Origin of the sequence: uncultured Polaribacter sp., from assembly GCF_947503855.1 — a bacterium.
Taxonomy (GTDB): Bacteria; Bacteroidota; Bacteroidia; order Flavobacteriales; family Flavobacteriaceae; genus Polaribacter.
Genome location: NZ_CANNFF010000002.1, coordinates 230,686 through 288,356 on the forward strand (window position 1 = coordinate 230,686; position 57,671 = coordinate 288,356).

Here is a 57,671-nt window from a genome sequence, read left to right on the forward strand (position 1 = left end):
AATACCCTTAATTTCAGTTCTAATTTTATCTACATCTCTTGTTGTTAAGTTAATTTGCCTTCCTTCTTGAAAACCTTTAAAAGGCATAGAAGTTCTACTACCACTCATAAAAACACTATTGGTAGCAAAATCGCCAAACATGCTATTAAAACTATTTTCAATACCTTTCGCAGCACCTAATAAGCCTACTAACAAAAGTATACCCCAAAATGCACCAAAAATTGTAATTGCAGTTCTGGTTTTATTTTTACGAATACTTCCGTAAATTTCTTGCCATGTATCTTTTTCGAATAGAAATCTCATATTTAATCTGCGCTTAATGCTACTACTGGTTTTATATTTGCAGCTCTTTTTGCTGGTAAATAACCTGCAATCATTCCTGCAATAATCAGTGTTATTGTTGCTCCTACTACAACAGGTGTAGAAACTCCTGGATCTAAAATAAAATATTTTTTTAATGATGGCCCCACTAATTCTAAAATTCCAACACCTAATAAGAGACCTAAATATCCAGATATTGCTGTAATAAATATTGCTTCTTGCATAATCATAGCAACAATTACTTTTGGGGTTGCTCCAACTGCTTTTCTAATACCTAATTCTTTAGTTCTTTCTTTTACGATGTAAACCATAATATTACTAATACCAACAACTCCAGCTATTAAGGTTCCAAAACCGATTATAAATATTAAAATCCCCAAACCAACCATCATTCCTGATACTTCTTTGTTATCTGAAGCATAATTATTTAAACCTATAGCTCTTTGATCATTTGGAGATACATCGTGTTTTTTTTGAAGACTTCTTTTTAGTTGATTTCCAAAAACTATTGCTTCATCAATACTTAAACTTGGGTTATACGTTATTCCGAATTCGTCTACATAATCGTTATTTCCATAAAGTCTTTGCATTGTTGTAAATGGTGTATAAATATAGCGTTCATCACTATCTCCACCTGGATCAGAAAAAACTCCTATAATCTTATATATAATTCCGCCTATTTTTATTTGTTTTCTAAAAGCGCTTAATTGTCCAAATAAATCTTTTTCAAGCATTCTACCAATTACAACAACTTTTGATTTTTCTTGAATATCTCTGAAGTTTATAAAACGCCCTTCGATTATTTCTGCAGATTCAAGAACCTGATAATCAGGGTAAACCCCTCTCATGGAGTAACTTCCTTTTTCATCTTTATAAACTACTTCTGTACTTCTTTGTATTCTAGGACTAATAGTTTGTATTTTATTTCCAAAATTTTCTTTTATAAACTCAAAATCATCGTTTTTAAATTGGATTCTTCTACCTATTTGATTTCCTTTGTATGCTTTAGTAGTAAAGTTTGACCAAACGTAGATTGAGTTCATTGCATCTTTTGCAAACTCATTTTTGAATGTATTTTGTAAACCATTTCCAATTCCAAAAAGAAGTGTAAAAAGTAATATAGCAAAAGCTACTGTAAAACCTGAAAGTAATGAACGGAGTTTGTTTTTACTAATACTCTGAAAAATTTCTCTCCACCTATCTAAATCAAACATAATTAAACTGCCTTAGATGCTTTTGTTAACTCGTCGCTAATAATTAAACCATCTTTTAAACGAACTATTCTTTTGGTCTGATCTGCAACTTCTTCTTCGTGCGTAATTACAAAAACAGTCATTCCTTCGTCATTAATATCTTTTAATAAATCCATTACAGAGTCTGTTGTTGTAGAATCTAATGCTCCTGTAGGTTCATCTGCTAAAACAACTTTAGGTTTGGTTACCAATGCTCTTGCAATGGCCACACGTTGTTTTTGTCCACCAGAGAGTTCGTTAGGTAAGTGATTTGCCCAATCTTTTAACCCTACTTTTTCTAAATAATCTAAAGCAACCTCTAAACGCTCTTTTCTACTCATCCCCTTGTAATATAGAGGTAAAGCAACATTTTCTAGAGCTGTTTTGTATGAGATTAAGTTAAAAGATTGAAATACGAACCCTAAGAATTTATTACGTAACAAAGCCGCTTTTTTCTCATTCATATCTTTTATCAACTGACCATTTAAGTAGTAGGTTCCTTCATCATGTAAATCTAACAAACCAACAATATTTAGTAAAGTAGATTTTCCAGATCCAGAAGACCCCATAATTGATACGAATTCGCCTTCTTTTATGTGTAAATCAATTCCTTTTAATACATGTAAAGAATCTTTTCCAATAGGATAAGATTTGTGTAATTTTTCTATTTTAATCATTCGTTGGTTATTTAAAATATAAAAGTATTGAATGCTATTGACTGTACTTATTAATAATATGTTAAAAGCAAATTTTCTCTACAATTACAACCATAAGACGTATCAAAATAAAAAATGTTACAAGATTTTTAGAAAAAGTTAAAGTATCTTTGTTAAAATAAATTTTAAAGTGATTAAATGGTTTCTATTGCTAAAGATAAAAAGGTAATTTTGTTTGATGGAGTTTGTAATTTATGCAATAATTTTGTTACAAAAGTGATTCGTTTTGACAAAAAAAACACATTTTTATTTGCTGCAATACAGTCTAAATCTGGACAAGAAATTTTAGCTTATTTAAACATTGATACTACAAAAACAGATTCAATAATTTTATATGAACCTGGTGTTTCTTATGAGATAAAATCTATAGCAGCTTTAAAAATTATGAGTAATTTTGAAGGTTTATGGAAACTAACTCAAATTGGTTGGGTTTTTCCAGAGCTTTTTAGAAATTACATTTACGATTTTATAGCAAAAAACAGATATCATTGGTTTGGTAAAAAAGACAATTGTATGATACCAACTCTAGAAATAAAAGCAAAATTTTTAGATTAAATGAATTTTTCCAAAAAAGTAAATTGTATCATATTTGATATGGATGGCGTTATTATCGATTCTGAAGAAATCCACAAAAAAGCGTATTACGAAACTTACAAGTATTTAGGTGTAAACGTTTCAGAAGATTTATACAAATCATTTACTGGGTCTTCTACCATAAATGCTTTTCAAAGGTTGGTGGCTCATTTTAATTTAGATAACAATCCAGAGGATTTAGTAATCTATAAAAGAGAAAGATATGTAAACTATTTTGAAAACGACCCAAATTTAAGTTTGGTAAATGGTGTAGAAGAACTTATAAAACACCTATATAACAAAGGTTACACTTTAATTTTAGCATCTTCTTCTGCAATGATAAATATAGATCGTGTTTTTAACAGATTTAAGCTAAATTCTTATTTTAAAGGAAAAATTAGTGGCGCAGATTTAGCTAAAAGCAAACCACATCCAGAAATTTTTGAAAAAGCAGCTCTTTTAGCAAAAACACCCAAAGAAAACTGTATTGTTATAGAAGATTCTGATAATGGTATAAAAGCTGCAAACGATGCTGGTATTTTTGTTTTTGGATACGCAAATATTTTATCTGAAGGACAAACGCTAGAAAATGCAGATGCAGTTATTCATCATTTTAAAGAAATAAAGGAGTTTTTGTAAATAGATTGTTTAAAAATCAACAAGAATTAAAAGCCTTTATTGTAGAATCAATAAAAATAGTAAAGAAGTTTTTAGACATAGAAATATTGCATTTATTATTCAGATATTTGCATAAACAGTTACTTTTTAATAGTAAATAATGATTGATACTAGGCCTTTACAAAACTTACATAAATCACTTTCTGGTGATGTTTTATTTGATGATTTACACAAAACATTATATGCCACAGATGCTTCTGTTTATCGTAAAATACCTTTAGCAGTTGCTTTTCCTAAAGATGAAAAAGATATCAAAATTTTAATCGATTTTGCTACTAAAAATAACATTACTTTAATACCAAGAACTGCAGGTACATCTTTAGCAGGCCAATGTGTAGGAGATGGTATTGTAGTTGATGTTTCTAAGCATTTTACTCAAATTATTCATTTTAATGAGCAAAACAAAACCATTAAATTACAACCAGGAATTGTAAGAGATTCTTTAAACGTTTATTTAAAACCTTTTGGGTTGTTTTTTGGTCCTAACACATCAACATCTAACAGATGTATGATTGGTGGTATGGTGGGTAACAATTCTTCTGGAAGTACCTCTATAAGATATGGTGTTACTCGTGATAAAGTATTGGCTATAGATGCTATTTTAAGTGATGGTTCTTCAGCTACTTTTAAAGAAATTACATCAGAAGAATTCATCAACAAAACCAAAGAAAATAGTTTAGAAGGACAGATTTATCAATCCATTTATAAGGAATTGAATTCAGCATCTGTACAACAAGGAATTAAAAAGGAATTCCCTAAAGAAACCATTCATAGAAGATGTACTGGTTATGCTGTAGATGAGTTTTTAAAATCAGATTTGTTTGGAGGCACAGAACCTACGATAAATGTTGCTAAATTATTAGCAGGAAGTGAAGGAACTCTAGCTTTTTCGACAGCAATTACTTTACAGCTAGATACAATTCCACCGAAAGAAAGCATCATGGTTTGCTCTCATTTTAAAAGCATTAACGAGAGTTTAAAAGCCACATTAACATCCATGAATCATAATTTATACAATTGTGAATTGATGGATAAAACCATTTTAGATTGTACTAAGAACAATCGCGAATTGGCAAAAAACCGTTTCTTTTTACAAGGAGATCCAGAAGCTGTTTTAATGTTAGAAGTTGCTGCAGATACTTTACCAGAAGCAGAACTTTTAGCAAATAAATTAATAAAAGATTTAGAAAAAAACAATTTTGGGTATCATCACCCAAAAGTATATGGATTAGATATTGCTAAAGTGCATTATTTACGAAAAGCTGGTTTGGGTGCTTTAGGGAATATGGTGGGAGATATGAAAGCTGTGGCTTGTATCGAAGATACTGCTGTTGCACTAGAAGATTTGCCAAATTATATAGAAGAGTTTACCAAAATTATGGCAAAATACAAGCAAAATGCTGTGTATTATGCGCATGCAGGTGCTGGAGAATTGCATTTACGTCCTATTTTGAATTTAAAAAAATCTGAAGACGTCGTGTTGTTTCGAAAAATAACCACAGAAACTGCTAAATTGGTAAAAAAATACCAAGGTTCTTTTTCTGGTGAACATGGAGATGGAATTGTACGTGCAGAGTTTATTCCGTTAATGATTGGTGAAAACAATTATCAATTATTAAGAAGAATTAAAAAAGCATTTGATAAAAATAACATATTTAATAAAGGAAAAATTACCGATGCTTTTCCAATGGATAAAAGTTTGCGTTATGAAATTGACAGAACTGAACCTGAAATTGAAACCATTCAAGATTTTTCTGATAGTGAAGGCATTATAAAATTAGCCGAAAAGTGTAATGGTTCTGGAGACTGTAGAAAGCCTGTAGAAGCGGGTGGCACTTTATGCCCAAGTTATAGAGCTACTAAAGATGAAAAAGATACAACTCGTGCAAGAGCTAATATGTTACGTGAGGTTTTAACCAACAACACTGCTGCAAACAAATTTGATTCTAAAGAATTAAAAAAGGTTTTAGACCTTTGTTTAAGTTGCAAAGCTTGTGCTTCTGAATGCCCAAGCAATGTAGATATTGCTACTATGAAAGCTGAGTTTTTGTATCAATATCAAGAAACAAATGGTTATTCTTTTAGAAATAAATTATTTGCAAACAATGCCAAACTAAACAAATTAGGGAGCCTCACACCTACTTTAGCCAACGTGGTTTTAAATACTAAAATTGCAAAATCTGCTATGGGAGTTGCTGTTGAAAGAAGCGTTCCTAAATTGGCTAAAAAAACATTAAATAGTTGGTATAAAAAACATAAAATTGTTGAAAAGAACACAAAACAACCTAAAAAAGAAATCTATCTTTTTAACGATGAATTTACCAACTTTTACGATGTAGAAATTGGTAAAGACGCAGTTTATTTGTTAGAAAAATTAGGATATAGCGTTACTATTATCAATCACGAAGAAAGTGCAAGAAGTTATATCTCTAAAGGGTTTTTAAAAGAAGCCAAAGCTGTTTGCAATAAAAATATTGCTATTTTTAAAGATATCATATCTAAAGAAAATCCGTTAATAGGTGTAGAACCTTCTGCAATATTAACTTTTAGAGACGAATACATCAGATTAGCAGATGATAAAAAATCCGCTTCAACAATAGCAAAAAACACCTTTACTTTTGAAGAGTTTTTGGCTAACGAAATAGAAGAAGGAACTATTAGCAAAGACCGTTTTACAAAAGAATCTAAGGCTATTAAAATTCACGGACATTGTCATCAAAAAGCATTATCAAGTACAAATGCTAGTTTTCAAATTTTAAATTTACCAGAAAATTATACAGTAACCATATTAAATACAGGTTGTTGTGGTATGGCTGGTTCTTTTGGTTATGAAAAAGAACATTATAAAGTAAGCATGCAAGTTGGTGAAGATACGTTATTCCCTAAAGTAAGAAATTGTAGTGCTGATACAGAAATTGCTGCTGCTGGAACTAGTTGTCGTCATCAAATTTTTGATGGTACAAAACGTACTGCAAAGCACCCAATTACTCTTTTAAAAGAAGCTTTATTATAAAATTATGAGTAAAAAAAAGAACTATATAGCTGATGAAAATCGCTATGAAAAAATAAAATATAGAAGATCAGGTAATAGTGGTTTATTGTTACCGGAACTTTCTCTTGGCTTATGGCATAACTTTGGTGATAATGATGATTTTAAAAACGCTAGAAACCTTTTAAAATGTGCCTTTGATAACGGAATTACACATTTTGACTTGGCCAATAATTATGGACCACCTCCTGGTTCTGCCGAAAAAAACTTTGGTAAAATTTTAAAAAAGGATTTTAAACCTTACAGAGATGAATTGATTATTTCTTCGAAAGCAGGCTATGGTATGTGGCCTGGACCTTATGGAGATTTAGGCTCGAAGAAGTTTTTAGTGGCAAGTTTAGACCAGAGTTTACAAAGAATGGGACTAGATTATGTAGATATTTTTTACCACCACAGACCCGATTATGATACGCCTTTAGAGGAAACAATGGGAGCTTTAGATTTGATTGTAAGACAAGGGAAAGCTTTATATGTTGGGATTTCTAATTATCAACCAGAAAGAGCTGCTAAGGCTTTTAAAATTTTAAAAGAATTAGGAACTCCTTGTATCATTCATCAACCTAGATATAATCTATTTGATCGATGGATTGAAGATGGTTTGTTGGATTTATTAGACAATTCTGGAGTTGGAGCAATTTGTTTTTCTCCTTTGGCACAAGGCATGCTTACTAATAAGTACATTAATGGATTGCCACAAGATTCTAGAGCAGTAAAAGAAAGTCCTTTTTTAAATACAAGTCAAGTTTTAGAACATTTACCAAAAATTAAAGCGCTAAACGAAATTGCTAAAAATAGAAATCAGAATTTAGCACAAATGGCTATTTCTTGGATTTTAAAAGATGATAGAATTACTTCAGTCTTAATTGGTGCCAGTAAAACAGACCAAATTATAGACAGTTTAAAAGCTACAGAAAACACCTCTTTTTCTGATGATGAACTAAATAATATTAATGCCGTTTTAAAAGAATAAATGAAACAATTTTAAGAACTCCAAAATTCTCTCTTTTTATTCAATTCTTCTTCTTGATTTAAGTATTCTTCTGCTTCTTTTGGAGATAATACTTTTAAAAAAGAAGGATGCTGCTCGATAGCATATTCTATTTTTGTAACTATATCTGAAATTTCTTCATTCTCGTAATCAATTTCTAAAGGTTCTTTAATAACCATAGATTGTAATACGTTTCTTTTTTTTATTACCAATCCTTTTTTATCAAAAGAACGTCTAAAACCATCTATCACAATAGGTACAACAACTGGTTTACAAGTTTTTATAATATGTGCTGTTCCTCTTCTAATTGGTTTAAATGGCGTAGTTGTACCTTGTGGAAAAGTAATTACCCAACCATCTTTTATGGCTTTTTGAATGTTGGAAATATCAGAATTTTTAACCTGTCTGTTTACGTTTTTACCTGCGCTTCTCCAAGTTCTATCAATAGAAACAGAACCTGCGTAAGCAAACAGTTTTGGTAATAAACCAGCACGCATTGTTTCTCCAGCAGCCACAAAATAAATGTTTAATTTCGGATTCCAGATATAACCTATATTTTTAATCGTATCATCTCTACCTTTTAAAGATGCATTAAACACATGAAACATAGCTGCTACATCTGCAAAATAGGTTTGATGATTAGAAATAAATAATACATTTTTTTCTGGTAAATTTCTTAAAATTTCAGAACCCTCTATTTGTAAGTTGTTAAATTTACGATAACGTCCGTGAGAAATTAATCCAAAAATTCTAATAATCCATTTTTTTAAAAATAAATAATGACCAAATGGATTTTTTTTTAATAATGGCATCTTTGTTAGATAATACTTAGTTAACAACAAATTTACAAAACAAAATGTTAAAATGAAGAATTAAAGAGTTGTTTAATTTCTGATAACATCATAGCAGTAGCACCCCAAACTATGTAATTATTTAATTTAAAGCAAGGTGTATTAACTTTACCCATATAGGATGTTGTTAATAGTTTTGTTGTTATTGAATTATCATTTAATAAATCTTTTAACAAAACCTCTATTGTTTGCTCTACTTCGTAATTTTTTTTAAAAATGGGTTTTTGATTTACAAATCCTATAAAAGGTGTAGCCAAAAAATTACTTGGCGGTATAAAAACAGAGGTTAACTCTCTAACAATTTCTATTTCTGATGCTATTACCCCTACTTCTTCATAAGCTTCTCTTAAGGCTGTTGATTGTAAATTTACATCTGTTTTATCTATTTTACCTCCTGGAAAACTAATTTGTGCAGAGTGTGTACCTTTATAGGTAGCTCTTTCTATTAATAAAAAAGTAGTTTGGTTATTTTTGTTAGGATAAAAGAGAGCTAAAACAGCGGCTTTTTTAGGATTACTTAGTCTAATTTTATTGGCATCGTAGCGTTTTCTTAATCCTGGTGCTAATTTAAACTGCGCTTCTAAACCCCCTAACTTTTCTGTTTTTAAACTATTTAAATTGCTTTTAAAAGTGTCAAATTTCAAACTGTTTTCTCTATTTTAAGCTAATTTATATATTTCTATTTTAGTGTAGCAATTTTTGATAAGAAATTTGAACATGATATGTGTTATGGAAACTAAATAAAAAAGCGATTAGTAATGCTTTCGATACCATTGAATTTATTGCTACGTAATTAACAAACTTAAAAATGAAAAATTTATTGAAGTTGATTGATTGCGTTAGGGATTGAAGCATTTGTTTGAGCTCTTTTTTCTTATTTAGAAAAAAAGCGAGTGCTGAAAGCCCGTTAAAACGCCCAAAAAATTAATCTTCTTTTTTAAATAAAAAACCAAAACCTAATCTGCTTAAAAACTTTTTTTCAAACGCCCAGAAAAATTTAAATTGCCCAAACAACCAACCTACAATGGGTAAGGTTAATTGATAAATTGGAAAAATTAATAAAATCCTTAAAGGCCAGTAGATAAAACCAGATACTGTGTCTGGATTTAAACCGATAAAATTTGTTAAGGGTTTTGCTACCCAAGCCGCAAAAGAGCCGTTTATTGAAAAAACGATAAAAATAGCTGCTAAACTCCAATTACTTTCAATATTCCACCTCTGTTTTAATTTTCCCATATAATTAAGCTTCTTTATTTTTAGTTTTACGTAACATTAACCAAATACCTATTAATACAAGTGGAATACTTAAAACTTGCCCAGTATTTAACGGACTAAAAAACCACTCTTCTCCTCTTTTTTGTACCTGCGGCTCTTTTAAAAATTCGATTACGAAACGTAATGACCATAAAACAACCATAAACAAACCAAATAAATAACCTGTTAGTTCTTTTTTGTTGGTTTTCCAATACAAGTACCACATTACAAAAAATAAAGCTAAATAACTAAATGCTTCGTATAATTGTGTTGGATGTCTGGGTACAGTTTCTCCAGCTGCTTTAAAAATTACCCCAAAATTAGAACCTGTTTCTTTCCCGTAAATTTCTGAATTGAAAAAGTTTCCAAAACGGATGAAAAACCCAGCCAAAGCTACCATAATTGCCAATCTATCTAAAATAAATAACCAAGGTTGTTGTAAATGTTTCTTAGCATAAAAATACATAGCAATTGGAATTCCAATAGCTGCGCCATGGCTTGCAAAACCTGTAAAGCCAGTAAATCTCCAACCTTCTGCAGATTTTTTAAAGGGTAAAAATATTTCTAACAAATTATGCTGATAATAATTCCAACTATAAAAAAATACATCTCCTAAACGCATACCTATTAGCATAGAAACAAAAACATACATAAATAATGGGTCCATTTTTTCTGTAGGAATTTTGTCTTCTATATAGATTTTTTTCATGAGTCTTAAACCTAATAAAAAAGCAGTTACAAACATTAAACTGTACCAACGTATGGTAAAAAAACCTAAATCTATTCCTATGGATGGATCCCAATTGATTGCTATAAAACTCATATTTACTATTTTTATTATTGTTATATCTTGTGATTTTTTAATTTCAATAATTACTAAAACTGACAATTTTATTTTTTTCTACTCTTTTTTTATTTTTTCAGGAACAGGGTCGTAACCACTGCCTCCCCAAGGATGACAACTAAAAATTCGTTTTAAAGCTAACCAACCACCAGAAAATAAACCGTATTTTTGCAATGCTTCTATGGTGTAATGTGAACATGTGGGACTGTATCTACAGGTTGCTGGTGTAAACGGTGATATAGCTGTCTGGTAAAAACGAACTAATAAAATAAGGAAGCCCCCTAACCCCCAAAGGGGGAATTTGCCACTTGTTTTTTTAGTTGTTTTATTTTTCATTGGTGTAAAAACTTTTCTTTTTAAAGTTTTTTTTGGTTTTCAGTTTGATTGGAACTCCTTCCCTTTGGGAAGGTTGGGATGGGCTTTAATTTACTGAAAAAGTAGTACCTTCTTTACCATCTTTTAACTGAATACCTAATTCAATTAACTCGTCTCTAATTTGGTCAGATAAAGCCCAATCCTTATTTTCTCTTGCTTCTTTTCGTAGTTTAATTAACAACTCTACTACTCCATTTATTTTTTCTGAACTGTCTTGAGTTGCCTCATTCATCAACCCTAAAATATCAAAAACAAAAACATTGATAGTGGTTTTAAACTCTTCTAAATCAGCATTTGTTAAACCTGCTTTATGCTCTTTAATTTGGTTGATTACCTTTACAGCTTCAAATAAATGCGATATTAAAATGGGTGTATTAAAATCATCATTCATAGCGTCATAACAGGCTTTTTTCCATTTTTTCACATCGAAAGTAGAGGCTTTATCAGCTTCTATTTTATCCAAAAATGTAATGGCTTCCATTAACTTAGCATGTCCTTTTTCTGATGCTTCTAAGGCTTCTCCAGAAAAGTCTAAAATACTTCTATAGTTGGCTTGCATGTTAAAAAAACGTACTACAGAAGCTGAAAAGGCTTTGGGCAAAATATTATTTTTACCTGATAAAATTTCGTTTGGTAAAATAAAATTCCCAGTGGATTTAGCCATTTTTTGACTATTTAACAATAACATGTTGGTATGCATCCAATAATTTACGGGTTTTACACCTGAGCAAGTTTGCGATTGTGCAATTTCACATTCGTGATGTGGAAATTTTAAATCCATACCACCACCATGAATATCGAAACTTTCACCTAAATATTTGGTACTCATCACAGAACACTCTAAATGCCAACCCGGAAAACCATCTGACCATGGTGAAGGCCAACGCATTATATGGCGTTCTTCGGCTTTTTTCCAAAGTGCAAAATCTTGTGGGTTTTTCTTGTCTGATTGTCCATCTAAAGCACGTGTATTGTGAATTAAGTCTTCTACTTTTCTGCCAGATAAAATTCCATAGTGATTAGATTTATTGTAGGCTAATACATCAAAATAGACAGAACCATTTACCTCGTATGCAAAACCTTTTTCTATGATTTCTTTAATCATTTCTATTTGTTCTACAATATGGCCAGTTGCTGTAGGCTCTATGCTTGGTGGCAAAAAGTTGTAATTTTTTAGCACATTATGAAAATCTACAGTGTAACGTTGTACAACTTCCATCGGTTCTATTTCTTCTAAACGTGCTTTTTTTGCAATTCTATCTTCGCCTTCATCTGCATCATTTTCTAAATGACCAGCATCTGTAATATTACGAACGTAACGCACCTTATATCCTAAATGTAAAAGATACCTGTACACAACATCGAAAAACATAAATGTTCTTACGTTGCCTAAATGTGCATTGCTATATACTGTTGGACCGCAAACATACATGCCAACGTAACCTTCTGTTATGGGTTTAAAATCCTCTTTAGACTTGTTAAGAGAATTGTATATTTTCAATTGATTTTCTTTGTAGAGTTCCATTAAAAAAAGTGACTATTTACAGTGGATAAAGATAGGCACTTTATTAAGAATAGAGAAATGGAAATTGAGAGAAGTTTGGTAAATAGTTTGAAATAGAAATAAGATAAATATTTACTAGAAAATTACTTAATTATAATAGTACTATAATCTGCTTTTAAAGAGATTTTATTATTTGTTTTTAATACAGATCTACTAAAGATTGATGTAAATATTTGGTTGGTTTCATTAAAATAATCTTACTCTAAAGACGATAGATTTTTTGGAGTGTTGCAAAATTGTAATAATTTATTTCTAAATTTACATATTTACTTTTATAAATGAACAAAAATTCTTCTGCATTATATGAAAATGAAGGTGTTTCTCAACCAGAAACAACCAGTAAAACCAGTGCAGAAAAAATAAAACTTAACAGAGCTAAACAAAACTCTGTAGATTTTTTTACTTCAGAAATCTTAAAGGGTAATATTACGTATTTAAGTCGTGCAATTACTTTGGTGGAAAGTACAAATGTGAAACATCAACAAAAAGCAAACGAAATATTAGAGCGTTGTTTGCCACATGCAAATAAATCAGTAAGAATAGGAATTACAGGTGTACCTGGTGTTGGTAAAAGCACGTTTATTGAATCTTTTGGTAAACATTTAACATCCAAAGAAAAAAAAGTAGCGGTTTTAGCTGTAGACCCAAGTAGCGCTGTAAATAAAGGGTCTATTTTAGGCGATAAAACCAGAATGGAACAATTGGTTACCGATAAAAATGCTTTTATTAGACCCTCTCCTTCTGGAACTTCTTTAGGTGGTGTTGCACAAAAAACAAGAGAAAGTATCATTTTATGTGAAGCTGCTGGTTTTGATACTATTATTATAGAAACTGTGGGTGTTGGGCAATCTGAAACTGTAGTACATTCTATGGTAGACTTCTTTTTATTACTAAAACTGGCTGGAGCTGGAGACGAATTACAAGGCATAAAGCGTGGTATTATAGAAATGGCAGATGCTATTGTAATTAATAAAGCTGATGGTGAAAACGAAAAAAATGCAAAAATTGCTAAAGTAGAATTTAATCGAGCATTGCATTTATATCCACCAAAAGAAAGTAACTGGCAACCAAAAGTACTTATTGCAAGTGCATTGCACAATACAGGAATTCAAGAAATTGACAACATGATTTCTGAATACCTAACCTTAACAAAAGAAAATAATTATTTTATTGATAAAAGAAATGCACAAAATAAATATTGGTTATTGGCTACTATAGAACAACAATTAAAAGCTAATTTTTATAATAATCCGTTAATTAAAAAAGCTTTAGAAAAAGAAATAGATAAATTAGAAAAAAGCAAAACAACCCCTTTTAATGCAGCAAAACGCTTGTTAGAATTGTAGTTTTTTTGTTTAAAAACTTTAATAAATATAAATTAGTTAAGTACGAGTATAAGTCATTAAAACGAGGTCGTATTCGTAAAAATTTTAGTTAAAAAATGTTAGATAGAACAAAATTTATACAGAATGAGTAGAAAACACTTTCACACATTCGATGCTTTAAGATTTTTCGCTTTTCTTTTAGTTTTTTTATTACACTTACCTAAGACGGGAAACATACATATTGATTTCTTTCTTAAGAGCGGAGGAATTGGTGTAACATTCTTTTTTGTTTTAAGCGGATTTCTAATTACTTATATTTTACTCTATGAAAAAAAACACCAAAATAAAATATCTCTAAAGAAATTTTTCGCTAGACGTATTCTGAGAATTTGGCCATTATTTTACCTTATGATAGCGTTTGCATATTTATCTCCATATATATTGAATGCCTTAAACTTGCCTTTTAGCAGTGAAGGGTACAAACCTGATTTATTGACATCAATATTCTTTGGTGAGAATTATAAAATGATGATGACGAATACATTTCCTGATGGAGCACCTTTAAGAGTTATGTGGTCACTTTGTATCGAAGAACATTTTTATATTCTTTGGGCGGTATTACTCTATTTTATTTCTGTAAAAAAAATTCCTCATATTATTATATCCAGCATTATTATTGCTAATATCTCTCGGCAAATTTACACTCATTTTGGAATAAGTCATATTGATATATTTTCTCATCTTGATTACTTTGCATTTGGAGCAATTCCCGCATATATCTTAATGCAAAGGGAAAATTTTATAAATTATTTAGAAAAAATTCCAAGATATTTTAAATATATTTTTTTGATTTTAACCATTGCAATCGTTTTTATAATCCCCAATATTAAATTCGTATTTATTGAGTTTTTATCACCTTTTATCTTGGGCCTTTTATTTTCAGTTAGTATACTATTCACATTAGGAAATAATTCTATTCACATAAATGACAATTTATGGATTAGCAAATTAGGTATTTATACATATGGATTATACTTATATCATACTATTATACTCTTATTTCTAATTCAGGTTTTTAAGTATTTAACGTTCTCTAATTGGTATTTATTAGGGGTAACATCTTTAATTATGACAATCGGCATTAGTATAATCTCATATCATTTATTCGAAAAAAAATTTTTAAAGTTGAAAAAATATTTTTACTAAATGATAAAACCTATGGAATGTCTAGTTTTGTTGGTACTATTTTAAGTGAATAACTTAACTTAGCAATATGGGTAAAATAGTTTATGATCAAAGTTTTAAAAAGACCTTAGTAGAATTATTAAATTCTGGTAAATCTGTAAAAGACCTTACAAAAGAATTTGGTATTAGTCAAGCTTCCATTCATCGGTGGAATAAAGAATTTAACACTACAACTTCAAAACAAAACAATCAATCTGAAGTACTTAAAATAAAGTCTTTAGAAAAAGAATTAAAGGATGTAAAATTAGAGCGTGATATATTAAAAAAGGCGGTAAGCATCTTTTCCAAGAGCGACAAGTAATATACCAGTTTATTAAACTTAACACTGGTTTATTTCCTGTTAAAAAGATGTGTAAATGTATGAGAGTTAGTAAAAACAGTTATTATACCTGGTTGCGGTCTGGTCAATATAAGCGACAGAAAAGCTCCATATCTCTCTTAAAATCAAGAATTACTACTATTTTTAATCAAAGTAAACAAATATATGGTAGTTTACGTATTCAAAAATCGTTAGAACCCGAAGGGCTAGTTTATTCAAGATCTTACATTGCTTTAATTATGAAAGAACTGGGTTTAAGAAGTGTACTAAGTAAAAAGTTTAGAGTTTGTACAACAGATTCAAATCATACTTTTGCCTTGGCAGATAATGTATTAAATAGAGACTTTACAAGTACGCAATTAGGTGAAAAATGGGTTTCTGATATTACATATATAAAAGTTAGCAATCAATGGAATTACCTTACAACGGTTTTAGATTTAGCAGATAGAAAAATAGTGTCATGGGCATTAACTGAAGATATGAGTACTGAAAATACCGTTTATAAAGTCTGGTTACAAGCAAGAAAAAATAGAACTATAACTAATAATCATATTTTTCATTCTGATAGAGGCGTACAATATGCATCCAATAAAATGACAAGCGTTTTAAAGGCAAGTAAGAAAATAACGCAAAGTATGAGTAGAAAAGCAAACTGCTGGGACAATGCTGTTGCCGAGAGTTTCTTTAAAACAATAAAATCTGAATGCACAAACAGATATTCTTTTAAATTCTTTTTAGAAGCATATCAAGTTATTGACCAGTATATTAAATGGTACAATTATAAAAGACTTCATTCTTCTTTAGGTTATAAGTCACCTCTAGAAATGGAAATGGAATTAATAACGAAAAATAATAAAAATGTAGCTTAAAAATTAGTACCAAATTTATTAGGTAGTCCACTAATCCTATATCTAACTTAAGTTGTATAAAATTAATTTTAGGTTTTATCTTATCTACGAAATCACTCACAAACTTTAAATCTGTGTTTTATTCACTAATTTTGTTGCTTAAAACTCGTAACTAATCTTACACACACACTAGCTAATTTCACTCCAAATTTTAGAGTGTTTACTCATTTTTACATAGGCTTTTTTAATAGGTACGTTTTCTGGTTTAGATAAGGTATCATCTTCTTGTAATACAGCCATAGCTGTATTTCTGGCAGCAACTAAAATTTTAGAATCTTTTACAACATCAGCAATTTTTAAATTTAAAATGCCACTTTGTTGTGTACCCATTAAATTTCCAGGTCCACGTAACTTTAAATCTACCTCTGCAATTTTAAATCCATCTGTAGTTTCTACCATGGTTTTTAAACGCGTTTTACCTTCTTCAGATAATTTATAGCTAGATAATAAAATACAATAACTTTGGTCTGCACCTCTACCTACTCTACCTCGTAATTGATGTAATTGAGACAAGCCAAAACGTTCTGCACTTTCTATAATCATTACACTTGCATTGGGTACATTTACACCAACTTCAATCACAGTTGTGGCCACCATAATTTGAGTTTCTCCATTCACAAATCGCTGCATTTCAAAATCTTTGTCTGCAGGTTTCATTTTACCATGTACAATACTAATTTGATAATTTGGCGATGGAAATTCTCTAGAAATACTTTCATAACCATCCATTAAATCTTTATAATCCATCGCTTCAGATTCTTGAATTAATGGATAAACCACGTAGACTTGTCTTCCTTTTTTAATTTCATCTTTCATAAATTTAAAAACCGACAATCTATTGCTATCAAAACGATGCACCGTTTTCACTTCTTTTCTTCCTGGAGGTAATTCGTCAATTACAGAAATATCTAAATCACCATATACAGACATTGCCAATGTTCTTGGTATTGGTGTTGCTGTCATCACTAATATATGTGGTGGTAAGGCCTTCCCTAACCCTTCCAAAGGAAGGGAACTCTCAGCTCTATGTTTTAATTCTTCTGAGATATGTTTCAATACTTTATCAATATCTCCAATAACTTCTTCATTGGTAAATCTGATGACTTTGAAACCTAATGTATTAAGAATTTCTGTTCTTAATTCATCTGCTTCTTGCTGTTCTTTTGTATTATGATATTTGCCATCAACTTCTATAATTAGTCTTTTTTCAATGCAAATAAAATCGACTATAAACTCATCAACAATATGTTGTCTTCTAAATTTAAAACTTAATTTTTTAGTTCTTAATTGCTCCCAAAGAACTTGTTCTGCTTCAGTAGTTTGTTGTTTTCTGTTTTTTTGTAATTCTTTCATCAATTTATAAGCAGATGGGCGAGCTGTTTCATAACGATTCCGCAATTCTACTCCTTCCCTTTGGGAAGGTTGGGATGGGCCACCTTTCATCCACAATTTTGCTCTTTGTTTTACACCAAACCTGTGCTGTTCGTCAATAATAGCAATACCAAGATTTTTAAATTGTACTTTATCTTCTAATAAGGCATGTGTACCCACTAAAATATGTAAACTACCATCTTCTAAACTAGCGTGAATTTCTTTTCGTTTTTTTGTTTTTACAGACCCTGTTAAAATAGCAACCTTAATATTCATGCCTTCTAACAATTCTGAAACAGCAATAAAATGCTGATTTGCTAAAATTTCTGTAGGCGCCATAATGGTGGCTTGAAAACCATTATCTATTGCTAAAAGCATGGTTAATAAAGCTACAATTGTTTTTCCTGAGCCAACATCTCCTTGTAAAAGTCGGTTCATATGTGCACCAGATGCTACATCTTTTCTAATTTCTTTTAAAACTCTTTTTTGGGCATTTGTTAAATCAAAAGGTAACTTTTTACTATAAAATTGATTAAAAACAGCACCAACATTTTCAAAAATAAAACCTTTGTTTTTAGTTTTATTGATGAGTTTTTTACGCAATAATTGTAATTGAATAAAAAATAATTCTTCAAACTTTAATCTGTTTTGAGCTTTGGCTAAGTTTTCTTGACTTTTAGGAAAATGTATATTTAACAATGCATCTCTTTTTAACATCAACTTAAAATCACTTATAATTTCTTGAGATAAACTTTCTTGTATGCCGTCATAAAACTGCTGTAATAAATTTTGTTGATAGGTTCGCATCATTTTATTAGAAAAACCAGAATTGGTTAATTTTTCTGTTGATGGATAAACAGGTTGCATTTTAGTTTGTAGTTTCTTTTTGTACTCTGTTACTAACTCCATTTCTGGATGTGGAATACTAAAACTGCCATTATAATGGTTTAATTTACCATAAACCACATAAGGTTGATTAATTTTTAAAGAATCTTTAATCCATTTTTGGCCTTTAAACCAGACTAGTTCCATAGAACCAGTAGAATCTTGAAAAGTAGCTACTAATCTACTTCCTCTTTTTTGAGCTACCGATTTTACACGTGTAATTTTACCTACAATTTGTACTTCAGCGGTACTTGGCTGTAAGTCTTTTATGGCATAAAACTGGGTTTTATCTATATATCTAAAAGGAAAAAAATGTAATAGATCGTTACAAGTTTTTATACCCAATTCTGCAAAAAGCAATGCCGCTTTTTGTACACTTATACCTTTAATATATGTAATAGGTTGGTCTAAATTCAACTTTTAAAAGTTTGTAAAAACGAAAATACAAAATACCTTTTATTTGACGTATCTTTGCACCCCATTAGATTTAAATAAAATGAGATTACACAGAAATTTAACATTTGCTGTTATAGACAGTATTAGAGATATATTTAACGAAGGTGTTTACGCAGATAAAGCCGTAGAAAAAGCTTTAAAAAGAGATAAACGTTGGGGTGCAAGAGATCGTAAGTTTGTGGCAGAAACCATTTACGAAATGGTACGTTGGAATAGGTTATACGCAGAAATTGCAGAAGTAAAAATACCTTATGATAGAGATAATATTTGGAGATTGTTTTCTGTATGGTGTATTCTAAGAGGAATTGCATTACCAGATTGGAATCAAATTGGTGATGTGCCAGAAAGAAGGATTAAAGGGCGTTTTGCTGAATTATCTAAAATTAGAAAATATAGAGAATCTGTACCAGATTGGATGGACGAATTATGTATATCTGAATTAGGAGAAGCTATTTGGACCAAAGAAATTGAAGCTTTAAATGAGCAAGCCAAAGTAATTTTACGAACTAATACATTAAACATTACCAAAGAAGTTCTTCAGAAAAAATTAAGAGCAGAAAATGTAATTACAGAATTTGTACCTAATCATCCAGATGCTTTGGTATTACCAGAAAGAGCCAATGTATTTAAAACAGAAGCTTTTCACAATGGTTTTTTTGAAGTTCAAGATGCCTCCTCTCAATTAGTAGCTGCTTATTTAGATGTACAACCAGGTATGAAAGTAGTAGATACTTGTGCTGGTGCTGGTGGTAAAACCTTGCATTTATCTGCTTTAATGCAAAATAAAGGGCAAATAATTGCTATGGATATTTACGAAAGTAAATTAAAAAAATTAAAAGTAAGAGCCAGAAGAAACAAAGCACATAATATAGATATGCGTGTAATAGATTCTACAAAACCTATTAAAAAACTATATGGTAAAGCAGATAGAGTTTTAATAGATGCGCCTTGTTCTGGTTTGGGTGTTATTAGAAGAAACCCAGATTCTAAGTGGAAATTACAACCAGAATTTATAGATAACATTAAAAACGTACAGCAAGAAATTTTACAGAGTTACTCTAAAATGGTAAAACCAGGTGGTAAAATGGTGTATGCAACTTGTTCAATTCTTCCATCAGAAAATCAAAATCAAGTTAATACTTTCTTAACATCAGAAGCAGGAAAAGAGTTTACCTTTGTATCAGATAAAAAAGTGTTAGCTCATAAATCTGGTTTTGACGGATTTTACATGGCGCTTTTAGAAAAAAAATAACCTTAATATATTGCTAGTAATAGGTTTAATTGCAGAAAAAGAAATATCTATTTTTTAATTTTTAATAAATATGATTAAAAAATTACTTTTTAGTATTCTTACTTTAACCTCTTTAATCTCTTTCTGTCAAGAAGCTTATTATAGTGATATTAATTTACAATTATCTGGTACAGATTTAAAAGATGCTTTAGCAACAAAAATTATTAGTACACACACAAATTTATTAAGTTACACTCCTGGTGTTTGGGAAGCTTCTAAGGTTACAGACAAAGATGTAGATGCATCTAAAGTTGTTTTAATTTATGGTTGGGAAAATGGTACTGACCAAGATATTACAAACGACAGAACTAGAGATAATTCTTTACAAGATAGAGGAAATGGTGATAACTTTGTTTGGAACAGAGAACATGTTTTTTCTAAATCTTTGGCAAGCCCAAGTTTGGTAACAAACAATCCAGGTTCTGGTAAAGATGCACACAACTTAAGACCTGCAGATAAAAACAGAAATTCAGAAAGAAATAATTTTAAATTTGCTTTAGTACTGGTAATTCTTCTCGTTCTAGCGTAACTTACAATGGTCCCGAAGGCCCAAATACAAGAGGTTGGTATCCTGGAGATGAATGGAAAGGTGATGTTGCTAGAATTATTATGTACATGTACCTTCGTTACGGAGACCAATGTTTGCCTACTGCTGTAGGTGTTGGGAGTAATCAATTTACGCCAGATGACATGATTGATTTATTCTTAAAATGGAATGTAGAAGACCCCGTTTCAGACTTTGAAAAAGCTCGTAATACATTTCATGAAAATACTTCGAATACTTATGCGCAAGGAAATAGAAACCCTTTTATAGATAACCCATATTTAGCAACTAGAATTTGGGGCGGAGATGCAGCACAAGATACTTGGGGTATTTACACTAGTAGTGATACATAAGCACCTACTAAGCCTACAAATGTAACTTTAAGCAATATAACTTTAACATCAATCGATTTAAACTGGACAGCTTCTACAGATGATGTTGGTGTTATAGGTTATAATGTTTATGTTAATGATGTTTTAACAAAACAAACTACAACAACAAATACTTCTATAACAGATTTAGAAGCAGGCACATCTTATAGCTTTAAAGTTGTTGCCAAAGATCAAATTAATAGATCTGAAGCAAGTGACATAGTTACAAGACAAACATTATCGGACACAACAGCTCCAACTGTACCTAATAATGTTACAATTACAAATATTACAGATAGCTCTTTCATGGTAAACTGGTCTGCATCAACAGATAATAATGCCGTTGTAAGTTATGACGTTTATTTAGATGATTCTTTTCACGCAAATACAACAGAAACAAATTATACAATCATAAATTTATCAACATCTACTACTTATCGTATAACTGTATTAGCTAAAGACAAAGACAATAATATGTCTGCAAAATCTGCAGCAGCTAGCGCAACAACTACAGATGGTTCTTCTGGTGGTACTGCAACAGAATTATTTATTTCTGAATATGTTGAAGGAAATGGAGGCACTAACAAAGCAATTGAAATTGTTAACCTAACAGGTAGTACAGTAGATCTTGATGGATATGTTTTAAAATTAGAAAGAAATGGATCTGGTGTTTGGACCACACCTTTAGCTTTAGATAAAGGATCTGTAAAAAGTATTGTTCCTGGTGATGTTTTTGTTGTTGGTAACGGAGATAACTCTGCTCCAGAATTACAACCATATTCTGCATCTAATCCAAATGGACAAGTAGATTTAGTACAACCAAATAACCTTGACACAAACTATGGTCAACCAGTAAACTTTAATGGTGATGACGCAGTTGCTTTATTTAAAGATGATGTATTAATTGATATAATTGGCGTTTTTGGAAATAGCGAAAAATTTGCCATTAACGTAACATTAAGAAGAAACGAAGATATTACTGCACCTAACACTACCTTTGATAAAACAGCTGAATGGACTGCTTTTCCTGAAAACACATTTAACGGCGTTGGAAGTCACACTGTAACTCTAAGTACAAATTCAGAGGCTTTAAACGGTTTCAAAATGTATCCAAACCCGGTTACAGGAAACAAGTTATTTTTTAATATCAACGAAAAAGCAACTATAAATATTTATAATGTCCTAGGTAAATTGGTACAATCAGAAACAATAAAAAACGTAAACAGTTCTATAAACGTTTCCAAGTTATCTAAAGGGATGTATTTATTAAAATTATATACGCAAAACCAATCGATCAGTAAAAAGTTTATCAAACAATAAAAATTAAATAGTAAAATTTAAAAGACGACTATTTTTAGTCGTCTTTTTTTTTTGTTAAAAACCTATTGAAAAACTATATAATTTCGAGTAAATAAATCCTTTAAATTCAATTGAAAAAAAGTAAATTTGCGCTATAAAGACAATATGTAAATACAACTATACAATGATTTATTTCTTTGGAAACGTAAATAGCAAAGTTTTTGCTGTTCAAACAACAAAAGAATTCTCTACAGAAACCATCAACAAACTAACTTGGTTATTTGGCAACCAGCCAAAAATAGAAGCGTCAACAATAGACGCTTTTTTTGTTGGTCCAAGAGCAGCAATGATAACACCTTGGAGTACAAATGCTGTAGAAATTACTCAAAACATGGGGATTTCTGACATCCTTAGAATTGAAGAATTTACTACTGTTTCAGAAGACTTTACAGATTATGATCCAATGATTTCAGAGAAATTTAAAGGTTTACATCAAGACAGTTTTACCATAAAAATAGCACCAGAAGCTATTTTAAATATCGATGATATTGCTGCTTATAATCAGCAAGAAGGGTTATCTTTAAGTGATGAAGAAGTTACTTATTTAGAAGGTGTTGCTAAAAAAATAGGTAGAAAATTAACAGATTCTGAAGTATTTGGTTTTAGCCAAGTAAACTCAGAGCACTGTAGACATAAAATTTTTAACGGAACTTTTATCATTGATGGTGTAGAGCAACCCTCCTCCCTATTTAAAATGATTAAAGAAACATCTAAAGAAAACCCAAATGATATTGTTTCTGCATACAAAGACAATGTAGCGTTTATTAAAGGGCCAAAAGTAGAAGAGTTTGCACCTAAAAAACCAGAAGTTCCAGAATTTTATCAAACAAAAGAGTTTGAATCTGTAATTTCTTTAAAAGCAGAAACACACAACTTTCCTACCACAGTAGAACCTTTTAACGGAGCTGCAACTGGTTCTGGAGGAGAAATTAGAGATCGTTTAGCAGGTGGTAAAGGTTCTTTACCTTTGGCGGGTACAGCAGTATATTTTACCTCTTATTCTAGATTAGAAGAAAACAGACCTTGGGAAGATAAGTTTGAAGCCAGAAAATGGTTGTATCAAACTCCTATGGATATTTTAATTAAAGCTTCAAATGGAGCTTCTGACTTTGGTAATAAATTTGGGCAACCTTTAATTACAGGTTCTGTATTAACTTTTGAGCACGAAGAAAATGCATCTTCAAGTACTGCTAAACCAAGAAAATTAGGTTTCGATAAAGTAATTATGCAAGCTGGTGGGATTGGTTATGGTAAAGCAAATCAAGCGATAAAAGAGGTGCCAAAATCAGGCGATAAAATTGTAATACTTGGTGGGGAAAACTACAGAATTGGTATGGGGGGTGCAGCTGTTTCTTCTGCAGATACTGGTGAATTTGCTTCTGGAATTGAATTAAACGCAGTACAACGTTCAAACCCAGAAATGCAAAAACGTGCTGCAAACGCAGTTCGTGGAATGGTAGAAAGTGATGAGAATTTTATCGTTTCTATTCATGATCATGGTGCAGGTGGGCATTTAAATTGTTTATCTGAATTGGTAGAAGATACAGGAGGAAACATAGATTTAGACAAATTACCTGTTGGAGACCCAACTTTATCAGCAAAAGAAATTATTGGTAACGAATCTCAAGAGAGAATGGGATTGGTAATTGCTGAAAAACATTTAGACACTTTACATAAAATTGCAGATAGAGAACGCGCACCAATCTATAATGTTGGTGAAGTTACAGGAAATGATCGATTTACATTCGAATCTAAAACTACGGGTAAAAAACCAATGGATTTGGCATTAGAAGATATGTTTGGTTCATCACCAAAAACAATTATGACAGACAATACTGTTGTAAGAAATTATAAAAATCCTCGTTACAAAACCAAAAACTTAGAAATCTATTTAAAACAAGTTTTACAACTAGAAGCTGTTGCATGTAAAGATTGGTTAACAAACAAAGTAGATAGATGTGTAGGTGGTAAAGTTGCCAAACAACAATGTGTAGGCCCATTACAAATTCCTTTAAACAACGTGGGTGTAATGGCTTTAGATTATAAAGGTATAGAAGGTATTGCAACCACTGTTGGCCACTCTCCTATTTCTGGATTAATTCATCCAGAAGCTGGAAGTAGAAATGCGATTACAGAAGCATTAACCAATATTATTTGGGCACCTTTAAAAGATAATTTAAAAAGTGTTTCATTATCTGCAAACTGGATGTGGCCTTGTAAAAACGAAGGTGAAGACGCACGCTTATACAGCGCTGTAAAGGCTGTTTCAGAATTTTCTATTGATTTAGGGATCAATGTTCCAACAGGAAAAGATTCGCTTTCTATGAAACAAAAATATCCTGATGGAGATGTAATTTCTCCAGGAACTGTAATTATTTCTGCAGCTGGAAATTGTAACGAAATTACAAAAGTAGTAGAACCTGTTTTACAAGTAGATGGTGGTAATATTTATTACATAAACGTATCTCAAGACGAATATAAATTAGGAGGTAGTTCTTTCAATCAAACTTTAAATGCGATTGGTAGTGAAACACCCGATGTTACAAATCCTTCTTATGTAAAGAAAACGTTTAACACAATTCAAAAATTGATAAAAAGCGATAAAATTGTTGCAGGACATGATATTGCTTCTGGTGGATTTATTACCACTTTATTAGAAATGTGTTTCGCTGATGTAAATTTAGGGGCAGATTTCGATATTTCTGAATTAAATGAAGAAGATTCTATCAAAATTCTTTTTTCTGAAAATGCAGGTATTGTTTTTCAAGCAGATAATTCTATAGAAAGTATTTTAGAAGAAGCTGGTATTTCAGCATTTAAAATTGGTACTGCAAATAATTCAGGTACAGTTACTATTAAAAACAAACAAGAGAATTTTTCTTTTGATGTTGCGCATTTAAGAGATGTTTGGTACAAAACCTCGTATTTATTAGACCAAAAACAAACTGCTAATAATTTAGCAAAAGATAGATTTGACAATTATAAAAATCAACCTTTACAATACACTTTTCCTAAGAATTTTACAGGTAAACTTCCTGCAACAGAAAATACAAGACCTAAAGCAGCAATTATTCGTGAAAAAGGTTCTAACTCAGAACGTGAAATGGCAAATGCCATGTATTTAGCAGGTTTTGATGTAAAAGATGTACACATGACAGATTTAATTTCTGGTCGTGAAAATTTAAAAGACATCCAATTTATTGGAGCTGTAGGTGGTTTTTCTAATTCAGATGTTTTGGGTTCTGCAAAAGGTTGGGCAGGTGCATTTAAGTATAATGAAAAAGCGAATATTACCCTACAAAATTTCTTTAAGAGAAAAGATACTTTGTCTGTAGGTATTTGTAATGGTTGTCAATTATTTATGGAATTAGAATTGATTAATCCAGAACATAAAGTACATGGTAAAATGCATCATAACGATTCACATAAGCACGAAAGTTCATTTACTTCAGTAAAAATTAAAGAAAACAATTCAGTAATGTTAAGCTCTTTAGCAGGTACAGAGTTAGGTGTTTGGATTTCTCATGGTGAAGGAAAATTTAACTTACCAGAAAGTGAAGAAAATTACAACATTGTTGCCAAATATGGCTATGAAGGTTACCCTAACAACCCCAATGGTTCAGATTATAACACAGCTATGTTGACTGATAAAACAGGGCGTCATTTAGTTACAATGCCACATATAGAGCGTTCTACTTTTCAATGGAACTGGGCCAACTATCCAAAGGGAAGAAAAGACGAAGTAACACCTTGGTTAGAAGCATTTGTAAATGCGAAAAATTGGATTTTAGAGAATAAAAAAAGTTAAAACAAATTTCAGTACAATAAAAAAGACCACATTAAAAGTTGGTCTTTTTTTTTAATAAACACTTAGCGACAAATTAATTCATTAAAAAAAAATAAATTAAGTGTCACAAATAAAAAATTAAGTGGTCTTTTTATAAAACAATTCAAAATTCAATATAAAATGAAACATAAAATTACACTACTAATATTTAGTTTATTTCTTTCAACAACTTTTTCTTTTGCTCAAAAAACAATAGAGGCTTCAGATATTATGCAAGATGTAAAAAATGGAAAATCTATATCTTATAAAAACACTACCATTGTTGGTGTTTTAGATTTTACTTACATGGATGATGCTTTAGATAAATTACCAGAAAGAAAGAAAAAAAGTGGTTGGTTTAATTGGAGCTCTAACAACTACTCTACTAACCAAGTTAAAAAAATGATCGATGTAAACATATCTTTTGTAAACTGTATATTTAAGGGTGATGTTTTAGCTTACATTCCTCATGAAGACTCTGGCTATACATTTACAGCAAGTTTTAAAGGTGATGTTATTTTTACCAACTGTAATTTCGAAAGAAAAGCCATGTTTAAGTACTCTCGTTTCGAAAAGGAAGCAGATTTTTCTAAAAGTATGTTTGATGATGACACCTCTTTTAAATACGCTAAATTTGACGACAAATCTAGTTTTTCAAACACTACTTTCGATGAAATTGCAACATTTAAATATGCAAAATTTAGCAGTAACATAAGTTTTTCCAACGCTTTATTTAAAGATGCAGCTACCTTTAAATATACAAAATTTCACGATGGTGTATCATTCAAAAACACAAAGTTTGAAGAAGACTTAAACATAAAATACATGCAAGTTTCTGGAGATTTTATTATTACTAACATGAATGTAGCCTATGATATAGACTCTAAATACACAAAAATTAACGGAAAAAGCTTTAGTAAGTATTTAATAGACGAAAAATAGGTATTCACACCCATATATTTGTAAACGTTTCTTAATAAATTGGTCGTAATAGACAACGTTGATTTTAGAGTCTTACAAAACCAAATAATGCGAACTTATTTATTAAAAGAAGCTAATGTGCTTTTTAAAAAAATAATTCTCCCAAATTATCATTTATAATGAGAGTGATTAATTTCTTTATTCTATAAGAAAAATCTATATAATTAATTATTTGTTAATAATAAATCTCTTTAAATAAGTATTTGTTAAATAGCTGTAAATTTCCTAATTTGCGTTAATCAAAACAAAACACATGTCCATAGAAATTAAAAGATTATTTGATTTTCCATATTACCAATTAGAAACCTATAATTTAAATAAAGCATTTACCACAAAACACCACAGTGGTTGGCAAAGTATTTCTACACAAGAATATATAGATCAAGCCAATAAAATTAGTAGAGGCTTACTTAGTTTGGGCATAAAAGCAAACGATAAAATTGCTGTAATTTCTAGTACAAACAGAACAGAATGGAATATTTGCGACATTGGAGTATTGCAAATAGGTGCACAAAATGTACCAATTTATCCAACTATCTCTAAAGAAGATTACGAATATGTATTAAATCACTCAGAATCAATTTATTGTTTTGTTTCTGATATAGAGGTATTAGAAAAAGTAAATACAATAAAGAAAAACACTAAATTAAAGGGTGTTTTTACTTTTGATGATATTGCTAGTGAAAAATCGTGGAAAGAACTTTTAAAAGCAGGAGAAGATACATCTTTAGATACAGAATTAGAAGCACGAAAAAAAGCGGTAAAGACAGAAGATTTAGCAACTTTAATTTATACTTCTGGCACAACAGGAAAACCAAAAGGTGTGATGTTATCTCATAAAAACATTGTTACAAATGTTTTAGCTTCTAAAGAAAGAGTACCTTTAGATTATGGTAAAGATATAGGTTTAAGTTTTTTACCAGTTTGCCATATTTTTGAACGTATGATATTGTACTTATATCAATATTGTGGCGTTTCTGTATACTTTGCAGAAAGCATAGAAAAACTCTCTGAAAACGCCCAAGAAATAAAACCAAACGTAATGACAGCCGTACCACGTTTGTACGAAAAAATTTACGATAAAATTATTTTAAAAGGAGAAGCCTTATCTGGTATTAAAAAAGCACTTTTCTTTTGGGCGGTTAATCTAGGCTTAAATTACAAACCCAATGGTGAAAATGGATGGTGGTATGAAAAAAAATTAAAAATTGCTAAAAAATTAATATTTTCTAAATGGCAAGCTGCTTTGGGTGGCCAACTAAAATTAATGGTTTCTGGTAGTGCAGCATTACAACCAAGATTAACCAAAGTTTTTACGGCTGCTGGTATGCCTATTATGGAAGGTTATGGATTAACGGAAACATCTCCTGTTGTATCTGTAAATGATCAAAGAAACAATGGTTTTAGAGTTGGTACTGTTGGTAAAGTAATTAAAGATGTAGACGTAAAGATTGCAGAAAATGGTGAAATTTTAGTAAAAGGACCAAATGTAATGATGGGCTATTATAAAGATGAAGAAAAATCTGCTTCAGTTTTAAAAAATGGATACTTTCATACAGGTGACAAAGGAGAGTTTGATAAAGATGGTTTCTTAAAAATTACAGGTAGAACCAAAGAAATGTTTAAAACTTCGGGTGGTAAATACGTAGTACCACCACTTTTAGAAGGCGATTTAAAACAATCTTTATTTATAGAACAAGTAATGGTTGTTGGCGAAGGAGAAAAAATGCCAGCAGCAATAATACAACCCAATTTCGAGTTTATTGTAGGTTGGATTAAACACAAAGAATTAAATATTGGTACTTCTAACGAAGAAATTGCAAATTCTGAAATTGTAATTAAAAGAATTCAAAAAGAAGTAGATAAGTGTAATAAAAATTTCGGTAAATGGGAACAGATTAAACGTTTTGAACTAACACCTAATGTTTGGTCTATAGATGAGGGCCATTTAACACCTACCATGAAAATGAAACGAGAAATTATAAAAGATATTTATAAACATTTATACGAGAAAATTTATAGAGATTAACAAGAAAGCCTTACAAAATGTAAGGCTTTTTTTATATCGTGATAATATCGTTATTAAATATAAAGAGTAATTTACCAGACTTAATTAACTAAAATCTTAGTATTATATTTTTACAAACCCCTATAAATACTAAGAAAATTAGCTGATAATATTTTTAAATTCATTTAATATTTGTAGTATTGTAGTAGTAAAATATCTATATTTTGAAAAAAACAAACGATAATACATCTTGGAAAGAGAAACTTCATGAAGTTATTTATGAGGCAGACACCAAAGAAGGTAAATTATTTGATGTTATTTTATTGATTGCCATTATTGCCAGCATATTATTGGTAATATTAGAAAGTGTTAAAAGTTTTGATGCAAAGTATCATGACTTTTTAAATATAAGCGAATGGATTATTACCATCTTATTTTCTATAGAGTATATTTTGCGTATTATTTCTATAAAAAAACCATTGAAGTACATTTTTAGTTTTTATGGTGTGATAGATTTTTTATCAACCATCCCAAAATACTTATCGTTTATTCTGGTAGGAACACATAGTTTAGTTGCTCTAAGAGCGTTAAGGCTGTTACGTGTTTTTAGAATTTTAAAATTAGGTCGTTATATAGGTGCTTCTAATAGATTAATAGTAGCTTTAAGAGCTAGTAAAGCTAAAATTGCAGTTTTCTTATTTTTTGTTGTAATTGTATGTATTATTTTAGGTACTGTTATGTATTTGATAGAAGGTGAAGAAAATGGTTTTACCAATATACCTGTTAGTATATATTGGGCAATTGTAACTTTAACCACTGTTGGTTTTGGCGATATTGCTCCACAAACACCACTTGGTCAATTAATTGCAAGTGTTATTATGATTTTAGGCTATTCTATAATTGCCATACCTACAGGAATTGTAAGTTCTGAAATGACAAAATCTGAAAGTGACAATAAAGATTATAATACACAATCTTGTCCTTCTTGTTTAAAAGATTCACATAAAGAAAATGCTACTTTTTGTTACAATTGTGGTAGTGTTTTAAATTAAAATGAAAGAAACTAAAAACACCTTACTTGTTGTTGTTGGTCCTACAGCGATTGGCAAAACCGCTTTAAGTATTCAGTTAGCCAATACCTTTGATACAAGTATCATTTCTTGTGATTCTAGGCAATTTTATAAAGAAATGAGCATTGGAACTGCTGTACCAGAACCAGCAGAACTTGCTGCTGCAAAACATTACTTTATACAAGATAGAAGTATTTTTGATACATATAATGTAGGGGAATTTGAAAGAGATGCTCTAAAAAAATTAGACGAACTTTTTAAAGAAAATCCCATTCAAATAATGGTTGGTGGTAGTGGTTTATATGTTGATGCTGTTTTAAAAGGCTTAGATTATTTCCCTGAAGTACCTTTGAAGATAAGAGAAGAATTGACAGAAAAACTACATAAAGAAGACTTAGAAACATTACAAAAACAACTAAAAGAATTAGATTTAGAAACGTATAATACTATAGAGTTAGAAAATCCACATAGGGTTTTAAGAGCATTAGAAGTATGTGTTAGTTCTGGCACACCCTACTCTACTTTTAAAAATAAACCCAAAAAACCAAGAAATTTTAATGTAATTAAAGTGGGTTTAAATGCTGACAGAAGTATTATTTACGATAGAATAAACAAACGGGTGGACCAAATGATAGCAAACGGTTTATTAGAAGAAGCTAAAAAATTATATCCTCAAAAAAACTTAAACGCACTACAAACAGTAGGTTATAGAGAGTTATTTTCTTTTTTTGATGATACTTTTACCAAAGAATTTGCCATATCTGAAATTAAAAAAAATACTCGAAGATTTGCCAAAAGACAATTAACTTGGTTTAAAAGAGACGCATCAACATTATGGTTTGATTATAAAACAGATTTACAAGAAATTGTGTTAACCATAAAAAAGAAATTAGATATTTAACTTTTTTATGTGTTTGATATTTTAGTAAACCCTACTCTTTTATATCTTTGCGGATTCAAAATAACATTATGAAACTAAAAATTACCTTATTATTAACTGCATTTTTAAGTGTAAATGCAATTGCACAAACAAAAGTTGGTACTATCGATAGCGATTATATTATAAATTATATGCCTGAGGCTAAAACAGTTGTAGGAATGGTACAGAATTATGGTGCAAAATTAGATTCCTCTTTTGTAATTAAAGTAGAAGACTTTAAAGAAAAATTAGAAGCCTACAAAGCCAAAGAAAAAGAAATGGGAGAACTTGAAAAAAAAGTTACTCAAAAAGAGTTGAATGAATTAGAGGCAAATATTCAACAATACCAAAAAAACGGGAATACGTTAATGGGCTTAAAAAGAGACGAATTAATGAGACCTCTTTATAAAAAACTTAATGATGCTATTTCTTGGGTAGCTAAAGAAAATGGTTACACACAAGTATTAACTACAACTGGTAACCAATTTGCTTATATAGATGAAAAATTTGATATTACAACTTTAGTTATAAAAAAATTAGGAATTGTAATTCCAAAAGAAAAAAAATAAACAAATAAGTTTTAAAAAAAATCCTCATATTTTTTAAGCATGAGGATTTTTTTTATTCGTATTGTTTCATTTCTTCGTCGTAAAAAGCACCAGCTTTATCCATCAAATCTGCTAATTCTGTAGCAATATCTTCTTCATTTTCTCCGGTTAAATCTTCAAACCATTCTACTTCGTCATCTTTTAGGTTGATAACAAATCTGGGAAACTCTGTATGCAATACAAAAATATCATCAGGAAAATAGCTGTTATCTGCAAGTAAAAATTTTGGTAAATTCATGTTTTTGTAATTATCTTTTTTAAACTATTGTAATTGTTTTTTCTTTATTTGCTATTAATCTTAAAGTTAAGGAATTAAATCTAATAAATAACAAAATTGAAGCTGTTGTTAAGCCTGCTAATAATCCTAGCCAAATACCAAAACTACCATACATATCTTCCTTTCCTAAAAAGTAAGAAACAGGAAAACCTACTACCCAATAAGAAATAAAAGTTAAAATAGTTGGTATTTTTACGTCTTGTAAACCTCTTAAAGCCCCTAAAACAACCACTTGTATACTATCCGAAATTTGAAAAAAAGCAGCTGCTAATAATAAATTAGACGCAATTTTTAACACCTCTGTATTGTCTTTAAAATTGGCAGCATCATTTAAATCTACATAAATATTGGGCAAACTTTTATGAAAAATAAAGAATATAATTGCAAAGATGGTTGCTAATAACACTCCTAATAAAAATATAGAAAATGCTATTCTACGCAACTCTTTATAATTTTGCAATCCTTTTTGATTACCAACTCTAATCATAGAAGCCACACTTAAACCCATAGCTACCATAAATGTCATAGAAGATAAGTTTAAAGCAATTTGGTTAGCTGCTTGCGGATTTTTACCCAACAAACCACTTAACCAAATGGCTGCAGTAAAAATAGCTACTTCAAAAAACATTTGCATGGCACTTAAAGAGCCTAGATTTATAATTTTTTTGATCATAAAAAAATCAATAACAAAGAGTTGAATATTTTTTACAATTCTGCCTGAACGTTCTTTAAATCTTAATAATAACCACAAATAAATGACCATAATAATTCTAGAAACTAAAGTACCATAAGCTGCTCCAACTATGCCCATTTCTGGAAAGCCAAATTTTCCAAAAATTAAAATATAATTTAAAAAGATATTTACAATATTAGCCAATAAAGTAGCGTACATAGGATATCTAGTCATAGACATGCCATCACTAAATTGCTTTATAGCCTGAAAAATAATTAAAGGTATTAAAGAAAAAGCCACCAAATCTAAATAAGGTATTGCCAAAGCAACTACTTCTTCTGGTTGCTGCATTAAAAACATTAATGGCTTAGAAAAAAATACTAATAAAAATAATAAAATTCCTAAAGTTGTACATAATATAAGACCATGTTTGTAAGCTGATCTTGCTTGTGTTAAGTTATCAGAAGAATCTGCTTCTGCTATTAGAGGAGTAATGGCTGTAGAAAAACCAATACCAATAGACATCGCAATAAACATAAAACTATTACCTAAAGAAACAGCAGCCAATTCTGCTGTACCTAACTGCCCAACCATAATGTTATCTATAAAACTCACAAATGTGTGCCCTAACATACCTAACATTACTGGTGCGGCCAGTTTCCAATTGTACTTAAACTCAGATGTGTATTGAGAAATATTCAAAAAAAAAGTTTTTTTCTTTTTGCGAAGATACATATTATCACTAAAAAAAAGGGGTTAGAACTTATTGGTTTTTACTTAATTTTTTGAATAAAAATAATTACTTTTGAAAAACATAAGAAATACAAAAAATGGCAAATATCACGTTAAAAGGAAACGCAATAAACACAATAGGTAATTTACCAGAAGTTGGTAGCAAAGCACCTGAATTTAATTTAAAAACAATAGATTTAAATACAAAAAAACAATCTGATTTTGAAGGTAAAAAAGTTGTATTAAATGTTTTTCCTTCTATTGACACTGGTACTTGCGCTACGTCTGTTAGAGAATTTAACAAAAAAGCAGCAGAACTAAACAATACTATTGTTTTATGTATTTCTAAAGATTTACCCTTTGCACAAGCACGTTTTTGTGGTGCAGAAGGTATAGAAAATGTAGAAATGTTGTCTGATTTTGCTACAGGTAGTTTTGGTAAAGATTATCAATTAGAAATTAAAGATGGGCCATTAGCTCACTTACACTCTAGAGCTGTTATAGTTTTAGATGAAAATGCAAATGTAGTATATACAGAACAAGTATCTGAAATTGCAGATGAGCCTAATTACGAAGCCGCTTTAAAAGCTATTTAATTGTATGAAAAACCCAAATGATAGTTTTATTAAAGGTAGAATACGTAGTTTAAAATTCGCTTTTAAAGGTGCATGGCTTTTAATAACTACAGAAGACAGTATAATAGCACAAATTTTTGTGGCAGTTATAGCTACTGTTTTAGGTTTTTACTTTCAGATTTCTAACATAGAATGGATGATTCAGCTTTTAGCAATAGGCCTGGTTTTAGTGGCAGAATCTTTAAATACAGCTGTAGAAAAAGTGGCTGATTTTGTACATCCAGATTTTCATATAAAAATAGGGTTTATAAAAGATATTGCAGCTGGAGCACCTACTTTTGCTGCTGTTATTTCTTTAATTATTGCTGGTATTATATACATTCCAAAAATCAATTTGCTATTTTAGCAAACACTCTATAAAACATTTTAATATTTAATGGCAAAAAAGAAACTTAGCAGTAAAAAAACAATAACTTCAACAGATGAAAAAACAAATATGTTAGCGTTTTTAAAAACAAAACAAGCAAAAACTATCATTGCTGTATTTTTAATGTCTTTCGCTATTTTTTTGTGTATTGCTTTTATTTCCTTTTTCTTTAACTGGCAAGAAGACCAAAGCACACTAACAAAACTTACAGATAAAGCTGTTAAAAGTAAAAACTTGTTAGGTAAAATTGGGGCTAGTTTAAGTCACTTTTTTATATACAAAAGCTTCGGAATTGCTTCGTTTATAATTGCCTTTCAAATATTCTTAACAGGTTTATACATCCTTTTTCAAAAAAAACTCTCAAAAATTGTTATTTCTTGGAATTGGGCGTTAATTGCAATGCTTTGGCTTTCTGTAACTTTAGGTTTTTTTAACACTAAACTTGCACTTTTAGCTGGTATTGTGGGTTTCGAAATGAACGAATACCTACAAACTTTTATAGGACAAACAGGGTTAGCTATTGTATTAATTTTCTTTTTTATAACGTATTTAGTAATTCGCTATAAAGTTAGTTTTGATGCACTTATAAATAAAATTAAACAAAAAAGAGAGGCTGCAAAAACAGCTAAACTAGCAGAAACTAATGCTTTTGAAACCACTACAAATAAAGAAAACACAAGTGAAGTTGTAGATACAGAAACTACAAACACCATTTCTTTTAAAAACGATAAAAAAGAAAAATCTGAGTTTGAAAAATCTCTCGAGGATTTAAAACCTACAATTTCTAAATATTCAGATGTTTCATCTAAAAAAGAGCAAGAAATACCTTTAGAAGTAGAAGAAAACTTAGAGCCTGTTCTAAAAACAGAAATTGCCAAAGAGGAAGAAACTGTTGCAATAGACATAGAAAAAGTTGAAGAAGAAGAAGCATCTACAGAAAACTTATCTGATAAATTGGTAAAAGATTTTGGTGAATTTGACCCAACATTAGAGCTCTCTAACTTTAAATTTCCAACATTTAATTTATTAAAACAATACAATGAGAGTATTTCTATTGATCCAGAAGAGTTAGAAGCAAATAAAGATCGAATTGTAGATACTTTAAAAAACTACAAAATTGGAATCGAAGAAATTAAAGCCACAGTTGGCCCAACAATTACCTTATACGAAATTGTTCCAGAAGCAGGAATTAGAATCTCTAAAATTAAGAATCTAGAAGACGATATTGCGCTTTCTCTAGCAGCCTTAGGAATTAGAATTATTGCACCAATTCCTGGTAAAGGCACCATTGGTATAGAAGTGCCTAATAAAAAATCTACCATTGTTTCTATGCATTCTGCCATTTCTTCTAAGAAATTTCAAGAATCAAATATGGAGTTACCTATTGCTTTGGGGAAAACGATTTCTAACGAAACCTTTGTGGTAGATTTGGCTAAAATGCCTCACCTTTTAATGGCTGGTGCTACAGGGCAAGGTAAATCTGTAGGATTAAATGCAGTACTAACATCTTTATTGTATAAAAAACATCCTGCTGAAGTAAAGTTTATTTTAGTAGATCCTAAAAAAGTAGAATTAACACTTTTTAATAAAATAGAACGTCATTATTTAGCAAAATTACCAGATACAGAAGAGGCTATTATTACAGATACAAGTAAAGTAGTAACTACCTTAAATTCTTTGTGTATAGAAATGGATAATCGTTACGATTTACTTAAAGTAGCTATGGTTCGTAACATAAAAGAATACAATGCTAAATTTAAAGCCAGAAAATTAAACCCTAATGACGGGCATCAATTTTTACCTTATATAGTTTTGGTTATCGATGAATTTGCTGATTTAATAATGACTGCTGGTAAAGAAGTAGAAACCCCAATTGCACGTTTGGCACAATTAGCCAGAGCCATAGGGATACATTTAATTGTGGCTACGCAAAGACCATCTGTAAATGTAATTACTGGTATCATTAAAGCGAATTTCCCTGCAAGAATTGCTTTTAGAGTAACCTCTAAAATAGATTCTAGAACCATTTTAGATGCACCTGGAGCAGACCAACTTATTGGACGTGGAGATTTATTGTTTTCTGGTGGAAATGAAATAAAAAGAATACAATGTGCCTTTGTAGATACACCAGAAGTAGAAAAAATAACCGATTTTATTGGTTCTCAAAAAGCCTATTCTGAAGCGTACCAATTACCAGAGTATGTAGATGATGAAAGTGGCACCAGTATTGATATTGATATAGAAGATAGAGATAAATTGTTTAGAGAAGCCGCAGAAATTATTGTTACAGCACAGCAAGGTTCTGCCTCTTTATTACAAAGAAAATTAAAATTAGGATATAATAGAGCTGGAAGATTGATAGATCAGTTAGAATCTGCTGGAATTGTTGGGGGTTTTGAAGGCAGTAAAGCAAGGCAAGTATTAGTAACAGATTTAGTGGCTCTTGATCAATTATTAGAAAATGAAAAAAATATTTAAAATGAAAAAAATAACAATTTTATTTTTAGGTTTATTTTTAACAACAGTTGCTTTTTCTCAAGATTCAGAAAAAGCAAAATCTTTATTAGATGAAGTTTCTGCAAAAATGGGAGCTTACAAAAACATGTACATTGGCTTTAGCCAGACATTAAGCAACGAAGATGCAGGGATTAAGGAAGGTGATGAACCCCCAATTAGAGGAGAAATCAACTTACAAGGAGAAAAATACAACTTAAATTACTTAGGAAATCAGTTTATTTACGATGGTAAAAACTTGCATGTTATCAATCATGATGAAAAAGAAATATCAATTTCTGAAGGAGATATAGAGGGTGATGATGGTTTTGTATATCCCTCAAAATTATTAACTTTTTACAAAGAGGGTTATACTTTTAAAATGGGAAAACTACAAAACACAAAAGGAAGAAAAATACAATATGTAATTCTAAACCCTAAAGATAGTAACTCAGAAATAATTCAAGTTGAATTGGGGATAGATGCAAAAACCAAGCATATTTATAAATTAATCCAAACAGGTACCAATGGTTCTAAAACCTCTTTTACAATTACAAAGTTTAAAAACAACGAAGATTTACCGAAAAACTTTTTCACTTTTAATAAAGACAAGTTTTTAAGTAATAATTATATAATTGACTAATTTTTTCAATTAACAATAAATTAGTAGCGTATTATTAATTAAGCAATTACTTTTGTTGCAATGAAAATTTTAGATAAATACATCTTAAAAAGCTTCTTAAAACCTTTTATAGCTACTTTTTTAATCGTGCTTTTTGTATTGGTAATGCAAATACTTTGGCAGATTTTTGAAAATGTAGCTGGCAAAGGAGTTAGTTTTATATTTATTTTTAAACTTTTATATTACACAACTTTAGGTATTGTACCACAAGCATTACCTATAGCCGTTTTACTATCTTCTATCATGACTTTGGGTAGCTTGGGCGAAAACTACGAGTTTGCAGCTGCTAAATCTGCTGGTATTTCATTACAACGCTTGGTAAGACCACTCATCATTTTAACACTAATTTTTAGTGGCATCAACTTCTTATTCTTAAATAATGTTTTTCCGTATGCAACTTTAAAGCAACGTAACCTTTACTATAATATCAAAAAGAAAAAACCTGCGTTAGCATTAGTTTCTGGTAGTTTTAATAGTGATATTCCAAATTATCAAATAAAATTTGAAGAGAAATACGGTGAAGAAGAAAATCTCTTAAAAAAGGTTTTAATTTACGATTTAAGCAACAGAAATGGTAATACAAAAGTAATTACTGCAGAAAGAGGTAAAATTTTATCAGAAGAAGGCAGTAGATATATGACCTTTATCTTATACAATGGATATTACTACGAAGATCATACAAAATCCACAAAGTCATCAGAAAAGCGAAAAAAAATGCCTGCTTCTCAGGCAACATTTAAAGAATATGAATTTAATATAGACATTTCTAATATAGTTGGAGATGGTAAATTAGACGAAGAAAGAGTTAAAAACAGCTATAATATGAGAACTCTAAATCAGTTAAATGATACCATACCAATTCTAAAAGCAAGTTATAACGAATTGTTAGCTGCAAGAGCAAAAACAATAACCAGTATTACTACTGCAAAAAAACTATACAAATACAAAGATTCTTTAAAAACAAAATTTATAGATTCAACGAATATTTTAAATAATTTTAACTTAAGAGAACAAATTAACATTTTAAATGCTGCAAAATCAAAAATAAATTCAGCTTTTAGCAATGTAAAAAACAATGTAGATGGCGTTAAATGGAAAAGAAAAATGTTAAACTTTTTCGATTCTGAATATTATGGTAGAATAGCCCTTTCTTTTTCATGCTTAATATTATTTTTTATTGGTGCTCCATTAGGCTCTATAATTAGGAAAGGTGGTTTTGGTTTGCCTATGATTTTGGCAATATGCATCTATGTACTCTACTTTTTTGGAAATACAATGGGTAAAAACTTAGCAGAAGAAAGTTCAATATCATCTTTGTTAGGTGCTTGGATTTCTACCATGGTTATGGTTCCTTTTGGTATTTTCTTAACTAAAAGGGCTACCAACGACAAAGGTATTTTTAATGTAGATGCCATTACACAACCTATCATTAATTTCTTCAAAAAATTTAAATCTAAAAAAGACATATAACTATATGACTAATTTACAAAGCAAAAAAAACACACAATTAAATAATATTGCAGATGCCATACAAGACATTAGAAATGGCAAGATAATAATTGTGGTTGATGATGAAAACAGAGAAAATGAAGGAGATTTTTTAGCTGCTGCAGAAAAAGTTACCCCAGAAATGATCAACTTTATGGCAACTCATGGGCGTGGTTTAATTTGTACACCACTAACCGAAAAACGTTGTAAAGACTTAGATTTAGGAATGATGGTTTACAACAATACAGATCCGATGGAAACTGCCTTTACAGTTTCTGTAGATTTGCGTGGTAAAGGCGTTACAACAGGTATTTCTGCCTCAGACAGAGCGTTAACCATAAAGGCCTTAATAGAAAAAGATACAAAACCTTTTGATTTGGCAAGACCGGGTCACATTTTTCCATTAGTAGCTAAAGAAGGTGGTGTTTTAAGAAGAACTGGTCATACAGAAGCAGCTATCGATTTTGCACGTTTAGCAGGTTTAGAGCCAGCAGGTGTTATTGTAGAAATTATGAACGAAGATGGAACCATGGCACGTTTACCACAACTTTTAGAAGTGGCAAAAAAGTTCGATATCAAAATAGTTTCTATAGAAGACTTAGTAGCTTACAGAATGGAGCATGACTCTTTGATTGAGAAAAAAGAAGATTTTAACATCAACACACGTTTTGGCGAATTTAGGTTAAGAGCTTACGAACAAACCACAAACAATCAAGTGCATATCGCTTTAACAAAAGGTTCTTGGTCTAAAAATGAGAGTATTTTAACTCGCGTAAATTCAACATTAGTTAATAATGACATATTAGGTACATTAACCAATAATGCAGATAAAAAATTAGACCAAATGTTTAAAGTGATTAACGATGATGGTAAAGGAGCTATCATTTTTGTAAATCAACAGAATCAATCGCAAAACTTAATTAGTAGACTTAAAACATTAAAAGAAAGCCAAGAAAAAGGGATTATGAAAGCCCCAGACATTAAACTAGACAATAAAGATTTTGGTATTGGTGCACAAATTTTACACGATTTAAATATTAGCAAACTAAAACTAATTACCAATTCGCAACAAACAAAAAGAGTGGGTATTATTGGTTATGGTTTAGAAATTGTAGATTATATTGAATATTAGTGCGTATGACTTAGTTTTTAAAATGAATAAAAAAACTTTGCATATTAATGAGATTGAAAATAATTTAAAATTTTCAATCTCATATACTTCAAAATCAAACAACCACTTCTCTCCCACTTTCTACTTCAAAAGGCACTTTATTTTGTTGAAATACTCTTGCAGTATATTTTCCTTGTAAAGTAATGTTGTTGTCATTTACTTCTAACCAACTACCTTCTCTTAAACCCAAAACTGGTGTCTCATTAAACACATGAAACTCTTTAATTCTAGTTGCTCTAGTTTCTCCCATATGCGTAGAATCTTTTACAGGATCTAAATAATGCGCATTAATATTAAAAGGAATACAACCTAAAGTTGTAAAACTTGGTGGATATACAATAGGCATATCATTGGTATTCATCATAGAAACCCCACAAATATTACTACCTGCACTTGTACCTAAATACGGTACACCTTTTTCTATAGCAATTTTTAGTGATGCTAAAACCTCTTGTTTATAAAGTTGATTTACCAATTCAAAAGTATTTCCTCCTCCTGTAAAAATACCTTCAGCCTTTAGAATTGCTGCTTTGTAATTATCAAATTCATGTAAACCTTTTACATTTATATGGATGCCTGCAAAAGCTTTTTTAGCTAAAGCTGTATATTTTTCGTAAGAAATTCCACCTGGTCTTGCAAAAGGTATAAACACAATGCTTTTAACATTTGCAAAGTGCTTTTCTAAAGTGGGTAATAAATACTCCAAATAACCACTCCCAAAAATGGTAGATGTACTTGCAACAATCATTTTTTTCATATCTCAAAAATAAAAAAAATGTTTTTAACAGAAGTTTATCAGATAATTTTATAAATTTAAAACGATTAATATGAAATTTGTTAAAATCATTGTTAATATGCAAAAAAAATTACTCCTATTATTTTTATTAGCATTTGTTGTAAGCTCTTCTTTTTCTCAATTAAGAAGAACAATTATAAATGGTAAAGTAACAGATTCTTTAAGTACGGTTAGAAATGCCAATATTATCAACTTAAAAACCAACCAAGGTACTTTTACTTCTGATAATGGTGAATTTCGAATTTTTGTAAAAGAAGGAGATTCTTTACGTTTTTCTTCTGTACAACACATTACAAAATTTGTAGTTGTAAAAAAGAATAATGTACTAGAAAAACTACTTAAAATAAAATTAAAATATAGAACAATTGTATTAGATAGCATTGTGCTAAAAAAACACAATTTAAGTGGTAGATTAGGTATAGACACCAAAGATGTACCTTTTAATAAAAAAGATTCACTTTTAAGAGAAGTCATGAATTTATCTGATGTAGATATGAATGTTGTTGGTCCAATAGACGAAATAGACAAAGCAAAACCACCTTTAAATAATACAGACCCAACTGTAAACTTTGCAGGTGCAGGTGCTAGTGTTACAATGGCTTTTAAACATTCAGAACGTTTGTGGGCATTAAGAAAAGAACTGGCTAGAAAAAAAGATTTTCCTTATAAAATTATGTCTGAATTAGGAGAAAAATTCTTTTTCGAGCAATTAAAAATACCTGTAGAAAATTACTTTCATTTTTTAGAATATTGCAATCCTTTAGGAATCGAGAAATTACATAAAGAAGATAAGGTTTTAGATATTATTAAAGTTTTTAGAAGAGAAAGTAAAACCTACTTAGAAGTTATAAAAAAAGAGTAAATTGGCGCAATAATTGTTTTAATAACAAGTATGAAAATAAATAAACTACTACTATTCTTTTTAATAGCAACAATATTCTCTTTTACAAGCCATAAATATTATTTAAGTTTAACTCAAATTAAATTTAAAGAAAATGCAAAAGCTGTTCAAATAATTACTAGCGTTTTTATGGATGATATTGAGCTGGCACTAAACAAAGATTACAACATAGATTTACAACTTACCACCAAAAAAGAATTAGAAAATAACGATATCTATTTCGAAAAATACCTAAAAAGCAAGCTAAGTTTTAAAGTTAATGATATTGCTGCCAGTTATAATTACATTGGTAAAGAATACGAAGGCGATTTGGTCTATTTTTATCTAGAAATAGAAAATATAAATCAAGTAAAATCTATAGATATAGACAATAAAATATTAATTAAACATTTTCCAGAACAACAAAACCTTATAAAATCTAAAGTAGGTTCAAAAAATAAAAGTATTCTGTTAACTAAAGAAAATCATCAAAATAAATTCAAATACTAATTCAATAAACAAAAACCAACAATTATGAAAAAACTGGGTTTACTAATCTTTTCTATTTTTTTTATATCAAGTGCATTTTTGGCACAAGAATCTAAAACCAAACAAGGGCATACCAATCAGAACAAGTTTAAACAGTTAAAAGAACTTTTACCAACGCCTAATCTACAAAGAACTGCATCTGGTGCTCCAGGTATAAAGTACACGCAGCAAAAAGTAGATTATACTATGGATATTCTTTTAGATGATGCAAAGACAAGAATTTATGGTGATGAAACCATTACCTATCACAACAATTCAGATGATACTTTGCCATATTTATGGGTACAATTAGACCAAAATATGAGAGCTGCAGATTCTAAAACTCCAGATATTCAAACAAGCAGAATACCTAGTAAAACCTCAAAAACAAGATTTAACAAAGCTTATATAGAAACTCCTTTTGATGGTGGGTTTAAAATAGAAAGTGTAAAAAATATAGATGGCAGCAATTTATCACACACCATTAACCAAACAATGATGCGTATAAATTTAGCCCAACCCTTAGCATCTGGAGAAAAATTTCAATTTAAAATAAAATGGTGGTATAACATCAATAATCACAGAACACAAGGTGGTAGATCTGGGTACGAACATTTTACAGAAAACAGAAACAACAACTACGTAATTGCACAGTTTTATCCAAGAATGTGTGTGTATGATAATGTAGAAGGTTGGCAAAACGACCAATTTTGGGGAAGAAGCGAATTTGCTTTAGAATTTGGAGATTTTACCGTTAATATTACCACTCCAGAAGACCACATGTTAGGTGCTACTGGTATATTACAAAATCCAGAAGAAGTTTTTACTAGAAAGGAATTAAAAAGATTAGAAAAAGCGAAAAAAACTTTTGACGAACCAGTAATTATTAGAACCCAAAAAGAAGCTGAAAAAATAGAAAAAACAAAATCTAAAAAAACAAAAACATGGAAATTTGTTGCAAAAAATGTAAGAGATTATGCGTTTGCAAGTTCAAGAAAATTTATTTTTGATGCTATGGCTGTAGATATTAATGGTAAAACTGTAATGGCACAATCGTTATATTCTAAAGAAGCAAACCCTTTGTATGGAGACCATTCTACAAGAGCAGTTGCACAAACCTTAAAAACATATTCTAGATATACGTTTGATTATCCTTACCACAAAGCAATCTCTGTAGATGGGCAAATGGGAATGGAATATCCTCAAATTTGTTTCAATCCAGGAAGACCCAATCCAGATGGAACCTATTCTGACAGAACAAAATACAGAATGATAAAAGTAACCATTCACGAAGTTGGGCATAACTTTTTTCCAATGATTGTAAATTCAGATGAAAGACAATGGACTTGGATGGATGAAGGTTTAAACTCTTATATGGAAATGTTGGCAGAATTAGATTACGACCCTAACTTCCCTATCACAAGAGGATATCCAAAAAATATTGTAAGATATATGGCTGGAGATCAATCTAGAATTGCACCAATAATGTCTAAAGGAGACCATGTATATAGTTTTGGTAGCAATGCCTATGGAAAACCAGCTACAGCTTTATGGATTTTAAGAGAAACCATTATGGGTAAAGAGTTGTTTGATCATGCATTTAAAACCTATGCACAAAGATGGAAATTTAAACACCCAACACCAGCAGACTTCTTTAGAACTATGGAAGATGCTTCTGGCGTAGACTTAGACTGGTTTTGGAGAGGTTGGTTTTACACTACTGATGTTACAGATATTGGTATCGAAGATGTCCGTAAATTTTATGCAAAAGACGCAACTAATGAAACAATAGAATTTATAGAAGATACAAGCGAAGGTTTATCTATAAACAAACCAAAAAAGGCAAAGTCTAAATATTTTTACGAAATTACTTATAACAAACCTGGTGGTTTAGTAATGCCTATTATTGTAGAATTTACTTATGATGATGGCACTAAACAAAAGAAAATGTATCCTGCAGAAATTTGGAGATATAATGACAAACAAGTTACCAAAGCAGTGCATTCAGATAAACAAATTACTAAAATTGTAGTAGACCCAGAGTTAGAAACTGCAGATGTAGACACCTCTAACAATAGTTTTCCAAGAAACAAAGAAGATGGGTTTAGTAAATTTAAAAATAAAATGAAAAACTAAATATTAATTACAAAAAATTTAAAACTGCTTCAAGAAACATTCTTTAAGCAGTTTTTTTTATAATAAAGATTTGTTAAAACATTAACAATATTTAACAAAATTGCATAGATATGCTTAATTTAGGCGACAGAATTTAAACAAAACAATCAAATATGAAAAAACTATCATTATTAGCTTTTTCTTTATTCTTCATTTCTTTTGTATCAATAGCACAAGAAAACAAAGTAAAGGAAAGCAAAACACAAAAAGGACACACAGACCAAAACAAATTCAGACAAATGAAAGATGTTTTGGCTACTCCAAATGACCAGCATAATGCGGCTGGTGCTCCAGGACATCAGTATACACAACAAAAAGTAGACTATGTTATGGACATTCGTTTAGATGAGCCTAACAATAAAATTTATGGTGATGAAGAAATCACATATCACAACAATTCTAAAGATTATCTAGAATATTTATGGGTGCAATTAGACCAAAATATGAGAGCAGATGACTCAAAAACTCCATTAGCAAAATCTAACAGTGCATCTGCATTTATAACACCAAACAACTTTAAAGGTTCTTTCATGAACGAAAAAAAAGGATTTGGGTACAATATTACAAAGGTAGAAAGTAATGGTAAACCATTATCACATACCATTAATAGAACCATGATGCGTATCAATTTATCTAAACCATTAGCTCCAGGTAAAACGTTTGAATTCAGAATTCAATGGAATTATAAAATAAACGACATCAACAAAGATGGTGGTCGTTCTGGTTTAGAAACTTTTAAAGACGGAAATAACAATTATACAATTGCACAGTTTTTTCCAAGATTAGCCGTTTACAATAATGTAGAAGGTTGGCAAAATATGCAATTTTGGGGTCGTTCTGAATTTGCTTTAGAATTTGGTGATTATGAAGTAAACTTAACGGTTCCTTCAGACCACATTGTAGAAGCAACAGGTACTTTACAAAACGAGAAAGATGTGTTAACAAAAACACAACGTAAACGTATGGAGAAAGCTAGAAAATCTTTTGACAAACCTGTTATTATTGTAACACAAAAAGAAGCTGAAAAAACTGAAAAAGGACGTGCAACTAGTACAAAAACATGGAAATTTAAGGCTCAAAAGGTTAGAGATTTTGCTTTTGCAACTTCTAGAAAATACATTTGGGATGCTATGGCTGTTAACATTAATGGTAAAACAGTAATGGCTACTTCTTTATATCCTAAAGAAGGAAACCCTTTATGGGAAGAACACTCTACAAGAGCCGTAGCAACAACCTTGATAGAATATTCTAAATTAACATTCGATTATCCTTATCCAAAAGCAGTTTCTGTACATTCAGAAAGACAAGGTATGGAGTATCCAATGATTTGTTTCAACTTTGGTCGTCCAAATCCAGATGGAACTTATTCTGACAGAACTAAAAAAGGAATGTTAGGTGTAATTATACATGAAGTTGGGCATAACTTTTTCCCAATGATTGTAAATTCTGACGAAAGGCAATGGACATGGATGGACGAAGGTTTAAACTCTTTCGTAGAAATTTTAGCCGAAGATGTTTATGACGCAGAATTATTTGCCTCAAACCCTGCAAAAGAAATTACAAGATATATGGGCGGTGATCAAAGTAACATCTCTCCTATTATGTCTCAAGGAGATTACGTAAAACAATTTGGTCCAAATGCATATTCTAAACCCGCAGCAGGTTTATATATTTTGCGAAAAACAATTATGGGACCAGAGTTGTTTGACCATGCATTTAGAACATATTCTCAAAGATGGATGTTTAAACACCCAACTCCAGAAGATTTCTTTAGATCTATGCAAGATGCATCTGGTATGGATTTAGACTGGTTTTTTAGGGGTTGGTTTTACACAACAGATGTTACAGATATAGGTATTAAATCTGTAAAACCATTATACTTAACTGACAAAGCAAGCGAAAGAGTAACTAAATTAAAAGAGCAATACAAACAGTATTTTGATAATTTAGGAGACTTAGTTTACATAACAGACAAAAAGGAAGATGCTAACCCAAATGCTATGAATAAATATGCAGATGGTAAAGAAGTACCTTCTTATATCTACTCTGTAGAGTTCGAAAAACCAGGAGGTTTAATTATGCCAATAATTGTAGAATTAACCTACGCAGATGGTTCAACTAAAAGAGAAACTTTCCCTGCACAAATTTGGATGAAAAGTGATACTTCTGCAAAAAGGGTATTTGCTTCTACTAAAGAAATTACCAAAATTGTAGTAGATCCAGATTTTGAAACTGCTGATGTAGATACTGCTAACAATAGCTGGCCTAAAAAAGAAGGTGATAAATTTGATGAATTTAAAAACAAAAGTAAAAACTAAATACTTTTAATTATTTAAATAAAAAGCCTCGTTTACAAATTGTAAACGAGGCTTTTTAAATTATAACTAATATTGATTATTCACCTGAATAACTCACAAAGTTTCTTGGAGTTTCGTAAAGTGTTACTTTTAAATCTAAATGACTGGGTAATAATTTTCTAAGTTTTTGATAGGTAACCACACAAATATTTTCTGCTGTAGGGTTTACATCTTTAAACTCAGGTACTTCTACATTTAAATTTTTATGATCAAAACAATCTTCAATTTCAGATTTTATATAGTTTTTTAAAATCCCTAAATCAAAAACATAACCCGTTTCTTTGTCTATTTCACCTGTTAAAGAGACAATTAACTCGTAATTATGACCGTGGAAATTAGGGTTGCTACACTTGCTAAAAACAGCAACATTTTTTTCATCACTCCAATCTTTTCTATACAATCTATGAGCTGCATTAAAATGCGCTTTTCTATGAACGGTTACTTTAGGCATGGCTTAGTTTTTCGTAAGATTTTTTAAATATAATTTTAAACCACGCAGTATATAATTGCGGATTTTCTTCAATGTCTTTTTTCACATCCTCTAATGGCATCCATTTGTAGGCTTCTGCCTCTTCTTTATTTAATTTCGGTGCATCGTCATAATAACCAATCATCACATGATCTAGTTCATGCTCTGTTAAACCATTATCAAAAGGTGCTTTATAGATAAAAGAAAAAACCTCTTTTAAATCTGTGCTAAACCCCATTTCTTCTTGCAAACGTCTTTTGCCAGCTTCTATATTGGTTTCTCCTTCTCTTTGATGTGAGCAACAAGTATTTGTCCATAATAAAGGCGAATGGTATTTAGAAACTGCTCTTTGTTGTAGCATCAATTCTCCTTTTTTATTAAAAATAAAAACAGAAAAAGCTCTGTGTAATAAGGCTTTTTCATGCGCTTCTATTTTTTCCATTAAACCAACTGGGGTATCATTTTCATCTACTAAAATAACATGTTCTTCCATTATTACAAAAATAGGGAAAGAGTTGTCAAAAAATCTTAAAAAAACAATAAAAATTAACAAATTTTTCTAATGTTTTATATTGATGATTTATCTTTGAAAGTTTAAAAATTTATGCAATGAGAATTTTAAAATTCTACTTCTTTATTGGTTGTTTATTCTTTTTATTTCAATGTAAAAATAAAACAACAACTTCCAAACAAGAAATAGATAGTACAGCTATTGTAAAAAAAAATCTGAGGAAAAAGATCGAAAAAAAAGTAGTAAAACGTTGGGATAGTTTAAACAGTAAAAACGTAGAGGCCTTTTTTACAGCATATGGTAAGCAAAATAAAGAAAACAAAGTTATCATAAAAACAAAGTTTGGTAATATAAAATTGCGCTTATATAATGATGTGCCAATTCACAGAGCCAATTTTATTTTTTTAACTAAAATAAATTATTTTAATACAACAGAGTTTTACAGAATTGCTAGAAACTTTGTAATTCAAGGTGGTAATTCAGACGAAACCTATACCAAAAAACAAAGAAGACTGTATGGTAATTACAGGCTAAAACCTGAATTTAAAAGCCATAGAAGACACAAGTATGGTGCATTAGCAGCTGCTAGAGATTGGGAAGACAACCCCAATAAATTATCAAATCCTTTTGAATTTTACATAGTCCATAATAGAAATGGTGCACATCACTTAAACAAAGAACACACCGTTTTTGGCGAAGTAATTTCAGGTTTTGATACTATGGATAAAATGTCTAAAGTTAAAGTGGGTGTAGATGAATGGCCGCTAAAAGACATTAGAATGACTGTAGAAATTTTAGATTGATATTTCTCTTTGTAAAACCTATCTTTGCACCTCAAATTTTGTAGATGAGCTTTTTAGAAGAAATAAAACGAAGAAGAACTTTTGGTATCATATCTCACCCAGATGCAGGTAAAACAACCTTAACAGAAAAATTATTACTATTTGGTGGTGCCATACAAGAAGCAGGTGCAGTAAAAAACAACAAAATTAAAAAAGGCGCTACTTCCGATTTTATGGAAATTGAGCGACAGCGTGGAATTTCTGTAGCAACTTCTGTTTTGGCTTTTATCTATAAAAACAAAAAAATTAATATTTTAGATACACCTGGGCATAAAGATTTTGCAGAAGATACTTTTAGAACCCTAACAGCCGTAGACAGTGTAATTGTGGTTATCGATGTTGCCAAAGGTGTAGAGCCACAAACCGAAAAACTGGTAGAAGTTTGTAGAATGCGTAGCATACCTATGCTCGTTTTTATCAACAAATTAGATAGAGAAGGTAAAGATGCTTTTGATTTGTTAGATGAAGTAGAGCAAAAACTAGGTTTGCGTGTAAGTCCAATGAGTTTCCCAATTGGAATGGGGTATGATTTTAAAGGAATTTATAACATTTGGGCAAAAAAATTAAATCTTTTTTCTGGCGATAAAAAACAAACTGTTTCAGATGGTGTAGAGTTTGATGATTTAACAAACCCAGAATTAGATAAAGTTATAGGTGATACAGCAGCAAATACTTTACGTGAAGAATTAGAGTTAATTGAAGAAGTTTATCCTCCATTTAATCAAGAAGCATATTTAAAAGGAGAATTACAGCCTGTGTTTTTTGGCTCTGCATTAAATAACTTTGGTGTAAAAGAATTATTAGATGCATTTATAGAAATTGCGCCACCACCACAACCCAAAAAAGCAGAAGAACGTTTAGTAGATTCAAAAGAAGAAAAACTAACAGGTTTTGTATTTAAAATACATGCCAATATGGATCCTAAACACAGAGATAGGTTAGCATTTATAAAAATTGTATCTGGTAAATTCAAACGAAACGCACCGTATTTACATGTTAGAAATGGTAAAAAAGTAAAGTTTTCTAGTCCAAATGCCTTTTTTGCAGAGAAAAAAGAAATTGTAGAAGAATCTTTTCCTGGTGATATTGTAGGTTTACACGATACTGGAAATTTTAAAATTGGAGATACATTAACAGAAGGAGAGCAATTAAACTTTAAAGGAATACCAAGTTTTTCTCCAGAACATTTTAGATATGTAAATAATGCAGACCCCATGAAATCTAAACAATTATACAAAGGTTTAGACCAATTAATGGATGAAGGTGTTGCACAATTATTTACTTTAGACATGAATGGTAGAAGAGTTGTAGGAACTGTAGGTGCTTTACAATATGAAGTAATTCAATACAGATTAGAACACGAATATGGTGCAAAATGTACCTATGAAAATTTACAAGTTCATAAAGCATGTTGGGTAGAACCAGAAAACCCAAAAAACGAAGAGTTTAAAGAATTTAAAAGAGTTAAACAGCGTTATTTAGCAAAAGACAAACAAGATCAATTGGTATTTTTAGCAGATTCTGCCTTTACAATTCAAATGACACAAAGTAAATACCCCACGGTAAAACTGCACTTTACAAGTGAATTTAAAAAATAAAACGATGAAAAATTATGTTTTAGTTTTAGTACTATTTCTTTCGTTTAAATCATATTCTCAGAAGTATGATTTATCTGATATGGTAACTAAAGAGATGCATAATAATATTCGATTAAATTATACTTTAGTCCATCAACCAGATGAAAAAGTAGGTTATAATTTACAACCAACTATGGGGTTTGTAGGTTTAAATTACAACATCCCTTTAACAAATTGGTTATATACAGGTGCTGGATTTCATACAGCAATTACAGGTGATCAAGGAGGATTGTTTACTTTAGGAGTAAATTTAGGGGTTAACTTACCTATTTATAAAAACCTATACTTTGATGCTAATGCACATTTTGGAGGTGGTGGTGGTTATAGATCATTAGTAAATGGAGGTGGAATTATTTATCCTAATGCAGGTTTACAATATAAAAAAAATGGATATTCATTTGGAGTTCAATATGGATATGTAAACTTTTTTACAGGTATCCAAAAAAATGATAATATTTCCTTTTTTGTTGAAATTCCAACAACTTTACGAATTGCTTCTTATAAACAAGCTCAGAAAGAATTTGTTGTTGCAAATTCAACGACAGATAATTTTTGGAAAAAACCTGCAGTAAAAAGCGTTCAACAAGTAACATTCGATTATTTTTTTCCTTTTGGAAATTCCAGAACAGATGCTAGTACAAACCCAAGTTATCAACAAATTAATAAAGTATTATCGATCATAGGATTTGAATATCAAAAATATTTAAATGAAAATACATTTATTTATGCACATGTAGATGCTATGTATGCTGGTTTAACAGCTGGTTTTATGGATTTATTTTTTGGTGTAGGAAAGAACTTTATTGAAACTAAACACGTTAACTTTTTTGCAAAAATGGGTATTGGAGCTGCAGGTGGGAGAATTTATCCTGAAGGTGGTTTAACAATGTATCCGAGTGTAGGCGCAGATATTCGATTTTCAGATAAATTTGGTTTAAGCCTTCATGGAGGCTATCACAGATCTGTTGGTGGTATTGCGAGTTTTCAGGCATATACTGCTGGATTTAGTTTAAAATATTATGGTGTAAGTGGAGGGATCAAAGATCCTTTTACCGAGAAAAAAGCGAAATCTCTTAAAACACAAGGGGTACAAATAGGAGTTCAAAATCAGACCTATTTTAATGTTGCTAAATTTGGCATCCCTCCAAGTAATTTACAATTAATTGCCTTAAAAATAAATTACGATTTAAATAAAAGATTTTATATAGCTGGAGAAGCTTCTTTTGCTTACAAAGGAAAATCTGGTGGATATGCTCACGGTATTTTTGGTTTAGGAATTAAATCAAATAAATTTTTGAACGATAAAATTTCTTTATTTGCAGAAGTTGCTGCTGGTGTGGCTGGAGGAGGAAGAGTGGATTCTGGTGAAGGTATTTTAATTAGACCTACAGCGGGAATCAATTTTCATGTAAATAACGATTTAAACTTTAACATCTCTGGGGGACAAATGACATCTCCTTATGGCAATGTAAATTCAACAAACTTAAACGTAGGTTTTACCTATAGTTTATCATTATTAAATTTAAAAAAATAAAATAAATTAAAACAAGATGAATAACGGATTATATGCAAAATTCACCACACCAAAAGGTGAAATTTTAGTACAATTAGAAGATGAGAAAGCTCCTGGAACAGTTGGTAATTTTGTTGCTTTAGCAGAAGGTAATTTAGAAAACTCAGCAAAAGCTCAAGGAACTCCTTATTACGATGGTTTAAAATTCCATAGAGTAATTCCAGATTTTATGATTCAAGGTGGTTGTCCATTAGGTACAGGTACAGGAAACCCTGGTTATAAATTTGATGATGAATTTCATCCTGATTTAAAACACGATGCACCAGGTAAATTAGCAATGGCAAACTCTGGCCCCGCAACTAACGGAAGTCAGTTTTACATTACCCAGGTTCCTACTCCATGGTTAGATGGCAAACATACTGTTTTTGGTACTGTTGTAGAAGGGCAAGATATTGTAGATACTGTTGCACAAGGTGATGATATGAAAGTAGAAATTTTAAGAGTTGGTGGTGAAGCTGAAAGCTTTAATGCCATAGAAGCTTTTAGAACTTTTGAAGGAGCAAGAGAAAAAAGAGAAGCAGAAGCAAAAGCAAAACAAAAAGAAATGTTAGACGAAATTGCTGCTGGTTATGATGAAACTGATAGTGGGTTACGTTATAAAATCATTCAAAAAGGTACTGGAAAAAAAGCTACAAAAGGTGCAGGAGTTTCTGTACATTACAAAGGCCAATTATTAGATGGTACAGTATTTGACTCTTCTTACAAAAGAAAACAACCTATCGATTTTAATGTGGGTGTAGGACAAGTAATTTCTGGTTGGGATGAAGGTATACAATTATTAAATGTGGGAGATAAAGCGCGTTTTGTAATTCCTTCTAATTTAGCATATGGTGCTGCAGGTGCAGGTGGTGTAATTCCACCAGATGCTACTCTTATTTTTGATGTAGAATTAATGAATGTAAAATAAAAATCTATTTTTATTAAAATAAAAAACCTCAAAACAAAATACTGTTTTGAGGTTTTTTGTTTGTTAAATACTTATCTACACTAAAGCTGCTGCTATTTTTTTGTAAGTACCATCTTCTAGCTTTGCTCTAATTGCAGAAAAAGCAGTAATGGTTTCATCAATATCATCTTGTGTATGGGTTGCTGTTGGTATCAGCCTTAAAATTATTAACCCTTTTGGGATTACAGGATATACAACAATAGAACAAAAGATTCCATGATTTTCTCTTAAATCATTTACCATAGCCATAGCTTCAGGTATATCACCTTTTAAAAATACAGGTGTAATACAAGTTTGGGTAGTTCCTAAATCGAAACCTGCATTTCTTAAACCAGATTGTAGAGCATTGGTGTTTTCCCACAACTTTTCTTTTAGTTCTGGCATAGTTCTAATCATGTCTAAACGTTTTAATGCACCTTTAACCATTGCCATTGGTAAAGATTTTGCAAACATTTGAGAACGTAAATTATATTGTAAAAACTGAATTACATCTTTATCTCCTGCTAAAAAAGCGCCAATACCTGCCATAGATTTGGCAAAAGTTGCAAAATACACATCAATATCATCTTGTACACCTTGTTCAAAACCTGTACCTCTTCCTCCTTCTCCTAAAGTTCCAAAACCGTGTGCATCATCAACTAATAATCTAAAATTATATTGTTTTTTAAAAGCTACAATTTCTTTTAAACGCCCTTGCTCTCCACGCATTCCAAAAACACCTTCAGAAATTACTAAAATTCCTCCACCTGTTTTTTCCGCCATTTTTGCAGCACGTTTGATGTTTTTTTCAAAACTTTCCATATCGTTATGACGATATACAAAACGTTTTCCTGAATGCAAACGAACCCCATCTATAATACAAGCGTGCGTGTCCATATCGTATACAATAATATCATTTTTAGAAACCAAAGCGTCTATTGCAGACATAATACCTTGATAACCAAAATTTAAAAGATATGCTTTTTCTTTATTTACAAATGCTGCACATTCACGCTCTAATTGTTCGTGATAGGGAGTGTGACCAGACATCATTCTTGCCCCCATAGGATAAGCCATACCATGCTCTAAAGCAGCTTCTCCATCAACTTTTAAAACTTCAGGATGGTTTGCCAACCCTAGGTAATCGTTAATACTCCATGTAACTACTTTTTTACCATTAAAAGACATTCTGTTAGAAATAGGACCTTCTAATTTTGGAAACACATAGTACCCTTCTGCTTGTTCTGCCCATTTTCCTAAGGGCCCTTTGTCTTTAATGATTCTATCAAATAAATCTACCGCCATTGTTTCTACTGTTTTTAAGGTTGACAAAGGTAGAAAAAATTGACAGTTTATCCAATTTATAAATAAAATGAGAAAAGCTTTATTTTAATCAATAAAACCTTGATTTTTCATCCAAGAATCGTTGTAGATTTTATTCATATAACGCGATCCATGATCTGGAAAAATAAGTACAACAAAACTATCATCATTAAAATAATTTTGTGCTGCATATTGTTTTGTAGCTTGTAAAACAGCACCTGATGTATAACCTGGAAAAATGCCTTCTTTTTTTACGATTTCTCTTGCAGAAAATGCTGCATCTTTATCAGATACTTTCTCGTAAATATCTATAACATCAAAATCTGTAGCTGAAGGTATAAGTGTTTTGCCTAAACCTTCAATTTTATAAGGTTGTATTTCGTTTTTATCAAATTTTCCTGTTTCGTGGTATTTTTTTAATACAGAACCAAAAGCATCTACTCCTAGAATTTTTATGTTTGGATTTTGTTCTTTTAAATACTTACCAGTGCCAGAAATAGTACCACCTGTTCCACTTGCTGCTACCAAATGTGTTATTTTACCTTGGGTTTGTTGCCAAATTTCTGGTCCTGTAGACCTGTAGTGTGCTTCTATATTAAGCTCGTTAAAATATTGGTTTATATAAACCGAATTTTTTGTTTTTTTGTGAATGGTTTTGGCCACTTCATAGTAAGATCTTGGATCGTCTGCAGGAACATTTGCAGGACAAATATGTACCTCTGCTCCCATTGTTTTTAATAAATCTATTTTATCTTGAGAAGATTTATCGCTTACAGCTAAAATACATTTATAACCTTTTACAATACTAATCATTGCTAAACTAAAACCTGTGTTACCGGATGTAGTTTCTACAATGGTGGCTCCTTTTTTTAAAATGCCTTTTTTTTCTGCAACATTAATAATGTGCAATGCAATTCTGTCTTTAGAAGAATGACCTGGATTGAAAGCCTCAACTTTAGCAAAGTAAGAGCCCTGTAATTTTTTTGTAGTTTTTCTTAGTTTTACGAGTGGGGTTTCTCCAACTAATTCTAAAATGTTATTATGAATTCCAGTATTCTTTATCATGATGTTTTTTCATGAAAAACCTCACAAGTTGTACCTGTGAGGTTTCACTTTTACAATGTGCAAAAGTACGTTTTTAAGATTGAAATAAAAACAGATTTTAAAGCTTTATGGCTTCTGTACCTAATTTATTTTCTAAAGCTAAGAAAAATGTATAATCTTTAGCTGTTTCTTTTAAAGCGTCAAAACGCCCAGAAGCGCCCCCATGTCCAGCTTCCATATTGGTATGCAACAATAAAATATTGTTATCTGTTTTTAAGTCTCTTAGTTTTGCTACCCATTTTGCAGGTTCCCAATATTGTACTTGACTATCATGAAAACCAGTGGTTACCAACATATTTGGGTAGGCTTTAGATGTTACTTGGTCGTAAGGCGAATAAGATTTAATATAATCATAATATTCTTTGTTATTTGGGTTTCCCCATTCGTCATATTCTCCTGTGGTTAATGGTATGGAATCATCTATCATTGTAGAAACTACATCTACAAAAGGTACAGCTGCTATAATGCCATTGTATAATTCTGGATTCATGTTTACCACAGCGCCCATTAACAAACCACCTGCAGAACCGCCCATAGCATATAAGTGTTTTGGAGATGTATAATTATTATCAATTAAAAATTTAGAACAGTCTACAAAATCTGTAAAGGTGTTTTTCTTGTGTAACATTTTACCATCTTCATACCAATCTCTTCCTAAATATTGGCTACCTCTAATATGTGCTAAAGCATATACAAAACCTCTATCTAACAAACTTAAACGTGTGGTAGAAAATCCATCAGGAATTGTATAACCATAAGAGCCATAAGCGTATTGCAATAAAGGTGTTTGTGAAGTTAGTTGGGTGTCTTTATGGTAAACCAAAGAAATTGCTACTTTTTTTCCATCTCTAACTGTTGCCCAAACTCTTTCACTTTTGTAATTATTTTTATCAAATTTACCTCCTAAAACTTCTTGTTCTTTTTTTACTTCTTTAGATTTATCTGCCATATTAAAATCTATAACAGATGCTGGTGTTGTAAAAGAATTGTAAGAATAACGTAAGGTATTTGTATCAAAATCTGGATTGGAATACACACCTACAGAATATGTTTCTTCATTAAAAGGTAAATAGTAATCCTCTTTAGCATCCCAACGTTTGATGCGAACTTTGCTTAAACCGTCGGTTCTTTCTTCTAAGACTAAATACTCTTTAAATATTGAAAAATCTTCTAATAAAGTATCTTCTCTATGAGGAATTACATCTACCCAATTATTTTTTGTGGGTGCAGAAACAGGCGTTTTCATCAATTTAAAATTGGTTGCTTCGTCTTTATTGGTTAAGATGTAAAAATGGTCTCCAAAATGAGAAACACTATACTCTAAATCTCTTTCTCTAGGTTGTATCATTTGCAAACTTCCTGTTGGATTATCTGCATCTAAAAATTGTGCTTCTGTAGAAACTGTACTGTAAGAGCCAATAATGATATATTTTTTAGACTTAGATTTGGTTACATAAACGCCAAAAGTTTCATCTTTTTCATGATACACCTCTACATCTTCTGATGTTGGTGTGCCTAAAACATGTCTAAATATTTTTTCGCTTCTAAGTGTAATTGGGTCTTTTTTGGTATAAAAAATCGTTTTATTATCATTTGCCCAAACAGAACCACCTGTTGTATTGTTTATAATATCTGTATAAATATTACCTGTTTCTAAGTTTTTAATTCTTAAAAAATATTGTCTTCTACTTACAGTATCTGTTGCAAAAACAGCCAATTTATTATCTGGAGAAACATTTAAACCTCCTAATTGATAATAATCGTACTCTTTAGCCATGTCATTTACATTAAATAAAATCTGCTCTTCTGTGTCTAAAGTTTCTCTTTTACGGCTATAAATTGGGTATTGCATCCCTTTTTCATAACGTGTTATGTAGTAATAACCGTTATTTTTATAAGGCACAGAAGCATCATCTTCTTTGATTCTGCCCTTCATTTCTTCAAATAATTTTTCTTCGAAGTTTTTTGAGTAAGCTGTAACATCATCATAATAAGCATTTTCTGCATCTAAATAATCAATTACTTCTTTTGTTTGCTCGTCTTTAACCTCTGCCAATTTTTGTGCATCCGATAAACGCATCCAAAAATAGTTGTCTATTCTT

General features: G+C 30.5%; 49 protein-coding genes and 1 pseudogene (2 of these 50 only partly in view). 32 read left to right on the plus strand and 18 right to left on the minus strand.

All coding sequences use genetic code 11. The features are described from left to right. The 3 genes in view from Q0662_RS02460 to Q0662_RS02470 are tightly spaced (at most 2 nt apart) and all read right to left on the minus strand, a layout consistent with a single transcriptional unit that may run on beyond the window. Window positions 1-303: the beginning of an ABC transporter permease gene (locus Q0662_RS02460; RefSeq protein ID WP_298946827.1), read on the minus strand. The gene continues 915 nt to the left of window position 1, outside the view; 303 of the gene's 1,218 nt are visible here — the first part of the coding sequence; it begins with the start codon at window positions 301-303; the stop codon falls past the left edge of the window. Window positions 304-305: 2 nt separating this feature from the next. Continuing rightward, window positions 306-1,535, minus strand: a complete 1,230-nt coding sequence (locus Q0662_RS02465) for an ABC transporter permease (protein ID WP_298946829.1) — start codon at window positions 1,533-1,535, stop codon at window positions 306-308. Between the two features lie 2 nt (window positions 1,536-1,537). Further along, the gene (locus Q0662_RS02470) at window positions 1,538-2,230 is read right to left on the minus strand and encodes an ABC transporter ATP-binding protein (protein ID WP_298946831.1); all 693 of its coding nucleotides are present in this window, start codon (window positions 2,228-2,230) and stop codon (window positions 1,538-1,540) included. Between the two features lie 177 nt (window positions 2,231-2,407). Between Q0662_RS02470 and Q0662_RS02475 the strand changes: the two genes are divergently transcribed. The 4 genes from Q0662_RS02475 (at window position 2,408) to mgrA (ending at window position 7,539) form a co-directional block, all read left to right on the plus strand. Further along, window positions 2,408-2,824 (plus strand): thiol-disulfide oxidoreductase DCC family protein, encoded by a 417-nt coding sequence (locus Q0662_RS02475; RefSeq protein ID WP_298946833.1) that lies wholly within the window; start codon window positions 2,408-2,410, stop codon window positions 2,822-2,824. Continuing rightward, window positions 2,825-3,481 carry an HAD family phosphatase gene (locus Q0662_RS02480; protein WP_298946835.1) on the plus strand — a complete coding sequence of 219 codons (657 nt, stop codon included), beginning with the start codon at window positions 2,825-2,827 and terminating at the stop codon, window positions 3,479-3,481. Window positions 3,482-3,620: 139 nt separating this feature from the next. Beyond that, the gene (locus Q0662_RS02485) at window positions 3,621-6,533 is read left to right on the plus strand and encodes an FAD-binding and (Fe-S)-binding domain-containing protein (protein WP_298946837.1); all 2,913 of its coding nucleotides are present in this window, start codon (window positions 3,621-3,623) and stop codon (window positions 6,531-6,533) included. Window positions 6,534-6,537: 4 nt separating this feature from the next. After that, entirely contained in the window at window positions 6,538-7,539 is a 1,002-nt protein-coding gene (gene mgrA / locus Q0662_RS02490; RefSeq protein WP_298946839.1) for an L-glyceraldehyde 3-phosphate reductase, read from the plus strand. 11 nt (window positions 7,540-7,550) lie between these two features. On the opposite strand, the gene Q0662_RS02495 is transcribed toward mgrA, so the two are convergent. From Q0662_RS02495 to cysS, 6 genes are all read right to left on the minus strand, one after another. Continuing rightward, window positions 7,551-8,369: a 1-acyl-sn-glycerol-3-phosphate acyltransferase gene (locus Q0662_RS02495; RefSeq protein ID WP_298946841.1), complete on the minus strand. Its 819-nt coding sequence runs from the start codon at window positions 8,367-8,369 to the stop codon at window positions 7,551-7,553. Between the two features lie 47 nt (window positions 8,370-8,416). Next, complete coding sequence (locus tag Q0662_RS02500) at window positions 8,417-9,052, minus strand: CoA pyrophosphatase (RefSeq protein WP_298946843.1); 636 nt, start codon at window positions 9,050-9,052, stop codon at window positions 8,417-8,419. Window positions 9,053-9,332: 280 nt separating this feature from the next. Then, window positions 9,333-9,644, minus strand: a complete 312-nt coding sequence (locus Q0662_RS02505) for a DUF6787 family protein (protein WP_298946845.1) — start codon at window positions 9,642-9,644, stop codon at window positions 9,333-9,335. 4 nt (window positions 9,645-9,648) lie between these two features. Continuing rightward, window positions 9,649-10,485, minus strand: coding sequence for a prolipoprotein diacylglyceryl transferase (lgt, locus tag Q0662_RS02510; RefSeq protein ID WP_298946847.1), 837 nt, complete (start codon window positions 10,483-10,485; stop codon window positions 9,649-9,651). Window positions 10,486-10,563: 78 nt separating this feature from the next. Beyond that, on the minus strand, window positions 10,564-10,842 hold the full coding sequence (gene yidD, locus Q0662_RS02515; protein WP_298946849.1) for a membrane protein insertion efficiency factor YidD: 279 nt from the start codon (window positions 10,840-10,842) through the stop codon (window positions 10,564-10,566). Between the two features lie 85 nt (window positions 10,843-10,927). Beyond that, entirely contained in the window at window positions 10,928-12,406 is a 1,479-nt protein-coding gene (gene cysS / locus Q0662_RS02520) for a cysteine--tRNA ligase (RefSeq protein ID WP_298946851.1), read from the minus strand. Between the two features lie 317 nt (window positions 12,407-12,723). On the opposite strand from cysS, the gene meaB reads away from it, so the two are divergent. The 3 genes from meaB to Q0662_RS02535 all read left to right on the plus strand — a co-directional run bounded on the left by meaB (window position 12,724) and on the right by Q0662_RS02535 (window position 16,203). After that, complete coding sequence (gene meaB, locus Q0662_RS02525; protein WP_298946853.1) at window positions 12,724-13,791, plus strand: methylmalonyl Co-A mutase-associated GTPase MeaB; 1,068 nt, start codon at window positions 12,724-12,726, stop codon at window positions 13,789-13,791. A gap of 123 nt (window positions 13,792-13,914) precedes the next feature. Beyond that, window positions 13,915-14,976 carry an acyltransferase gene (locus Q0662_RS02530; protein ID WP_298946854.1) on the plus strand — a complete coding sequence of 354 codons (1,062 nt, stop codon included), beginning with the start codon at window positions 13,915-13,917 and terminating at the stop codon, window positions 14,974-14,976. Window positions 14,977-15,043: 67 nt separating this feature from the next. After that, a protein-coding gene (locus Q0662_RS02535) for an IS3 family transposase (protein WP_298946856.1) occupies window positions 15,044-16,203 on the plus strand; the annotation gives its coding sequence in 2 pieces (ribosomal slippage) (window positions 15,044-15,275 and window positions 15,275-16,203; 1,161 coding nt in all). 168 nt (window positions 16,204-16,371) lie between these two features. On the opposite strand, the gene Q0662_RS02540 is transcribed toward Q0662_RS02535, so the two are convergent. Beyond that, window positions 16,372-18,915, minus strand: a complete 2,544-nt coding sequence (locus Q0662_RS02540; protein ID WP_298946858.1) for a DUF559 domain-containing protein — start codon at window positions 18,913-18,915, stop codon at window positions 16,372-16,374. Between the two features lie 79 nt (window positions 18,916-18,994). On the opposite strand from Q0662_RS02540, the gene Q0662_RS02545 reads away from it, so the two are divergent. From Q0662_RS02545 to Q0662_RS02590, 11 genes and pseudogenes are all read left to right on the plus strand, one after another. Next, complete coding sequence (locus Q0662_RS02545; protein ID WP_298946861.1) at window positions 18,995-20,206, plus strand: methyltransferase domain-containing protein; 1,212 nt, start codon at window positions 18,995-18,997, stop codon at window positions 20,204-20,206. Window positions 20,207-20,276: 70 nt separating this feature from the next. Continuing rightward, window positions 20,277-20,774 carry an endonuclease gene (locus Q0662_RS02550; RefSeq protein WP_298946863.1) on the plus strand — a complete coding sequence of 166 codons (498 nt, stop codon included), beginning with the start codon at window positions 20,277-20,279 and terminating at the stop codon, window positions 20,772-20,774. 80 nt (window positions 20,775-20,854) lie between these two features. Continuing rightward, window positions 20,855-21,142 (plus strand): endonuclease, encoded by a 288-nt coding sequence (locus Q0662_RS02555; protein WP_298946865.1) that lies wholly within the window; start codon window positions 20,855-20,857, stop codon window positions 21,140-21,142. Between the two features lie 21 nt (window positions 21,143-21,163). Continuing rightward, window positions 21,164-21,355 (plus strand): annotated as a pseudogene (locus Q0662_RS11995) (fibronectin type III domain-containing protein); the annotation flags it as partial. Window positions 21,356-21,379: 24 nt separating this feature from the next. Continuing rightward, the gene (locus Q0662_RS02560; RefSeq protein WP_298947039.1) at window positions 21,380-22,480 is read left to right on the plus strand and encodes a T9SS type A sorting domain-containing protein; all 1,101 of its coding nucleotides are present in this window, start codon (window positions 21,380-21,382) and stop codon (window positions 22,478-22,480) included. 163 nt (window positions 22,481-22,643) lie between these two features. Next, window positions 22,644-26,327 carry a phosphoribosylformylglycinamidine synthase gene (purL, locus tag Q0662_RS02565; protein WP_298946867.1) on the plus strand — a complete coding sequence of 1,228 codons (3,684 nt, stop codon included), beginning with the start codon at window positions 22,644-22,646 and terminating at the stop codon, window positions 26,325-26,327. 159 nt (window positions 26,328-26,486) lie between these two features. Then, window positions 26,487-27,287: a pentapeptide repeat-containing protein gene (locus tag Q0662_RS02570; RefSeq protein WP_298946869.1), complete on the plus strand. Its 801-nt coding sequence runs from the start codon at window positions 26,487-26,489 to the stop codon at window positions 27,285-27,287. Between the two features lie 292 nt (window positions 27,288-27,579). Next, window positions 27,580-29,355, plus strand: a complete 1,776-nt coding sequence (locus tag Q0662_RS02575) for a long-chain fatty acid--CoA ligase (RefSeq protein ID WP_298946872.1) — start codon at window positions 27,580-27,582, stop codon at window positions 29,353-29,355. 203 nt (window positions 29,356-29,558) lie between these two features. Next, window positions 29,559-30,386, plus strand: coding sequence for an ion transporter (locus tag Q0662_RS02580; protein WP_298946875.1), 828 nt, complete (start codon window positions 29,559-29,561; stop codon window positions 30,384-30,386). Window position 30,387: 1 nt separating this feature from the next. Further along, on the plus strand, window positions 30,388-31,305 hold the full coding sequence (gene miaA / locus Q0662_RS02585) for a tRNA (adenosine(37)-N6)-dimethylallyltransferase MiaA (RefSeq protein WP_298946877.1): 918 nt from the start codon (window positions 30,388-30,390) through the stop codon (window positions 31,303-31,305). A 68-nt stretch (window positions 31,306-31,373) separates the two neighbouring features. Beyond that, entirely contained in the window at window positions 31,374-31,892 is a 519-nt protein-coding gene (locus tag Q0662_RS02590; protein WP_298946879.1) for an OmpH family outer membrane protein, read from the plus strand. Between the two features lie 52 nt (window positions 31,893-31,944). Here the strand turns inward: Q0662_RS02590 and Q0662_RS02595 are convergent, their stop codons facing one another. Beyond that, window positions 31,945-32,169, minus strand: coding sequence for a hypothetical protein (locus Q0662_RS02595; RefSeq protein WP_298946881.1), 225 nt, complete (start codon window positions 32,167-32,169; stop codon window positions 31,945-31,947). 19 nt (window positions 32,170-32,188) lie between these two features. Further along, the gene (locus Q0662_RS02600; RefSeq protein WP_298946884.1) at window positions 32,189-33,583 is read right to left on the minus strand and encodes an MATE family efflux transporter; all 1,395 of its coding nucleotides are present in this window, start codon (window positions 33,581-33,583) and stop codon (window positions 32,189-32,191) included. 128 nt (window positions 33,584-33,711) lie between these two features. Between Q0662_RS02600 and tpx the strand changes: the two genes are divergently transcribed. Genes tpx through ribB form a run of 6 tightly spaced genes read left to right on the plus strand, consistent with a single transcriptional unit; the run spans window position 33,712 to window position 40,410 of the window. Then, complete coding sequence (gene tpx, locus Q0662_RS02605) at window positions 33,712-34,209, plus strand: thiol peroxidase (RefSeq protein ID WP_298946886.1); 498 nt, start codon at window positions 33,712-33,714, stop codon at window positions 34,207-34,209. Window positions 34,210-34,213: 4 nt separating this feature from the next. Then, entirely contained in the window at window positions 34,214-34,594 is a 381-nt protein-coding gene (locus Q0662_RS02610; RefSeq protein ID WP_298946888.1) for a diacylglycerol kinase family protein, read from the plus strand. A 30-nt stretch (window positions 34,595-34,624) separates the two neighbouring features. Continuing rightward, on the plus strand, window positions 34,625-37,093 hold the full coding sequence (locus Q0662_RS02615; protein WP_298946890.1) for a DNA translocase FtsK: 2,469 nt from the start codon (window positions 34,625-34,627) through the stop codon (window positions 37,091-37,093). A 1-nt stretch (window position 37,094) separates the two neighbouring features. Further along, a complete protein-coding gene (locus Q0662_RS02620; protein ID WP_298946892.1) occupies window positions 37,095-37,751 on the plus strand; it encodes an outer membrane lipoprotein carrier protein LolA in 657 nt (218 codons plus the stop codon). A 60-nt stretch (window positions 37,752-37,811) separates the two neighbouring features. Then, window positions 37,812-39,260 carry an LptF/LptG family permease gene (locus Q0662_RS02625; protein ID WP_298946894.1) on the plus strand — a complete coding sequence of 483 codons (1,449 nt, stop codon included), beginning with the start codon at window positions 37,812-37,814 and terminating at the stop codon, window positions 39,258-39,260. A 4-nt stretch (window positions 39,261-39,264) separates the two neighbouring features. After that, entirely contained in the window at window positions 39,265-40,410 is a 1,146-nt protein-coding gene (gene ribB, locus Q0662_RS02630; RefSeq protein ID WP_298946896.1) for a 3,4-dihydroxy-2-butanone-4-phosphate synthase, read from the plus strand. A gap of 94 nt (window positions 40,411-40,504) precedes the next feature. Here the strand turns inward: ribB and pepE are convergent, their stop codons facing one another. Beyond that, complete coding sequence (gene pepE, locus Q0662_RS02635) at window positions 40,505-41,206, minus strand: dipeptidase PepE (protein ID WP_298946899.1); 702 nt, start codon at window positions 41,204-41,206, stop codon at window positions 40,505-40,507. A gap of 70 nt (window positions 41,207-41,276) precedes the next feature. On the opposite strand from pepE, the gene Q0662_RS02640 reads away from it, so the two are divergent. The 4 genes from Q0662_RS02640 (at window position 41,277) to Q0662_RS02655 (ending at window position 47,146) form a co-directional block, all read left to right on the plus strand. Then, window positions 41,277-42,107: a carboxypeptidase-like regulatory domain-containing protein gene (locus Q0662_RS02640; protein WP_298946901.1), complete on the plus strand. Its 831-nt coding sequence runs from the start codon at window positions 41,277-41,279 to the stop codon at window positions 42,105-42,107. A gap of 30 nt (window positions 42,108-42,137) precedes the next feature. Then, window positions 42,138-42,635 (plus strand): DUF6702 family protein, encoded by a 498-nt coding sequence (locus tag Q0662_RS02645; protein WP_298946903.1) that lies wholly within the window; start codon window positions 42,138-42,140, stop codon window positions 42,633-42,635. 24 nt (window positions 42,636-42,659) lie between these two features. After that, a complete protein-coding gene (locus Q0662_RS02650) occupies window positions 42,660-44,789 on the plus strand; it encodes a M1 family metallopeptidase (protein ID WP_298946905.1) in 2,130 nt (709 codons plus the stop codon). A gap of 152 nt (window positions 44,790-44,941) precedes the next feature. Beyond that, window positions 44,942-47,146, plus strand: a complete 2,205-nt coding sequence (locus tag Q0662_RS02655) for a M1 family metallopeptidase (RefSeq protein WP_298946907.1) — start codon at window positions 44,942-44,944, stop codon at window positions 47,144-47,146. 76 nt (window positions 47,147-47,222) lie between these two features. Here Q0662_RS02655 and Q0662_RS02660 read toward each other — a convergent pair whose 3' ends face one another. Both Q0662_RS02660 and idi read right to left on the minus strand, forming a co-directional pair. Further along, window positions 47,223-47,636: a 6-carboxytetrahydropterin synthase gene (locus Q0662_RS02660; protein WP_298946909.1), complete on the minus strand. Its 414-nt coding sequence runs from the start codon at window positions 47,634-47,636 to the stop codon at window positions 47,223-47,225. Continuing rightward, window positions 47,629-48,147 (minus strand): isopentenyl-diphosphate Delta-isomerase, encoded by a 519-nt coding sequence (idi, locus tag Q0662_RS02665; protein WP_298946911.1) that lies wholly within the window; start codon window positions 48,145-48,147, stop codon window positions 47,629-47,631. Before idi ends, Q0662_RS02660 begins: the two co-directional genes overlap by 8 nt. A gap of 116 nt (window positions 48,148-48,263) precedes the next feature. Between idi and Q0662_RS02670 the strand changes: the two genes are divergently transcribed. Genes Q0662_RS02670 through Q0662_RS02685 form a run of 4 tightly spaced genes read left to right on the plus strand, consistent with a single transcriptional unit; the run spans window position 48,264 to window position 53,124 of the window. Then, complete coding sequence (locus tag Q0662_RS02670) at window positions 48,264-48,968, plus strand: peptidylprolyl isomerase (protein WP_298946913.1); 705 nt, start codon at window positions 48,264-48,266, stop codon at window positions 48,966-48,968. 44 nt (window positions 48,969-49,012) lie between these two features. Beyond that, complete coding sequence (locus Q0662_RS02675) at window positions 49,013-50,605, plus strand: peptide chain release factor 3 (RefSeq protein ID WP_298946915.1); 1,593 nt, start codon at window positions 49,013-49,015, stop codon at window positions 50,603-50,605. Between the two features lie 4 nt (window positions 50,606-50,609). Beyond that, window positions 50,610-52,178, plus strand: a complete 1,569-nt coding sequence (locus tag Q0662_RS02680) for a hypothetical protein (RefSeq protein ID WP_298946917.1) — start codon at window positions 50,610-50,612, stop codon at window positions 52,176-52,178. A 16-nt stretch (window positions 52,179-52,194) separates the two neighbouring features. Further along, a complete protein-coding gene (locus tag Q0662_RS02685; protein WP_298946918.1) occupies window positions 52,195-53,124 on the plus strand; it encodes a peptidylprolyl isomerase in 930 nt (309 codons plus the stop codon). Between the two features lie 75 nt (window positions 53,125-53,199). Here the strand turns inward: Q0662_RS02685 and Q0662_RS02690 are convergent, their stop codons facing one another. The 3 genes from Q0662_RS02690 to Q0662_RS02700 form a co-directional block, all read right to left on the minus strand. Further along, entirely contained in the window at window positions 53,200-54,447 is a 1,248-nt protein-coding gene (locus tag Q0662_RS02690) for an aminotransferase class I/II-fold pyridoxal phosphate-dependent enzyme (protein ID WP_298946921.1), read from the minus strand. 84 nt (window positions 54,448-54,531) lie between these two features. After that, on the minus strand, window positions 54,532-55,530 hold the full coding sequence (locus Q0662_RS02695) for a PLP-dependent cysteine synthase family protein (protein WP_298946923.1): 999 nt from the start codon (window positions 55,528-55,530) through the stop codon (window positions 54,532-54,534). Window positions 55,531-55,627: 97 nt separating this feature from the next. After that, window positions 55,628-57,671 carry the 3' portion of a S9 family peptidase gene (locus Q0662_RS02700; protein ID WP_298946926.1) on the minus strand. The gene runs 71 nt beyond the window's last position, so only the last 2,044 of its 2,115 coding nucleotides appear in the window; its start codon lies beyond the right edge, outside the window; the stop codon is at window positions 55,628-55,630.

Coding starts and splice junctions, on each gene's coding strand:
- Q0662_RS02655 (WP_298946907.1), top strand. CDS start 44,942: ATGAAAAAACTATCATTATTAGCTTTTTCTTTATTCTTCATTTCTTTT.
- Q0662_RS02685 (WP_298946918.1), top strand. CDS start 52,195: ATGAATAACGGATTATATGCAAAATTCACCACACCAAAAGGTGAAATT.
- Q0662_RS02650 (WP_298946905.1), top strand. CDS start 42,660: ATGAAAAAACTGGGTTTACTAATCTTTTCTATTTTTTTTATATCAAGT.
- meaB (WP_298946853.1), top strand. CDS start 12,724: ATGAACAAAAATTCTTCTGCATTATATGAAAATGAAGGTGTTTCTCAA.
- Q0662_RS02690 (WP_298946921.1), bottom strand. CDS start 54,447: ATGGCGGTAGATTTATTTGATAGAATCATTAAAGACAAAGGGCCCTTA.
- Q0662_RS02465 (WP_298946829.1), bottom strand. CDS start 1,535: ATGTTTGATTTAGATAGGTGGAGAGAAATTTTTCAGAGTATTAGTAAA.
- Q0662_RS02555 (WP_298946865.1), top strand. CDS start 20,855: ATGTACATGTACCTTCGTTACGGAGACCAATGTTTGCCTACTGCTGTA.
- Q0662_RS02620 (WP_298946892.1), top strand. CDS start 37,095: ATGAAAAAAATAACAATTTTATTTTTAGGTTTATTTTTAACAACAGTT.
- Q0662_RS02470 (WP_298946831.1), bottom strand. CDS start 2,230: ATGATTAAAATAGAAAAATTACACAAATCTTATCCTATTGGAAAAGAT.
- Q0662_RS02640 (WP_298946901.1), top strand. CDS start 41,277: ATGAAATTTGTTAAAATCATTGTTAATATGCAAAAAAAATTACTCCTA.
- Q0662_RS02680 (WP_298946917.1), top strand. CDS start 50,610: ATGAAAAATTATGTTTTAGTTTTAGTACTATTTCTTTCGTTTAAATCA.
- Q0662_RS02475 (WP_298946833.1), top strand. CDS start 2,408: ATGGTTTCTATTGCTAAAGATAAAAAGGTAATTTTGTTTGATGGAGTT.
- Q0662_RS02570 (WP_298946869.1), top strand. CDS start 26,487: ATGAAACATAAAATTACACTACTAATATTTAGTTTATTTCTTTCAACA.
- Q0662_RS02495 (WP_298946841.1), bottom strand. CDS start 8,369: ATGCCATTATTAAAAAAAAATCCATTTGGTCATTATTTATTTTTAAAA.
- Q0662_RS02545 (WP_298946861.1), top strand. CDS start 18,995: ATGAGATTACACAGAAATTTAACATTTGCTGTTATAGACAGTATTAGA.
- idi (WP_298946911.1), bottom strand. CDS start 48,147: ATGGAAGAACATGTTATTTTAGTAGATGAAAATGATACCCCAGTTGGT.
- lgt (WP_298946847.1), bottom strand. CDS start 10,485: ATGAGTTTTATAGCAATCAATTGGGATCCATCCATAGGAATAGATTTA.
- Q0662_RS02610 (WP_298946888.1), top strand. CDS start 34,214: ATGAAAAACCCAAATGATAGTTTTATTAAAGGTAGAATACGTAGTTTA.
- Q0662_RS02695 (WP_298946923.1), bottom strand. CDS start 55,530: ATGATAAAGAATACTGGAATTCATAATAACATTTTAGAATTAGTTGGA.
- Q0662_RS02575 (WP_298946872.1), top strand. CDS start 27,580: ATGTCCATAGAAATTAAAAGATTATTTGATTTTCCATATTACCAATTA.
- mgrA (WP_298946839.1), top strand. CDS start 6,538: ATGAGTAAAAAAAAGAACTATATAGCTGATGAAAATCGCTATGAAAAA.
- pepE (WP_298946899.1), bottom strand. CDS start 41,206: ATGAAAAAAATGATTGTTGCAAGTACATCTACCATTTTTGGGAGTGGT.
- purL (WP_298946867.1), top strand. CDS start 22,644: ATGATTTATTTCTTTGGAAACGTAAATAGCAAAGTTTTTGCTGTTCAA.
- Q0662_RS02595 (WP_298946881.1), bottom strand. CDS start 32,169: ATGAATTTACCAAAATTTTTACTTGCAGATAACAGCTATTTTCCTGAT.
- Q0662_RS02660 (WP_298946909.1), bottom strand. CDS start 47,636: ATGCCTAAAGTAACCGTTCATAGAAAAGCGCATTTTAATGCAGCTCAT.
- Q0662_RS02505 (WP_298946845.1), bottom strand. CDS start 9,644: ATGGGAAAATTAAAACAGAGGTGGAATATTGAAAGTAATTGGAGTTTA.
- ribB (WP_298946896.1), top strand. CDS start 39,265: ATGACTAATTTACAAAGCAAAAAAAACACACAATTAAATAATATTGCA.
- Q0662_RS02590 (WP_298946879.1), top strand. CDS start 31,374: ATGAAACTAAAAATTACCTTATTATTAACTGCATTTTTAAGTGTAAAT.
- Q0662_RS02485 (WP_298946837.1), top strand. CDS start 3,621: ATGATTGATACTAGGCCTTTACAAAACTTACATAAATCACTTTCTGGT.
- Q0662_RS02670 (WP_298946913.1), top strand. CDS start 48,264: ATGAGAATTTTAAAATTCTACTTCTTTATTGGTTGTTTATTCTTTTTA.
- Q0662_RS02550 (WP_298946863.1), top strand. CDS start 20,277: ATGATTAAAAAATTACTTTTTAGTATTCTTACTTTAACCTCTTTAATC.
- Q0662_RS02625 (WP_298946894.1), top strand. CDS start 37,812: ATGAAAATTTTAGATAAATACATCTTAAAAAGCTTCTTAAAACCTTTT.
- Q0662_RS02530 (WP_298946854.1), top strand. CDS start 13,915: ATGAGTAGAAAACACTTTCACACATTCGATGCTTTAAGATTTTTCGCT.
- Q0662_RS02615 (WP_298946890.1), top strand. CDS start 34,625: ATGGCAAAAAAGAAACTTAGCAGTAAAAAAACAATAACTTCAACAGAT.
- miaA (WP_298946877.1), top strand. CDS start 30,388: ATGAAAGAAACTAAAAACACCTTACTTGTTGTTGTTGGTCCTACAGCG.
- Q0662_RS02675 (WP_298946915.1), top strand. CDS start 49,013: ATGAGCTTTTTAGAAGAAATAAAACGAAGAAGAACTTTTGGTATCATA.
- yidD (WP_298946849.1), bottom strand. CDS start 10,842: ATGAAAAATAAAACAACTAAAAAAACAAGTGGCAAATTCCCCCTTTGG.
- tpx (WP_298946886.1), top strand. CDS start 33,712: ATGGCAAATATCACGTTAAAAGGAAACGCAATAAACACAATAGGTAAT.
- Q0662_RS02645 (WP_298946903.1), top strand. CDS start 42,138: ATGAAAATAAATAAACTACTACTATTCTTTTTAATAGCAACAATATTC.
- cysS (WP_298946851.1), bottom strand. CDS start 12,406: ATGGAACTCTACAAAGAAAATCAATTGAAAATATACAATTCTCTTAAC.
- Q0662_RS02480 (WP_298946835.1), top strand. CDS start 2,825: ATGAATTTTTCCAAAAAAGTAAATTGTATCATATTTGATATGGATGGC.